Here is a 55,096-nt window from a genome sequence, read left to right on the forward strand (position 1 = left end):
CGATAGGCGCCATCCGAAAGGCAAGGACCTGCACATCATTCTCGATAATCACAGCGCCCACAAAACGAAAGAGATCAGAGATTGGCTGGAGGCCAGGCCTTACATTCACTTCCATTTCACGCCGACCAGTGCCTCCTGGCTGAATGCAGTAGAGGGTTGGTTTGCCCAGCTTGAACGGCGCGCCCTCTACCGCGGAGTTTTCACCAGCGTCCCAGAGCTCAAAGCAGCATTACTCGACTTTATTAAAGTCCACAATCGCACGTTGGCCAAACCGTTCAAATGGACCAAGGATGCGAAGGGTATCCTCGCAGCCGTTGATAGAGCAAAGAATGCGCTACCTAATTAATCAAGCGTCCCACTAGACGGGGCGCTTCGCTTCCCGCCGCTGTTGCAGGTGTCATGTGCCTGTGAGAGTTATCGCGCAGGCTTGGAGGTTTTCAGTGCGCGTATACTGACCTTTAAGGTGCACTTGCCGTATGAAACGAAAACTCGCCATGGCGATCTGCGTTATCCTTCTCTCTTTGGGCATAGTCCGCATTGCACCGGGCGGCCTACACTACGTGTGCGCCGCCTGTATTGGCAGTGTTATGTGAATTCCCCCCAACAGACCGTGGAAGGTAGTCTGATGACTGATTATTTCGGTTCGTGTCTTTGCGGCACCGTGCGTTTTGAGGTAAACGGTGACTTCGACAGCTTTTACCTGTGTCATTGCCAGCACTGCCAAAAAGATACAGGTTCAGCGCATGCAGCAAATCTATTCTCAAGTTCAGCTAAATTAGTCTGGCGGTCCGGTGAGGATGCTGTGAGTTCGTTCACGCTTCCAGGCACTCGTCATCACAAGAGCTTTTGTAAGCTATGCGGTTCAGGCTTACCCAGCACTCAGATCGCTGGCTTGCTCGTCGTTCCTGCAGGGTGTTTGGACACTGAAATCAACATGTTGCCAACTGCGCACATCTTCGCATCCAGCAAGGCTGCTTGGGATGAGGAGTTAGGGGCGGTGCCAAAGTTCGAGGGGCTGCCGGCTTGAGCTACAATCACATAATGATTGACTGTTGGCGGACGTACCTACGCCGCCTGGACGGGACAAGTCGCTTCTCATGGCAATCGCGACGCCATTTGGACTCATCTGGTCCGGGCTGGTTATCGCCAGTGGAATGGTTGCTAACGTGGGTTTGTCGGCAGTCTCTGCAATCTATGCCAGAAGCGCAGAAGAGGCGGCGAACGCCTGGGCGATAGTCGGTACGATTCAAGACCGCATTGGAGGCGGAGTCGAACTCGTTGGGGGACCTGGGTGCTGCTTCGAGTGGATGACGCGCATATGCGCATTGAGGGCTCTGCTACCCGGTAAACAGCTTTGTGAACAGTCTTGCGGTAGCTATCTGGAAAAGCATCATGAGCGTTGATCAAGCATACAATTTCAAGGTTATCGACGAAGCGGTTTCTACATCCGGACTTTTGAGCGAGGAACAGCTCTCGCAATTACGTACGAGCGGCTATGAAGCCGTCATCAACCTGCTTCCAGAACACAATCAATATGCCTTGAAGAACGAGGAAGATATCGTCACCGGACAAGGCGTTCGTTATCTCTACATTCCCGTCGATTTTGCGGCTCCATCAGAGCGGGATTACGCAGAATTTGTTAAGGCTATGACGTCCTGCCAAGGACAGAAGGTGTTGATCCATTGCGCAGCAAACTACCGGGTATCAGCATTCTACGCCATGTACGCATACGAATATCTTGGATGGTCCGCATCCAGTGCCAGGGAACATATTGAGTCTATCTGGTGCCCGCAAGAGAACCCTCCATGGCATCAGTTCATCTCAACGGTTTTACCGAGCAATGGTTGATGAGAGCGTGGAGTCTCAGAGCAAGAGGCGTGCTGCCTGGTCGCCGTTGCTCCCGCGGCCCAAACCGCGGCGTAATGTAGATGTAGACGCATAGGATTGCACACACAACCAAGCCTGGCAGGCAGTGAAAAGCTGATGCTTTGCCTGTGCGGTCGGCATAAACCACCTGGAGAGATCAGTGTCAGAGATAGCCAAAACCCCCGAGCCACCCTACTACGCCGTTATTTTCACCAGTCATCGCACAGAAGGAGACGATGGATACAGTGAAATGGCGGCCGTGATGCTGGCGTTGGCTGAAACCCAGCCTGGTTTCCTGGGTGTGGAGTCCGTGCGGGAAGATTTGGGTATCACGGTGTCTTACTGGGAAAGTCTGGAATCCATCAGTCACTGGAAAAGAAACGCGGAACACCGGGAAGCGCAGCGACTCGGCCACAAAAAATGGTACTCCGGTTTTCGGGTTCGTGTTGCGAAGGTGGAGCGAGAGTACGGTATTTAACGCGTCAAACGCGCTTGCCCCCGGTGCGACGTGCGTCCAGCGGCCGCACCCATCGGGTGCTGATCATCTTGTTCAGATCACCGCCCAGCCCATGGCTGCAAGGCCGATGAAGCCACTCAGGGCTGGCCCGACAATGCGCCCCTGCCAGAATCCGCGGGCCGCGGAAATCAGCAGGGCTATGCCGACAATAAAGGCGGTCCAGCCCAGGAAGCCCTGAACCCCGGCACCCTCGCCAATGCCGCTGAAAAACTCGCCTATGACCGCTGGCACTTCCGCGAGGAAGCCGCCGATGCTTTCACCCACGGCGCCCAGAAAGCCGCCGGAGTCTGCTGAATCGCTCATTGAGAACCTCGCGAAATTCTGCTGACAGTGTGTTTGTCGCGCTACCCAGGCTCCGCGGGCGCCAGCCGGGAGTTACGCGAGCGGTTACGGTAACTGGTCCCAACTTACAGCGCCGACGGGTGTTATTGCTGCGCGCGGCTGTTGGCCAGCCAAGTCGACTGGTTTAAGCTCTGTGGCTATCTTAACCCGAAAGAGCGCTCCCATGAGCATCGATTATCAAACCACCCGGCGCAGTGTTGAGTTGTCCCACGGCACACTCAACTACCATGAGGCGGGTAGCGGCCCCCACTTGTTGATGATCCACGGCTCAGGCCCCGGCGTCAGTGGGTGGGCGAATTTCTCCGGGAACCTGGCGTGGTTCTCCCGGCGATTCCGCTGCCTCGTGGTGGACCTCCCTGGCTATGGTGGCAGCCAGCCATTGGCGGGTGACCCAATCGCCGGGGCAGTGAAGGCCTGCCTGGAGTTCCTTGATGCCGTGGGTGCACCCAGTGCCCACGTGCTGGGCAATTCACTGGGTGGCATGGTGGGTTCGCATATTGCGGCCGCCCATCCCGAGCGCGTCAGGAGCCTGACCTGTATCGGCGGTATCGGTCTCAACCTGTTTGCGCCGTTCCCCGCCGAGGGCGTCAACCTCCTGACGGCCTTCGCTGAAGCGCCCAGCCGGGAGCGGCTGGAAGCCTGGCTGCGCTCGATGGTTTACGACCAGGCGCTGATCACGCCCGAATTGATCGACACGCGTTGGGAGCAGGCCATGGAGCCCAACACCCTGGCCGCCACCCGGCAGATCTACTCGCGCCAGGGCATCGGCCAGATCGCCGCGATGCGCGAACAGCATCCTACTCGTGCCATCGAGCACCTGGCCACAATTCAGGCGCCTACGTTACTCACCTGGGGCCGCGACGACCGGGTGACACCGCTGGACGCCGCACTCCTGCCGATGCGCCTTATCCCCCTCTGTGAACTGCATACCTTCCCCCGCTGTGGCCACTGGGCGATGATTGAGTGCAAGCAGGCTTTCGAAACGCTGGTCATGAGCTTCCTCTGTCGCGATGAACCGGGTGGCCCGGACGTCACGTTTCCTGAGCGCCGTTAGCTGCCATGGTATCGAAGTCAAAACTCTACGCTCAGTTGGATCTGCTGGAGCGCGATCTGCGAGAACGTATCGTTCCGCATCTGGAGTTGGCCGCAGCGGGTGAGAACGAATTCGTCTTCTGCGTACCCGACTTCAATCCCTATCCGGAGCGGCGTTCGAAGACCGACCCTGAAACAGAGGCATTGGTTTTGTCAGGCAGGCAAATACTGGCCTTGAGGGAGAAGCTGAACGAGCCGTCAGATGGCACCATCGCTGAGCGCATTTGCTGGTATTGCCGCAAGTGGAGTGATGGGAAAGACAATCGGCACGTCAACGTTCAGGCGTTGGCGAATGCGTTTCTGGACGAGATTGCTTGTGCAAAAGCAAGATAGGTCAAGGCACCGGGGCCTTGTTTGGCCAGGTGACGGCAGCGATCGACTCGGTGTTTGGCAAAGCGTAATCCGCCTCCGACTGCGGGGAGCGAGAAACCTTGGGGGCGTCTTATGAAAATGAATTATTTTGTCTTCGGTACACGGTCATTGGCCGACGCGGTGGGCTTCTATGATGCTTTGTTTGCAGGCACGGACATAAACCAGATCCATGTGGACGAACGGATGACTGTTTGGGCAAATGGCGATTTCATGTTTGCTGTGGCTGAGCCCTTCGACGGAGGGCGAGCCACCCACGGCAATGGCACAATGGTCGGCTTGAATCTTGCTTCGGATACCGAGGTCACGCGCCTATACAACAAGGCGCTTGAAATTGGTGGCACGAGTGAGGGGGAACCCGGTATTCGGTCTGGCAGGTTTGCCGCGTATGTGAGAGACCTGGATCACAACAAGATCTGTCTGTTTGTCTGAAGGTGTCCGGTGGCGACATCTGGAGAAAACTATGTCTCAGCGCGCATTACGAATATGGCCCCTGCTCACTGGCACGCATCGCTATGAAAAGGTCGTTTCGACGAGAAACAGAGGGCACGGGCAATACATCACCGCGCCGATTCTTGCCTATCTGATCGAAACACCGAATGGTCGTATTCTGTATGACGTGGGGTGCGACTACCAGAAGATCGCCAACCCCGCGCTGCGGACCAAGTACTACGGCCCTATGCAGGAGCTGTTTGACCCGCCTGAAATGGACGAGAGCCAGCGTATTCCCAGTTACCTGAACAAGCTGGGGCTGTCCGCCAGGGATGTAGACCTAGTTTTTCTCGGCCATTTGCACTTCGACCACGCGGGAGGGCTGTGTGACCTTCCGGGCTGCGAAGTTCATGTGCATGCGGAGGAGGTCAGTGCCGCCGCAACCCGGCTGGATGGGGGTATATTTGAAGATGAGGTTGCGGGCGCAAATGCATGGCGTTTGCAGAGTTCAGAATACGAAGTGGCAACCGGAGTCAGCGCGCTGTTCACGCCCGGGCATACGGCGGGGCATATGTCCCTGTTTGTCGAATTGCCCAAGGGGCGCCCGGTGATTCTCTGCGGGGATGCCGCGGATCTGACGGAAAATCTGACCGACGAGGTTGCTCCCGGGTATTGCTGGCAGGATAATGAAGCACTGGCCATCGATAGCATTCGCCGGCTGAAGGCGATCGCTGCGACGGAGAATGCCGAGTTGTGGCCAAACCACGATTTCAACTTCTTTAATTCGCTGCCGGCGTTTCCGGCTTGGCGAGATTAATCAAGGACATCACTCACCCGACCTTCGCTCCCGTTGATGGCGGGCCGCCTGGAAGCTTGACGCTATGGATTGGAAAATATTTTTCACAATTTTCGCATCGGTTTTTGTTGCCGAACTCGGCGATAAAACGCAATTGGCGACGATGCTCTTCTCCGCCGACAAGGCAGTGAGCAAATATACGGTATTCCTTGCGGCGTCGGCCGCGCTTGTGGTTGCTTCGGGATTGGGTGTTTTGGCTGGTAGCGCGATCTCGGGATATATCGACGAGAAAATCCTGCACTACGTTGCGGGCACCGGCTTTATCCTGATTGGCATGATGACCCTGTATAACGCCTGAGGCGATACCCGGGAGTACCGGCTCGACTCTTCCCGCTCTGGTAAACACTGCTACACTGTTTGCTGGAGGCAGCGGTCGCACTGTCGCTGTCAAGATTGACCGAATCCGGCAGGCGCGTGCTTTTTCCGCTGCTGGCCTTGGGGAGGGGGTGACATGGTGGGGCATCTCGGCAGAATTTTGATGGTAGCGTGTTTGTGCACGGTTGCCAGCGTGGTTAGGGCGCAGGATGTTGAGGGTGTTATCGAGCACCCGATGATCGAGCGCTATCCCGGTCAGGTCATCGCCTGGCAGCATATTGAAAACTACCAGCCCTACAAGGTGGCCACGGGCCCGGTCACCGGCTATCGGGCCATTGCGGACTGGATAGAAACCGAAGGCAGGGTTACGCGAACGTTTTACGAGTACGAAGGTGAAGATCGCACGTTCTCCGAAATCTACAAGAATTATCTGGATGCGCTCAGGCAGGAAGGCTTCGATATTATCGGAGAAGGCATGTCTTTGGATCGCAAGGGCGTTGCAATTGGCTCCGGGCAGTGGATGGAGGTGACGTTTCGTGCCAATCCTGTCGCCAAGCCAGGGGCGGTGAACACGCTGTTTGCAGGGACATCCTCTTCCGGCGGTGCGGGGGCAATTGTGGCCAGTAAGGAGCGCGCTGCCGGGTTGGTGTATGTTGTTGCGTATGTAGAGCAACACGCGAAAAACTACGTCGGCACGTTGATCGACATTGTCGAGGTCGAGGCTGCCGAAACCGGCCTGGTGGTGGTAGACGCCGAGGCCATCGGCTCCGATATTGCGGAGTACGGGCGTGTGGTTCTGGATGGCATCGTGTTTGATTTTGACAAGGCGACGCTCAGAGCCGAGTCGAGCGTGGCGCTTGAGGCGATAGTGAGCTATTTGCGGGCCAATCCGGAGAAGCAGTTTTATGTGGTTGGTCACACCGATTCAAAGGGTACGTTCGACTACAATCGAACGCTGTCTGCAGACCGCGCTCGCGCCGTGGTGGAGGCGTTAAAAAACGACTACGATATCGCTTCAGGTCGTTTGCAACCGCATGGTGTGGGGCCACTGGTTCCGGTTTTCTCTAACGGCAGTGATGCTGGGCGGGAGAAAAACCGCCGGGTCGAGCTGGTCGAGAGATAAGCCACGATTCGCCGGAACATAACGTTTACTTTGCATAACTTAGAGGGAACACCGCAATGCTTAGCCATGTCATGATCGGCTCCAACAACATCGAGCAATCGAAACGCTTCTATAACGCTGTTCTCGGCGTGCTCGGGGCTGGAGCGCCCATGGAGCACAAGAACGATACCGGGCAAACGCGCTTGTTTTACATCCACGGTGGTTCCAACTTCAGTGTGAGTGAACCCATCAATGGCAAACCGGTAACCACCGCCAATGGCTCCACCATCGGCTTCGCCTGCAATTCACCTGAGCAGGTCAAGCAGCTGCACGATGTTGCCGTAGCCAATGGCGGCACCAGTGTTGAGGATCCACCAGGCCCCCGGGAAAGCACCATGGGCGTAATGCACCTGTGCTATTTTCTCGACCCCGATGGCCACAAGATCTGTGGCATTCACCGCGAGAGCTGAAAAGGAGGAAAAATGACAGAAGCCTGTAGCCCAAGCGAGTTGGACTCTTCCCTGGCTGAGCTGAACAAGCTCTCAAACGGCGCATGGTGCATCAAAGATGGCAAGTTGCACCGGGAATTCAGTTTCCCGGACTTTGTTGCGGCTTTTACTTTTATGGCAAAAGTGGCTTTGCTCGCCGAACGGGCCAATCACCACCCTGAATGGTTCAACGTCTACAACAAGGTGGTTGTTGATCTGACAACACACGATGCAGACGGTATATCCTGCAAGGATTTCGACCTGGCGCGTGAGATGTCAGAGTAAGGCAATGCTGCGCGAAGGCGAGGAATCACGAATTATCGAGATGGCCTGGGAGGGGCGCACGCCCTTTGAAACCATTGAGTTACAATTCGGCTTGAAAGAGCCTGATCATCAAACTCATGCGCCGTAGCCTAATATGAGCCAGGAGCAACCCAACAACCCGCTGCACGGCGTTACCATCGAGATGGCGTTAACCCGGTTGGTTGATCGTTATGGCTGGGATGGGCTGGCGCAGAGAATTGATGTCAATTGCTTCAAGAACGACCCGTCAATCAAGTCATCGCTGAAGTTTCTGCGCAAAACCCAGTGGGCCAGGGACAAAGTGGAGCATCTGTACCTTGCCACATTTGACCGACCGTCACCTTGGGGGCGCTCTCAGGTTTGACGGGCTCCTTTCGTTTACCGGTCTCGCTCAGGATGGCCGCTGCGTGAGCGATCTGTGGTGCTGCAAACACTCAGGCATACATGAGGCTGAAGAGGCGCCCCTATGAAATACATCTTTGTCGCCGCGTTGCTGGCGTCAGTTGCTGCCTGCAGCAACGAGCAGGTTTATTCGGCGGTGCAGCAAAACCGCCAACTCGAGTGCAGTAAACTACCGCAGCCCGAATATGAGGAGTGCATGCGGGAAACCGGCATGTCGTACGACGAGTATGAGCGCAAGCGTCAGGAGCTGCTCAAGGACGATCAGCCGGCGACGCGTGTGACGCGTTAAGCCAGCGTATATAGCGCCGGCCATGTTGCACATCGCGCTGCACTTTCTCGTGCCACTGGTTGTGGCGGCCGTGTTTTTTCGCCGTCGTTGGCAGTACGCATCGGTGGTGATGATTGTCACCATGCTGGTAGATATCGATCACGTTCTGGCAAGCCCGATGTATGATCCCGGTCGGTGCAGTATCGGTTTTCACCCATTGCACCAGCCCTGGTGGGTGGGTGTGTATGTGCTGCTTTGTGTTTTCCCGGCAAGCCGGCTGGTGGGGCTGGGTCTGTGCATACACATGCTTCTGGATGCATTTGACTGCCAGCTCACCAGCGGGGTCTGGGTCAACCCGGTGTCAAACACCCTCGCAGGCTTCGTTGTTCAGGGCGGGCTCTCTAGTCTATCCTCCGTGTAAAATTTGATTGTGGTCGCTTGAGGGCAGGGTATGGATTGGCGGGGCAGGCGACGGAGCAGTAATGTCGAAGATCGGCGGGGTCAGCCCGTCCGTGCTGGCGGTGTGCCCGGCCTCATGCTGGTTGTGCGTTTATTGCCCTGGTTGTTGCGCAGTCGGGCGGGCCGTGTGCTGCTGGGGCTGGGTGTGGCCGCGTTTGTCGGTGCACGCATGTTGGGCATCGATATATTGCAGGTGTCGCCGGGCACCGGCAATGCGTCGGCAACGGCTCCTCTCGCACCGCAAGAGCAGGAGCTCGCGGAGTTTGTCGCCGTGGTATTGGCGGACACAGAGGCCACCTGGCAGCGTATTTTTGCCGCCATGGGGGGTGTTTATGAGGAACCGGTGCTCGTACTGTTCAGCCAGCGCGTAGCCTCTGCGTGCGGTTCTGCCAGCTCCGCCATGGGTCCGTTTTATTGCCCGGCTGATCGCAAGGTGTATCTGGACCTCGGTTTCTTTCGTGACCTTGATCGTCAGCTGGGTGCGCCGGGTGATTTTGCACAGGCCTACGTCATTGCGCACGAGGTTGGGCATCACGTGCAAACCTTACTGGGGGTCAGCCAGCAGGTCCGTGCCAGTGGCCAGGGCAAGTCGCGCGCGGCAGTCAACGCCTTGTCTGTTCGCCAGGAACTGCAGGCCGACTGCTTTGCGGGTGTTTGGGGTTACGCTGCACAGCAGTTTCGCCAGATGCTCGAGCCGGGAGATCTGGAGGAGGCCCTGCAGGCCGCTTCCGCCATTGGCGATGATCGCTTGCAGCGCCGCGGCGGTGGCGACATAGTGCCCGACAGCTTCACTCACGGCACCTCGGCGCAGCGGGTGGAATGGTTCCGTCGCGGTTTCGCTAGCGGCGACATCAACGAATGCGATACTTTCGCGACCGACGTGTGAACGTTCGCGGCGCCAGAACCCATAGGTGACGAGCGCGCCTTGCCTGCAGCCGTTGAGGAGGAAAAATGTCGGCCCTACACCAGCAGCATCTGGACTGCCCCTACTGCGGCGAGTCCATTGAAGTATTGATCGATGAAAGTGAAGCCGGGCAGCAGTACATCGAGGACTGCCAGGTCTGCTGTCGTCCCATTCTGTTTCATGTGGCCATGAGTATGGATGGTGAGCTGTCGGTTTCCGTGCACGATGAAAATGAAACGTTCTGATTGTTAAGGGTTGGCGATGTTTGAAATACTGTTATCTGAAGATATAGCGGCTCCACCGGAAGTGGTCTGGGGGGTGATTACCAACACCGAGGACTATCCGCTGTGGAATACCTTCGTTGTATCCTGCGATTCCACCTTTCGCGTGGGAGACCCCATCCACATGAAGGTGAGGGTGTTGCCGTTCATGACGCAACCGCAGACGGAAACGATCTGGCGCAATGAGGAAGGCAAGTTGCTGGATTACGGCATCAAGGCCCCGCTCGGTGCTCTGACCAGCACGCGGCAGCACCGTCTGAGTGCAACAGCGTCGGGTGGTACCCACTATGAATCCGTGTTTCGGCTGGAGGGGTGGTTCGCTCCGGTGGTCGGCTTGCTCTTTGGTGCTCAGTTGCGCAGGGGCTTTGGTGAAATGACGGGGGGAATCGCGCGCCGGTCGGTGCATGTCCATGAAGCTTCGAACGCCGCATCCTAGCCCACCGGGCGGCCCGGACGGTCGCCTGCAACTCGCGTTTTCGCGCCCGGTGGTGGTGCGGGCGCTCAAAGTGGCGGCGCTGGTGGGCACACTGCTGGCATTGATCAATCACGGTGACAGCCTGCTGGCTGGGTCGCTCAGCGGCGAGGCGCTGGCCAAGGTGCTGCTGACGTATCTTGTGCCCTACGGAGTGTCGGTGTGGTCAGCGGTCAGCGCGCTGCAGGCAAGCAGGGACTCCCACTAAACCCGCGGATTACTCAGGTGAAGAAGTAGGTGTACAGCAATCGTCCCGGCATGGCGAGCGCGCCCACTGCGGCGCCCAGCGTGCCCAGGTAGGCTCCGACAGCGAACCCCCTGTGGCGCCGGATATTGCCGCACCGTATGGCACTGACAGAAATCACCACGCAGATGATGACCCAGATCGACAGCAGATGAATGGGCCCATAGCCCATGAACCAATCGAGATGACTGGTCAACCAGAACGATGAGAGAGCTGCCACCATCATTGCCACCATCCACGACCAGCCTAGCACTCGATGCCGCGGTGTGCCTTTGGTGGAGGCGAGCTGGAACGCGCCGATCGCCAACACCCATAGCGCCGCTGCGAGATGAATGTAAACAATGGGATGGACTCCTCCTCACCTAACCGGCATCTACGTGCCAAAATGGTGAGTGATAAGCCAACCATCATGAAGATGAGGAGAAGCCCAGATGAATATTATCCGCGTCGGTGTTGATATTGCCAAGTCAGTCTTCCACGTGCACGGCGTAGACCGTCACGATCAAACTCAATGGCAAGGCAAATACTCCCGCCACAAGTGGCTTGATGCGATCAGCCGGAAAGTACCGGCCGGTGCCGAGATTGGCATGGAAGCCTGTGCCTCATCTCACTACTGGGCCCGGGAACTGCAGAAGCGGGGTTATCACGTCAGGTTGATTGCCGCACAGTTTGTGAAGCCCTATGTCAAAAGTAACAAAAATGACCGGGTGGACGCGGAGGCGATCTGCGAAGCCATGAGCCGGCCGAACATGCGTTATGTCGCGCCCAAGACGGTTGCCCAGCAGGACATTCAGGCAGCGCACCGTATCCGGGAAGAGCTTGTGGGACAGCGTACCGCCAAAGCCAACCAGATCCGGGGACTGGTGGGAGAGTACGGCATTGTCGCGCCGGTGGGCATCCAGCAGCTCCGCCGGGCCTTACCAACATGGCTGGAAGACGCCGAGAACGGACTTAGCGATAGTTTCCGCATTCTGCTGAATGGGCTGGCTGAGGATCTCCAGCACCTGGATGATCGCGTCGCAAAGCTTGACGAGCGGATCGCTGACAGTGTCAAGCAAGATCCTGTGGCGCAACGTTTGATGACCTTGCGTGGCGTGGGGCCGCTCACAGCAAGTGCCTTGTCGGGCGCCTTGGGCGACGCGAAGGCTTTCCGCAGAGGACGGGACTTCGCCGCCTCTCTTGGGTTGACGCCCAGACAGCACAGCACCGGGGGTCGGGATCGTCTGCTGGGGATCAGCAAGCGCGGCGACAGTTACCTGCGCAAGCTGCTCGTTCATGGAGCACGAGCCGTGTTGCGTCATGTTGATGGCAAAGACGACGGACTGAGTCATTGGCTTAAAGGCCTTGCCTCCCGAAAGCATGTCAATGTGGCAACGGTAGCACTGGCCAACAAAACAGCCCGAATTGCCTGGGCGCTGGTGCACAACGACACGGACTATGACAACAACCTGGCTGCAGCCAGCATGTGAGGTGCCGTCTGAACGTGGCACACAAAGTGAGTCAAACAGAGTTTCCAAGGGAGACATCCAACACCGCGATTGCATGGCATTTTGATTGATGGCGAACAGGTCGAACCGACGCCGGGAAAACCCTTTATGAGCGTGGAGCCACGAGCTCGTGTAAGCGATTGGGAACCGGCGTGCGAATAGCCCTTCAGGGTCCGATGCCTATAAAACGGCATCATTGGAGAGACCGGATACACGTAGGCAGTCGTACCTTCTCGTGATCAAAAAAGTGCTTGCAATAGAGGAGGAGTCCATACACGCTCATCGTGTTGCGCGGCGGAGTGCGACTGATGAAGTGTGTTTTTGCATGAGCTGGTGCGTCCTGTGTGCCATCGACATCGAGGTACCTGCATAGTAAGAGGCGTGAGCGCCAGCGGCAACAACGCCGCTTGCGGCCATTCCTTTGTTTCCCGCACAATGTGAGCATGATCCTCTTTCTGCTCCATCCTCGTGGCGCGTAACCGTGGCGGTTGACGGCGTTGCCTACATTGTTGTGCTGACCTTTGCGGCCGGTGTGTGCATACCGCTGGGCGGCTGGATTGCCAGCTTCGAGCGTATTCAGCGGCAGTGGCTGGAAAAAGAGGTGCGGCACTTCCTGATCGCGCTCGGCGGCGGCCTACTCCTGGGCGCTGTGTTCCAGGTGCTGTTGCCCGAAGGGCTGGCGCGTTTCGGCAACACCATTCCAGCAGTATTGCTGTTCGTTGGCGGCGGTCTGGCGGTTTTCCTGCTGGAGCGGCTGTTGGCGGCGCGGCGGCGCGAGTCACCGCAATTATTGGGGCTGCTGTTGGATTACGTGCCCGAGTCCATTGCATTGGGCGGCTTGATTGCCACCGATCCATCCCTGGCGCTGGTGCTGGCCATTGTCATCGGCTTGCAGAATTTGCCTGAGGGCTTCAATGCTTACCGTGAACTGGCGGCAGCGGGGCGCGATTCGTCTGTAAAGATCCTGGGTGTGATGTCTGCGTTGACTTTGCTCGGGCCGCTGGCCGGATTGTCCGCATACTTCTTCCTCGGCGAGCGGCCTGCGGTGCTTGGCGCCATCATGCTGGCCTCTGCCGGTGGCATTGTGTACCTGATGTTCCAGGATATCGCTCCCCAGGCACGTTTGAATAAGCACTGGGCACCGCCGCTGGGCGCGGTGCTGGGTTTCGCTTTCACGATGGTCACGTCCATCTGGCTGGGGCACGGCTAACAGGAGAGTTCCATGTATCGATCCGCTGTTGTTTCGGGCCTGCTCGTGAGCGTGACAGCCTGTGCCGCTGTTGAGGCGCCATCTGTGGGGCCGCCCTTGTGTGCTGCGGGGTGGGCGCAGGCCGTGGAAACCAACCTGGGCACCGGAGATGGCAGTGGTCATGGGCCGGATGTAGGTTCGGATGAATGGCAGTCCGTGGTCGAGTTCCGGTTGGGTGTTCGGGGGCTGAGGGGGTTGCCCGTGCGCGGTTCGGCGCCCTGGTGCGCATACATTCAGGCTCTGGCAGCCGATACGGACCCTGTACAGTATGTGTGCGATGGCGCCGAGGCTGCGACCCTGAATGTACATTTTCTGACAACTGAACCGCCGACCATGATTGTCCGGCGCGGTGATGTGCTCTCCTTGTTGACGTTGCAACGCAGTGCCAGCGGTGCGCGCTATCAGGGGGATGACCTGAGTTTTTGGGAACATCACGGAGAAGCACGGGTGACACGGGGGGCTGACGCGGCGAACGTACGCTGTCAGGCACTGCCATGAAGCGCGTCTCCATGGCGGGCTGGTGCACACGAATTCGCGACCTTCTGTATAAAGGGACTGGCGTTGCACTGCTCGCCCTGCTGGGAGCCTGCAGCAATTATCCTGTGGGTAACCCGCAGGCCGAGGTGTCCTTTGATGGCAGCGGAAGCGCGCTGAGCCTGTTACCCGTGCCGTTGTTTCCGGTGGTGGAAGCCAGCGTCAATGGTGTGCCCGGTTTCCGCTTCATCGTCGACACCGGCGCCACCCCTACCGCCATCTTTCTACATGAGAAAACCCGGAAACTGGCCCTCAAGGGCTCAGAAACCATCAGTGTGGGCGGCGCGGGCGATGATGAAGCGAGGCCCGAGGCGTTTCTCGCCACCGATGTCGATCTCGACTTCGGCCCTGTCGCCCTGCAGGGCATGACCGTGGCGGTACTGCCTGCCGCGACCCTGCCGCCGCTGGGAACCGATGCCGACTTCGCGGTAGATGGCGTGATTGGTTACGACCTGTTCTCACGCTTTGCCATTGAGGTGGATACGGCCTCTGGCAGCCTGCGTTTCCTGACTTCGGATGCGGTGACGGTGCCGGAGAATGCGTTTGTTCTGCCGCTCGAGGTGCGCGCCTACGATGCCTACGTACAGCTGCCCCTGCGGTTAGCGGGCCAGCAGCAGGAGGTGCTGGCCGATCTGCACGTGGACACCGGCATGACCAGGTGGTTGTCGCTGATACCCGGTAGTGCACCCGGGATCGAGCGCCCGGAATTTGGTTGGGTGAACACCGGTCGGGGGGTACAGGGCAACATCGAGAACCTGCAACAGTTTGGCAATGCGGTTCGTCTGGGCAACGAAGTGCTCGGTCCCTTCATGACCAATTATTCCGATGATGGTACCAGCATGGGGCGTCAGGGTCGGCTCGGTTCCCGCCTGTTGTCCCGTTTCACCTACACAGTGGACTATCCGGGCAAGCGGTTGATCGCCGTGCCCCGTGCCGACAGCTTTCGCGCGCCTGAACGCGGTTATCTCGGCCTTTGGGGCGTGCCCCATCAGGGCGGCATGCGGGTGTGGATGGTGCAGCCGGGCTCTCCGGCCGACCTTGCCGGTATGCAGCCGGGTCACTACCTCACGCTGGATGGCGAAGCCATTTCCACTATGAGTTGGCCCGCGCTGCACGACGCGCTGAATGGACCACCGAACAAGGCGGTAGAGCTCTGCCGCGCAACGGAGGTGGAACCGGACTGCCGGATAGCGGTGTTTGCCGATGCGGCGGCTCCTCCGTCACTGTTGCCTGCGCAGATTCCGGTGGTGGTGCGCAATGCGTCGGTGCTGAACTTTACCGGGGAGGGTGCCGTATTGCAGCCCGGGCAGGCGGTGCTGATTGCCGGTGGCAAGATCCAGCAGGTGGGGGCAACGGACAGTGTGGTCGCCCCTCGAGGTGCGCGTGAGGTTGACGCGAAGGGTCAGGTACTGATGCCCGGTCTGGTCGATATGCATGTGCATGTGTGGGATGAGGCAGAACTGCCAGCATACCTCGCCTACGGCGTAACCACTGTGCGGAATGCCTCTGGCATGCCCTTCTTGCTGGATCTTGCGGCGGCAGTGACGGCAGGCCGCCTGGCCGGGCCTGAGATCATCACCACTGGCCCGATTCTGAACGGCGCAGGCCCCAATGTGCAGCCCAATCATGTCATTGTGAACACCGCCGCCGAGGCCCGCGCTGCGGTGTCGCAGCAGCATGCGCAGGGCTACCGGCACGTGAAGGTCTACTCCAATCTGGGTCCCGAAGCTTACGAGGCCATACTTGCCGCCACGGCCGAGCTGGATATGACCGTGATGGGCCATACGCCGGAGGGGCCACGCCATGATGGCATACCATCAGAGCGGCCTTTCGTTATTCCATTCGATACCGTGCTTGATGATCGGCTTACCAGCATCGAGCATGTGGAAAGCATCGTCTGGCACGGGCTCGGTGAGCGCCTCGATGAAGCGGCGATGTGCCGGCTCGCGGCGGACATTGCCGCCGTCGATGTACCTGTGACCCCAACGCTGGTGGCGCACCACAACCTGCTGCGAGTGGCGCGCAGTGACGGTGCCTATCTACAGCGGCCGGGCGTCGATACCCTGAACCCGTTTATCGCCCAGATGGAGCAGCCGCTCTACAGTTTCTGGAGCAGCCAGCCTGCGACCTACCGCGCACAGCACGAGGCGTTCTACCTCAAGGCCACGAATTGCCTGTATCGGGCGGGTGTGACGCTACTGGCCGGCTCCGATGCGGGCATTTTCATCAATGTCCCGGGCGTGTCGCTGCTGGATGAACTGGAGTTGTTGCAGACAGCGGGGCTGCCCCCAGCTGCGGTGTTGCGTTCCGCCACGGTGAACGCGGCACAGGTACTCGGCCGCGCCGACCGCAGCGGGCGCGTAGTCGAGGGTTTTGAGGCCGATCTGTTGTTGTTGCCCGGTGATCCGCTGCAGGACCTGTCTGTTTTGCGAGAGCCCGTGGCCGTGGTCAGCGATGGTCGCTGGTTCGACCGCGATGCACGTGAACGCCTGCTGCAGCAGGCTACCGAGCGCTCGCTGCCACGCAGTGAGCAGCGCATACTCAGGGCTCTGGAAGTACAGGGCACCGATCTGGAGTTCTTGAATAATGAGTGATCTACCCGCGTGTCCCGAATGCCAGTCGCCCTACGCCTATGAGCAGGGCGCCTTTCTGGTGTGCCCTGAATGTGGCCATGAGTGGAGCCCCACGGAGGGCAACGAAGCCCCGGATGATACTCCGGTGATCAGTGACGCCAACGGCAATCCGCTGGTTGATGGTGATACCGTCACCGTGATAAAGGACCTCAAGGTCAAAGGGTCTTCGCTGGTGGTGAAGGTGGGCACACGGGTGAAGAACATCCGCCTGGTAGAAGGCGACCACGATATCGACTGCAAAATTGACGGTATTGGGGCCATGAAGCTGAAATCCGAATTTGTGAAGAAAGCATGAGCCTGTCTGCAGAGGCCGACGGTTTTATGCGCCGCGCCCTTGAATTGGGGCGCCACGCGGCGGATTCCGGAGAGGGCGGCCCATTTGGCGCGGTCATTGTGCGTGACGGCGCCATTGTTGGTGAAGGCTGGAACCGCGTTATTGCGTCGAGCGATCCCACCGCGCACGGTGAAGTCATGGCGATTCGCGATGCCTGTGCGCAGGCGGGCCTGTTCAGCTTGGAGGGTTGCGACATCTACACCAGTGGTGAACCCTGCCCCATGTGCCTGGGCGCGATTTACTGGGCCCGTTTACGTCATGTGTACTTCGGCTTTTCCATTGCTGATGCGGAGCGTGTGGGCTTTGATGATCGCCGCTTTTATACGGAGCTGGCCCTGCCGGCGGCGCAGCGAAAAATTGGCCAGACGCAGATCCTCGGCGAGGAGGCCTGCGATGTGTTGGACGCTTACCTGAACCAACCTGATCACCCGGCTTATTGAAAGGGAAGACCATGTCCGAACTCATCCTGCACCACTATGCGCTGTCACCTTTCAGCCAGAAAATTCGCAGTATGTTGGGTTACGCAGAGTTGACCTGGCAATCCGCCCTGACCCGCGAGATGCCGCCAAGGCCGCACCTTGCGCGATTGGTTGGCGGCTATCGCAGGATTCCGGTGGCGCAGCGGGGGGCAGATATTTTTTGCGACTCGCGCACGATAGCTGCCGAGATCGCTACGCTTGCCGGTAAACCTGCGCTGGCGCTGGAAAACCTTGATGACGAGGCCGCAGCCTGGGCCGCGCGGGCGGATGGCGAACTGTTTTTCCCCTGTGTGCTGACCGGGGGTACTCCGGCGTTGCGACGCAAGGTGCGCGCGCAGATGTCGTGGCTGGAGATCGGACGCTTCATGCTTGACCGACTGGCCATGGGGCGCAAGGCAGCGGTGAGTGTGCCCGGGCGTCGCGCGGCGAAAGCCCTTGTCACCGAGCATCTCGCTGCAGTGGAAAGGCAGCTGCACGCCGATTTCCTGTTCGGCGCGGCGCCAAACCACGCTGATTTTTCCACCTATCATGGCCTGTGGTTTCTGCACGATCTGGGAGAGTCGCCGCTGTTAAAAGAGTTTCCGCGGGTGCTCGAGTGGATGGCCCGCATGCGGGCCTTTGGCGATGGCGCCAGTACGGCAGTGTCTGTGCAGAACGCGCTGCAGCTGGCTGCAGATACGCAGCCGCGTGCGATTCCGGCGCCCCTGCAGCGGGATGCGAGGGTGGGTGCGCGGGTGAGTATCGCACCGCAGGATTACGCCCAGGTACCCACCGAGGGTGTGCTGGTGGGCGTCGCACCACAGTGCTGGATTGTGGCACGCGAGGAGCCTGGCCTGGGCAACCTGCACCTGCACTTTCCGCAGCAGGGGTACACCCTGACGCCGCTGTGACACGCGGCGGGAGCACAGAGTATGAGTGACGAGAGAGAAACGCCCCGCGCTAGCAATAGCCGGGCCTATGCCCGCGCCAGCCGTCGTGCGCGCGCGCTGATAGAACAGCCCGGTGGCTTGTCGGCACTGGCGGCGTCCGCCGGCGAAAAGGCGGCGGCCCGCAGCGGTGCGCTGGCGGGAATAGGGAAGTCGGTGCAGGATGCACTGCGCCTGGTGCGCGCCTATGCCAGTGGCGTCTACCGTGAAATCCCCTGGCAATCCCTGCTGATGCTGGTTGCGGCAGTGGTGTATTTCGTCATGCCGGTGGATGCTGTCCCGGATATTTTGCTCGGCTTTGGCCTGCTGGATGACGCTGCGATCCTGGGCTGGACGCTGCGCAGCCTGGACGGTGACCTCAAACGTTTTCGTGCCTGGGAGGCCACCCGCACGGCAGCTGATACACCCGCGGGTCTCGGTGCGGTTACGGATTTGTCGTCGGACTCATGAGGCACCCCCACTGCTGCCAATCTATTGAACCAGCGGCAGCTGATGCGCTGCCCTACGAGGTCATTGCCGGCATCGGCAGATACCATGACGGGCCACTATCTGACAGGAACCCACTATGACATTGGCCATGCTCCACCCTGTTCGCCTGGGGGCGATCGAACTGAAAAACCGCATCCTGATGGCGCCCATGACCCGCGCCCGCGCGCCCTCCCGTGTGCCTACTCCGTCCATGGCGGAGTACTACCGCCAGCGCGCGGGCGCTGGGTTGATCATCACCGAGGCCACGCAGATTTCGCAGCAGGGCACGGGCACCCTCGCCACGCCGGGCATTCATACCGCCGAGCAGATTGCCGGCTGGCGGGCCGTCACCGAGGCTGTGCACGGCGCCGGCGGGCGTATTATCTGCCAGATCTGGCACTGTGGGCGGGTGTCTCACACGGTGTTCCAGAAGGATGGTGAGGCACCTGTGGCGCCATCGGCCGTGCGCGGCAGCATTCGCACCTTCACGACAGAGGGGTTCGTGCCGACCTCACAGCCACGTGCGCTGGGGCTGGATGAGATTCCCGGGGTGGTGGATGATTTCCGGCAGGCGGCGCGCAATGCACTGGATGCCGGTTTTGATGGCGTGCAGATTCACGGTGCCAATGGCTACCTGATTGACCAGTTCCTGCGCGATGGTGTCAACCAGCGCAGCGATGCGTACGGCGGCAGCGTTGAAAATCGCTGTCGTTTCCTGCTGGAGGTCACGGACGCGGTGGTCGGCGAGGTGGGCGCCGAGCGCACCTCGGTGCGTCTGTCACCTTTTTCAACGACCTGGGACTGCCACGACAGCCAGCCAGCGCCGCTTTATCAGCATGCCATCGCACAGCTCGACCAGCGTGGCCTGGCGTTTCTGGAAATTGTTGAAAGCGTTTACGAGTCCTCGGTCAGCGGTAGTGCGCCGCAAAGGCAGGACGGTTTCGGTACCGATGACGTGCGGTCCGCATACCGTGGCCCACTGGTGCTGAACGGAGGCTATGATCGCGATCGCAGCGAGGCGGTGCTGGCGGCGGGTGGGGCGGCGGCCGTCTCCATCGCGCGGCCCTATATGTTCACGCCGGACCTGGTCGAGCGCTTCGCGGTGGGTGCTCCACTCAACCCGCCAGGAGAAGACGCGGCGGTCTACGGTGGCGGCGATGCGGGATATATCGACTTCCCCGCGATGCAAGGTTGATGCGCCGCGAGCACCGCGCCCGCTGATGGCGAGTAGCGCGCCTGCAGCGGCGGTGTTGTCGCGCGGTTAGCAGAGGAAAACTGCATGGCGGCCATGTTTGAAGTGTTCTGGCGTTTTCTGTTGCTGGGCTGTGTCAGCTTCGGGGGGCCGGCGGCCCATATTGGCTATTTTCAGCAGACCTTTGTGCAGCGCCTGCAATGGCTGACTGCTGCCGACTACGCCAGGCTGGTGGCGCTGAGCCAGTTTCTGCCCGGGCCGGGGTCGAGCCAGATCGGGTTCGCCCTCGGCTATCGGCGAGCGGGTTTACCCGGCGCGCTGGCGGCATTTGTCGGGTTCACATTGCCTTCCTTCCTGCTCATGTTGGGGCTGGCGCTGTTTGCGGCGCAGGCTGCCGATGCGGCCTGGCTAAACGGCCTGGTGCGGGGCCTGAAGCTGTTGGCGGCGGTGGTGGTGGCAGAGGCAGTACGCAGCATGGCGCAGACTTTTTGCCGGCACTGGTTTGCGGCGGTCCTCGCGCTGGTCACCTGCCTGTTGCTGGTGTGGAGTGCATCCGCCTGGATGCAGTACGGGGTGCTGGTGTGTGCGGCGTTGCTGGGAGCGGTGGTGCTGCCGGCGAAGGCAATTCAGCCCGCGCGGCCCACGGGCGTGACAAGCGCTTTGCGCTGGCGTCCTCTGGTGGTTTTCCTGCTGTTGTTTGCGCTGCTGCCCTGGCTCGGCGGGCTGGGCGCCGAGTGGCGGCTGGTCGGTCAGTTCTACAACAGCGGCAGCCTGGTGTTTGGTGGCGGCCACGTGGTTTTACCGTTGCTACAGCAACAACTTGGCGATGCGTTGAGTGAGGACCGGTTTCTGCTCGGCTATGCCGCTGCACAGGCGGTGCCGGGGCCGATGTTTTCACTGGGGGCGTTTCTGGGTGCCGAGCTGCTGCCTGTCAGGCCCGTGCTGGGCGCGCTGCTGGCAACGTTGGCGATTTTCCTGCCGGGATTCCTGCTGGTGCTGGGCATACAGGCGGCGTGGGATGCGCTGGCGACGCGCCCCCGCGTGCTGGGCGTGGTCGCCGGGGTCAATGCAGCGGTGGTGGGCCTGCTCGCGGCCGCCTGGGTAAACCCGATTGCCAGCAGTGCGTTCCACGGCTGGCTGGATGTGCTGCTGGTACTGCTGGGTTGGGCGTTGCTGGCACGCTGGCGACCGCCCATTCTGTTGCTGGTGGCGGGTTTTGCCGGCGCCGGCCTGGCTCTCGGTGGCACATGAGTGCGAGCTGCAGGCAATGCTTTGGCGCCGGCAGCATCACGCGCTACACTGATAACACGCGGTGGTTTGCCGTATTTCTGCTGTTTTCTGAAACTACACAGGAAGTTCGACATGTCCAATGAAGGTTATCACGAACCCATCAGTGAATTGAGCGACGAGACCCGCGACATGCATCGCGCCATCGTGTCGTTGATGGAAGAACTTGAAGCGGTGGACTGGTACAACCAGCGCATGGATGCCTGCAAGGACCCTGAGCTGAAGGCCATCCTGCGCCACAACCGCGACGAGGAAAAAGAGCACGCGGCCATGGTGCTGGAGTGGATTCGCCGCCGCGACACGGTCCTGAATGATGAGCTCAGGGATTACCTGTTCACAGACAAACCCATCGCCCACGAGTGAAATTACCGCGTGCCTCTCTGTTGGCCCTGCTGCTGATGCTGGGCGGTTGCACTGGCGCGCCGCCGGGAGTTGTGCCGGTGCAGGGTTTCGAGCTGCAACGCTACCTTGGCACCTGGTATGAAATTGCCCGTCTGGACCATTCCTTTGAGCGGGGGCTGGAAGCCGTCACGGCACGCTATGCCCGCAACGAGGACGGCAGTGTGGCGGTGGTGAACCGGGGCTATCGGGCTGAGGCATCCACCTGGGAGCAGGCCGAGGGCATTGCCCGCTTTGTGGGCGAAGAAACCACAGCACACCTGAAGGTCTCTTTTTTCGGCCCCTTCTACTCGTCCTATGTGGTATTTGAACTGGGCGAGGGGTACGAGTACGCCTTCGTCTCCGGCTATAACCGGGACTACCTCTGGTTGCTGTCGCGTACACCCGAGGTGGATGAAGCGGTGAAAGCGCGCTTTGTGGCGCGGGCGGCGGAGTTGGGCTTTGCGGTGGATGAGTTGTTGATGGTGGATCAATCCAGGCACACGTCGCCGTAGCGACGCGGCCTGCATTCTACTCAGGGCATTGAAATACCCATCAACTGCCATTCGCCTGCCTGGTCGTCGCGCTCAGTGTAGCGGTATTTGACCTTGGCGCCATCGGGGGCGTTTTCAATCATGGCGTTCTTGGGCTCCTTGAACTGGATGCGGCTGCGACGTTCCAGTTGGCATTTGCTGCCGGACTCTGCCCGCTCGGATGAGTGAAACGCCACGTAGACGTCGCGCCCCATCTGCTCGGCCTTTTTCTTGTCCACAGTGCCTTCGAGGATGCAATCCTGAGTGACTTCCGCAAAAGCGGTGGCGGAAAACAGCGGCAGACTGGCGATAATCAGTGCTTTGGTCATGCGTTTCATGGTGTACCTCCTTGTGGCGTTTCCCAACGCCCTTGTTATAGCGGCAGGGCATCCCGGGGCGCCCTGCCTGATGATGTGTCCAGCTTAGAGCGAATGTTGCCTCTTTCGCTATCGCTGTCACCTCAATGTCATAATAAATTCATATTGATAGTGTAGCGGGTTTTGCGGCGAGTGCTGCACGGTCAGGCAAACAGGCCGTGCAGGTACCAGCGGCGCTCGCGACGTTCGTGAAACAGCCAGTAATACTGGCCGCCGTGACCCCGGGCAATGAAGTAGTCACGGCTGACCGGTTGCTGCCACCAGCGGTCTTCAATGCGCTCGGGACCGCTTACCAGCTGCAAACGTCCGCCCCAGTACAGCTCGCCACCATGTCGGTGTGGCAGGGATAATGGCTCGGGTAGCAGCCAGAAGGGCCGGTGGGTACCGGTTGGTGCATGGGTGGGCGCTTCGCCGGGTTCTGTGCCTACGTGCAGGGCGAGCTCTGGCAGGTGTTCATCGCGACAGCCAATGGTGGCTATGGCCTGCAGCCCCAGCCGGCTGCGCAGCCGGTCCAGTAGTGCATGCAATGGTTCGCGCTGGTTACGCGGGCTGAACAGATCAATGCCTGCGCTGTGACCGGTGAGCAGTTCACGGCATTCAAGCACCAGTCCTTCTATACCGGTGTGCAGCTTGAGCTGGTCCAGTTGCAGGCGGGTGAGCTGATACCAGGTCGCCCAGTCACTGTGCCGGCTGCTGCTGCGCACCTGCAGATTCTGCGTTTGCCGATCCACGGCCAACAGCTGCCAGTCGATGCGGCTGCTTTGCAATTGTGTCTGGCGCAGAAAACCGCACAGCGATTGCAGCAACTGCTCAATGGCGGGCAGGAGTTCTGCCGTGGTTTTGACTTCATAACCAAACCAGTACTGGTCGCTGAACTGCTGTGGCGGTTGGTAGTCCGGCTCGAGGTCCGCTTCCCGGCCTGTCACCTGCCGCAGGTAATGTACAAAAGCCTGGCCACAGCGGCGAGTGAGTGCCGCTTCAGGCAAGGTGAATATGTCCGCAAAGCGCCGCAGCCCGGCCCGCTCCAGCGCCGCCACGGCTTTGGGGAAAGTGTGCAGCAGCGACAGAGGCAGGGCGCCAATGCGCTCCTGCCAGGCCTCCGGCTGCTGTGTGTCGCTGCCGTCGTCATGAAACGACAGCAGCCAGGCGGCTTTCGGCGTTGGGGCGAGGCCGGCTTCCACCCGGTAGCCGCGGGCCTGCAGGGCGCGCTGTATTCCGCTGAGCAAGGTATGCAGTCCGCGATGCAGGGTGAGGCAGCTGCCAATTTCCAGCTGCAGGCAGTCTTCCTGCCAGATATAGAGGCGCGGGGTGATGCCGTAGGCCCAGCAGCACAGCTGCTGCAGGCAGTGCTGTTCGCTGTTGCGGTTACGGGCCAGCAGTTGCAGCGGGAGGTCCTGCGCCAGCGCGCGTACGCTGGCAGTGGCCATTCTGGCGCGCACTCCCAGGCTGCTGGCGCAGTCGTTGGCGCACACGACCCGTTGCTGCTCCAGCACTGCGACGGGCTGTGTTTCATCGAGCGTCTGGCACTGCAGCGGCAGCAGGGGAAAACGCAGACACAGCCAGAGGCTCACGGGTCCCCCGGGTGTAAATGCGGAAACGGGAGGGGCAAATACCCCATCATAGTACTGTACATATATACAGCATCACGCAGGCTGTCGCCCTCTGTCCAGCCCGCGGCGCATTTGGCCTTTACCGCCAACTACGGCATCATTGCGCCATTTCCTGCGCCCGGTGGGCAGCGGGGACCCTTTTTTACTGCTATTGAGGTTGCAATGATTTTACCGAACTACAAACTCGCCGTGTTACCCATGGCGCTTACCACGTTGCTGGTGGCCTGCTCGCGTGATGAAACGCCTGCGCCCACGCCTGCACCGGAAGCTGCCGAGGTTGTCGGCGCTGTTCAGGATGCCGTGCCTGAAGCAGCGACAACCGCGGCGTTTCGCACCTACCTTGAGGAAAACTATGCGGTGGATATGGCACGCCTGCCCTATACCGCCAGCTATCGTGGCATCAAGACCAACCACGACCAATGGGATCCGGTAGCCGAAGCCTTCCTCGATGAAACCCTGGCCATCAACAAGGCCCGCTTGCAGCAGTTGGATGAGTTTGACCGCGCAGCGCTGGCGCCGGCGGAGCAACTCTCCTACGACCTCTACAAACTGGACCTGGAGCGGCGCATCGATGCAGACCGCTTCCGTCACCACCAGTTTGTGATTGACCAGTACCGAGGCCCCCACACCGAGGCGCCGAGCAGGCTGGTGAACATCCACCGTGTGACTGACCTCGCTGATGCCGAGGCCTATATCGGCCGCCTGAACAATATTACCGGCTGGTTCAATGAAGTGATCGCGCAGATGGCCATCCGTACCGAGAAGAATCTGCTGCTCGCTGACTGGCAGTATCCGCCCATTATTGAGGCGGCAGGCAACGTGATTCAGGGCGTGCCCTTCACGGAAGACGGGGGCGATTCCACGCTGTGGGCAGACTTCAACAGCAAAGTTGAGGCACTGGATATCACACCGGAAGAGCGCGCGCGTCTGCTGGCCGAAGCGCGCGAGGCCCTGCTGGAGTCTGTGCAGCCGGCTTACGAGCGCCTGATTGAGGCAGTTGAAACCCAGGCCGCGCTGGCCACCGGTGACGATGGCGTATGGAAGTTCGACAACGGCGAAGCCTTTTATGCCGAACGTTTGCGCTGGTTTACCACCACTGACCTGACTGCCGAGCAGGTACATGCCATTGGGTTGGAGGAAGTGGACCGCATCCACGACGCCATGCGCGAAGTGATGCAGGAGGTGGAGTTTGACGGTGACCTGCGCGAGTTCTTCGAGTTCATGCGCAATGATCCGCAATTCTACTACCCGAATACGGAGGCAGGCCGCGCACAGTATCTGGCCGAGGCTGAAGCGGCGATCAATGCCATGTCCAAGCGCCTGCCCGAGCAGTTCGGTTTGCTGCCGCAGGCTGAGCTGGTGGTAAAACGGGTGGAGGCGTTCCGCGAGCGTTCGGCGGGCAAGGCTTTTTATAACGGCCCGCCGGCTGATGGTTCGCGCCCCGGCATTTATTACGCCAACCTGTACGATATGAACAGTATGCCAACCTATCAGCTGGAGGCTCTGGCCTATCACGAGGGGGTGCCGGGTCACCACATGCAACGGGCTCTGTCAGTGGAGTTGGAAAGCCTGCCCGAATTCCAGCGCTATGCGAGCTTCACGGCCTTCACGGAAGGCTGGGCGCTGTACACGGAAGAGCTGGCCAGCGACATGGGTATGTACTCGGATGCCTATGCCGAGTTTGGCCGTTTGGCCATGGAGCTTTGGCGCGCCTGTCGCCTGGTGGTAGATACCGGTCTGCACAGCAAGGGCTGGACACGTGAAGAGGCGATTGAGTATCTCGTCGAGAACACGCCGAATTCACGTTACGACTCCACCAAGGCGATTGAACGCTACATTGCGATGCCGGGGCAGGCCACGGCCTACCTGATTGGCAAGCTGCGCATTATGGAACTGCGTGACGAGGCCCGTGCGGCACTGGGTGAGCAGTTTGATGTGCGTGCCTTTCACGACGAGGTGCTCAGGCATGGCCCGGTACCCCTGTCTATTCTGGAGCAGAATATAGACCGGCTGGTTGCCGATACCCTGGCGACCAACGGTTGATTCCAGGTCGATAATGCCGGCGTCGTTCAGACGCCGGCGTTTTCCAGCAGCCAGGTGATGATGACCTTGATCAGGAAGCCGAAAATGCCCATCGCCAGGCCCACATAGAGCATGATGGTGCCAAATTTGCCGGCGTTACTGCGCTTCGCCAGGTCCCAGACGATAAAAATCATGAACGTGATCAACGCGCCGACGCCCAGGGTGACGCCGTAGTCGCTCAACCATTGGTCCACAGCACGCTACTCGCTATGCGTTACGTAAAAGCGGACGCGATGTGTGTTCAAGCGACGGTGTCGACGCTGGCGTGCAAATGCATGTTGCTGTTCAGTGAGTTGCTGACCAGGCAGTTCGCCTCCGCTTTTTCCAGCAACTGCTTCGCTCGCTCGGTATCGGTGCCTGCGGGCACGCTGAGCTTTGCCGTTACGGTAATGTCGGTAAAGCGTGTGACGCGGTCAATACGATCCAGCGTACCCTCGGCGCTGCACTGCAGCTCCACCCAGTCCAGCTTGGAGGCGCGGGCAATGGCGCGGAAGGTGAAGATGAAGCAGTCGGTAACGGCACCTACCAGCAGGGCTTCGGGTGACCAGTTGCCGCCCGGCCCACCAAACTCTTTGGGGGGTGCCGTTGCCAGCGCCGGAATATCTTCGCCGGACAGTGATACGGTGCCTTCAGCCATCGCTGTGGCGGCAACCTGATAGTGGTGAGGGAATTCCTGCATGTGTGTTCTCCGTGGCAAGGCCGGCACGAATGATACCGGTATAGTGGCTCATGCACAGTGCCCTATGCTAGCGGCCAGCCTGCCGGGAAACAATTGACCTGGCTCAACCGGCGCTCATTGCGCTGCTGCTCGCCACGGTGGCAGGCCAGACAGGCAGTTCCCACAACTGCGGCTGGTGGGGCAGCTCATCGCTGGGGGACAGGTTGACATCCACCTGCTGCTGACCACCGCGCTGTTTCAGAATGTGAACCTTGCGGTATTCCCGCATTTGCAGGCGCAGGCCGACCGGTGAGCTCTCTGCGGCGGCCTGCTGTGAACGGAACAGTACGCACAGGCTGTCGCTGTCGGCCGCCGCCAGCTGCAGTTTGCGCAGTTCGCTGTAGCGATACTGGCCGTTTCCCAGCCAGCTGAAGACGGCGCTGCAGGTGCTGCTGCGCAAGGCCTGCTCAATGCTCCAGAGCAGGTCTTCGCGGCTGCGGGGGTGCACCAGTAATACCTGCTGTGTATCGATGCCCCTTGCAGCCAGCAGCGGTGCATAAGGCGTCCAGGGCGGTGCAATAAAGGCCTGCCAGCGACCCTGTGCGCTGAGCCGTTCCATGGCGGGAAGAAACAGGCCCATGGCGCCCATGCCGGAGCTGTCGCTGAGCACTTCAACGGCAGTGGCGTCTGGCCAGCCACCTTGTTGCAGCGCGTCATCCAGCGCCCGGTAACCGCTTTTCAGGCCACCGCCGTGGGCGTCGCTATTGGCCGGCAACGGCAACCCGCCAAAGTGGCGGCTGCGCCCGCGCCAGGTATCGCGGCGAAGAATAACCTGTTCCAGAGCTTCGTTCATGATGGCTTGCCTCCGAAGATTTTCAAACTGTATGGATATACAGTAGTTGGCTGTCGGAGGGAAAGCAAGCGAATCTGATGCCCTGCTGCAGAGTGCCCAGTAAACCTGCCTGCTTGGGCGACACGTTGCTGCGATGTGCCAGTGCCGACGCCAGGCGGAGGGCGACAGGCCAAACCCGCGGCGGCCATCGAGGCACGTTATGGCAGGGTGTCTGGCGCCACAGGTGAAGTGGCCTCCGGCTGAGCTTCTTCCAGCACATTGACGGTGCGGTCGGCGAGGCCGATGCCCGCCTGGAACATGGTCAGGTAGGTATGGGTTGCGCCGGCTTCGGTAATGCGCTCCACGTGATCCTCGTGCAGGGCGTGGGAGATGATGGGGCCGGTAAAGCCCTTGGCACGCAAACTGCGTGCCGCCACCACTTTCGAGCCGATGTCATCCATGGCCAGCACCGCCGCCTTGATCCGGCTGATATCGACTCCGCGCCAGAAGTTGCTGTCTTCGGCATCGGCGAACACGACATTGCGGCCGGCCTCGGCGTGCGCTCGCGCCTTGTAGGTGTCACCGTCCAGCCCGGCTGGCTGCAGCCCCTGCTTGCGGAGCTGGTCGTAAGCGGCGGTGCCGGTACGGCCCATACCGAAAATCAACACATTGGCATCCCCCAGGCTGGTGGGCTGTTCATCGGGGTGCATGGTGATGCGTTCAAAACGCTGCAGGCGTGGCTCCAGGCGGGCATACAGGCGGTGCGCCATGCGGTTCAGCGGCGCGGCAATCACGAAGGACACCGACACGGCAATGGCCAGCGGCACGATCCATTCAGGCAGCAGTATGCCGGCGACAATCAGGCCAAATTCACTGTAGGCGGTGAGGCTGACTGCAGCGAGGAACGAGGTGCGCGCACGCAGGCGGAACGCGGTGAGCAGCAGAAAGAACAGAAGCCCCTTGAGCGGCAGCAATACGCCAACCCCCAGTGCAAACAGCAGTGCGTCGAGGTCGGGCAGGCCGGACATGCCGATTTGCAGGAAGAAACCCACCAGAAACACTTCCCGCAAGCCCCAGAGTGATTCGGCGAGCTCCTGCGCGCGGCGATGGTTGGAGAGCAGTATGCCCATGACCAGGGCGCCAATCTCGGAACTGAGCCCCATGGCCGTGAAGCCCATGCCGCCGACCACCAGCGCGAGCAGCATGCCCATGAGCACCAGCAGCTCATCGTGCCCGGCAAAATCCAGCAGCCAATAGAGGAAAGGGCGCATGAATGGCAGCAGGAGGACCGCCAGTGCCCAGATATTGGGGCTCTGGCCACTGAACACCGCGAGCACCACGAGTGCGATGATATCCTGCACGATGAGAATGCCGATGGCCGTGCGGCCGTGGAATACGGCCAGCTCCCGCCGCGATTCCAGCAGTTTTGCCGCCAGGACGGTGGAGGAGAAGGCTAGCGCGATGGCCAGTAGCAGCGCGGTCTGCCAGCCAATGTCCAGCAGGTAGTACAGGCCCGGCGCGAACACCGCCACGCTGATACTGAAATGCAGTAGCGCCCCGCCCAGAACCTGTGGCTGGGCAATCTGGCGCAGTTTGAGCTTCAGGCCCACGGTGAACAGCAGAATCAGCACGCCCAGGTGGGCCACGTGATTGAGAATTTCGCCGCTCTTCACGGGCATGCCCAGGCTGGGCCCCAGCAGGTTGATGGCAAAGCCCGCCGCGAGAAAGCCCACCAGTGGCGGCAGCCCTACCTGACGCACTGCCAGGCCAAAAAAGAAGGCAAAGGAAATACAGACGACTTCGAACACGTAACGGCTCCGCCAGCGCTTATTCCGATGGTTTGGCGTCGATACTACCGCACTTTCAGCAGGCCGTGTTCCTCCAGCTCCAACATCAACAGCTGTTGGACGATGAAATCGCGACTGCTATCGGGATGCATGAGATGGATGCGCTCCAGCCACGGGCGCGCGGCTTCCTTGTCACCGCGGTGCAGCAGCGCGCGCAGAATTTCGCGCAGGAAGCTCGCCGGCTCGTCACTGAGTGCCTTGATGCGCCGCAGGCTGGCGCTCAGGGTGAGTTCCTCGGGCGTCAGGTCGGTGCCAAAGGGGTAAGCGGGCAGGCGGCCACCGGCGATATGCGAGCTGAGTGCCTTGGCAACGCGATAGGGCGTGTTGTTGCGTGCCGCGGCGGGGATTTCATAGTCGGCGGGCAGTTTGCCGTGCTTAATTGCCCAGTCCGCCAGTTCCTGCTGGAAGCGACTGTCGGCAATGGCGATCAGGCGCCGTATCACCTCGGCGTCAGTCTGACCGCGCAGGTCGGCGATACCGTACTCGGTGACGATGATGTCGCGCAGGTGGCGCGGTATGGTGGTGTGGCCATAGTGCGTCACAACGTTTGAGCGCAATGCCTTGCCCTTGCCTCGGGTGCTGCGAATGCAGAGCACCGAGCGCGCGCCGGGCAGGTCGTGTGCCATGGCCACGAAGTTGTATTGTCCACCCACGCCACTGATCACGGTGCCGTCTTCCAGGGCGTCAGACGTCACCGCCCCGCTCAGGCTGACCATCATCCCGGTGTTGATAAAGCGCGCGTGCTGCCTCTGGGCACAGTACAGCGGGTAGTCGAGCAGCAGCTGGTTGGTGCGCAGCACGCTGGTCATGCAGATGCGCTCCTGCCCGTCGTCGTCCAGGTCGCGCAGTTTCTGGTAGAAATCGCGCGGCCCGAGGAAGAAGCCGCCGTGCAGCACGCGGCCGTGGCGCAATTGCCGGCCTTCACTGGCCCGCAGCAGTGCAGCCCGGGTGTCGGGATCATCCGTGTGGTTAGTCAGGGTGGCGCCATCCAGCGACAACGCGCCGTCGATCAGGCGCAGGGTGTCCGGCAGAATGCCCCAGTACTGCAGGGCTGCCAGGCTGTCGGCATCGAGTTGAGCCGGCAGCAGCGCACACTGGCGCACGTAATCCAGCAGGCGCTCGTCCACTGCCTCGGTAATCAGCCCGTCATTCAGTCCCCGTTGCAGGGCCAGCAGGTCGTAGACCCGGCGCTTCACCACGCCGGCTTCCATCAGGTGCAGCATGCCGTTGACGAACATCTCGGTGGAAACATACAGCCCCTGCTCAAAGGGGCCTTCGTCGGTCTCGCAGCCGCTGTCGATGCGGGTCAGCCTGTCGACCGCGTCGCGCCAGGCGGCCGGTTGCTGGTGGCGCAGGATCAGGGCGTGGGCCACGGCATCGCCCAGCGAGCCGATACCGATTTGCAGCGTACCGCCGTCTACCACCAGGCTACTGGCATGCAGGGCCGTAGCGTAGTCTGCGGTGGGCACCGACGCATTGGGTACCGCAAACAGGGTGCGCTGGTACGCCGGGTTGTCCACCAGGCCATCGAACAGCGTGGCCGGGACTTCCGCGTCATTACGCATGAAGGGCAGATCGTCATGAACTTGCGCGAAGCAGAGGAAATCTTCCCCCGGTTCGGCGCGTTTGGTGTGAATGACATCCAGGGCAACATCCGGGTTGCAGGACAGACTCAGCGAAAGCCCGTCGGCGGTTTCCCGGGCAGCTACCAGCTGCAGCAGCACGTTCACTCCCGCGGCCATCATGTCGCGTGCAATATGTGTGTAATTGCTGGAGATGTATTGTTGTTGTGCAGCGGGAATACCCTTCATCGAGCCCGCTTTGAAGTACAGCTCGCTCACCTGGATGTTGTCGGGCAGATTGCCGCTGCGCTGGGCCTCCATATAGGCCAGGGGTTCGTAATTGCCGAAAATCCGTTCCACGATCGGTCCAGCCAGCTCGGCCTCGATGTGGCTGGCCGGCTTGGGGACCTCCAGCGACAGTGCCGTGTAGATGTGCAGGTCTATCTCCGGGTCCTGCTCGGCGCGGCGAAAGAAGGCATTCATCAACTGCACCGGTTTGCCCAGGCCCAGCGGGGCACCGAGTCGAAGTGTTTTCCCGAGCCTGGCGATGGTGTAATCGACACAGGCCTCAGCCGTTGCAAACCGTTCTGTCATGGCAATCTCGCTGCACGCAATTATTGTGTTGAGTGAACAAGGTTATCAAAGCACAGGCGGTGGCTGTGCATATTGATCTGGCGCAAGGCCGATGGCGGTGCACGCTAGCCGGCCGTGCGCGGAAAATTCAGCGGGCGAGCGCCAGCAGGAGGCGATCAAGCCGGTCCCAGGGGTCGCCATCGGCAAAGCCCTTGATACAGCCATCAATGGCCAGCGCGTCCTGTAGCATCGCGCCCAGTGCGCGGCTGGGGTGGCGTTGCAGGGCCGCTGTCACGGCGGCTTCGCGGCTCTTCCACACCCGGTGGCTGTTGAATACGGCGGAGCGCGGCTGGCCCACCTCAAGCTCCAGCTGCAGGGCGTACAGGGCGCGTATTTCACGCGTTACGCCCCACAGCAAGGGCACCGCATCCGTGCCTTCACCGCGCAGGCCGTGCACCATGCGCAGGGTTGCTTCCGCGTTGCCCGCCAAGGCGGTGTCCACCATGGTGAACAGGTTGTAGCGCGCGTTGTCCAGCACGGCAGTGGTGACGGTGGCGAGCGTGACCTGTTTGCCGTCGGCCAGCAATTTCAGCTTCTCGACTTCCTGCACCGCCGCATACAGGTTGCCTTCCAGACGCTCGGCAAGCAGGTCCAGTGCGTCGTCATCGATATCCAGCCCTGCCTGTCCCAGACGTTGGCGCAGCCAGCGGGGCATTTCGCGGGCCCCGACGGGCCAGACCTGGACAACGGCACCGGATTTCTCCAGTGCCTTGTACCACTTGCTGTTCTGGGACTGTCGATCGATTTTGCCGCTGATAACCAGCAGAACATCATCGCCGCTGGCCTGCTCCAGGTAGGCACAGAGCGCCTTGCTGCCCTCGGCACCGGGCTTGCCGTCTGGTAACCGCAGTTCGATGACCTTGCGCTCACCGAACAGCGACATTTCGGCGGCGCTGTGTAACAGGGATTCCCAGCTGAAGTCTTTGGGGCCCGTATCCAGCACTTCACGTTCGCTGCACCCAGCGGCACGCGCCGCGCTGCGTACCAGATCGGCACACTCCTGCACCAGCAGTGGTTCGTCACCGCTCAACAGGTAAACGGACAGGCACTGGCCCTGCAGGTGCTTGGCGAGTTGCTCGGCCTTGAGCTGCATTACTGGGCTGCGGCGTGGAATCCGATCCGGCGCAGAATCTGTTGCGCGAGTTCGCCGCGCATCTCTCCCTGCAGGATGCGAATTTCTTCCGCTTTGCCCACCACGTTACTGGGGTCGTTCTCCATCTGCTTGGTGACCATGGCTTGCGATGGCTCCATGGCGATGCTGCCGTCCGGCGCACGCACCGTGAACCGGGTTTGCATGGTCAACTCGAATTCCGCCGCGCGTGCCTCGCTGGTGAGCGAGAGGTTTCGCTGACTGAAACGCTCGGGCTCCAGCTGCAGAATATAGGCGGCCTGCGGACGGTCCACCCACTCGATGCCGTTTGCCGAGAAGCGTGAACGCAGCTCGCGGGTGAACTCGCTGTTCGGGCTGCCGGTTTCCAGGTGCAGCTGGCGCCATTCTGCGGGCAGGCCGGTGGAACTGGTGGCGCCGCGCAGCTGAAAGCCGCAGGCGCTCACCGTCAGGGCCAGTAGCAGGGTCAGGGTTGTGCGCAACATGGGTGACGTCCAGGCCATCAGTTGGCCACTATGTTAACGAGTTTCCCCGGCACCACAATCACCTTGCGCACCGTCACACCGTCCAGGAACCGCTGCACATTGTCCTGTGCCATGGCCGTGGCTTCCACCGTGGCTTTATCCGCATCGGCGGCCACGGCGATCTGTGCCCGCACCTTGCCGTTCACCTGCACCGCCATGTCGATGCTGTCGCGCACCAGGGCGCTTTCATCCACTTGCGGCCACGGCGCATCCAGCAGCGGGCCGTTGCCACCCAGCAGCGGCCACAGGTGGTGGCAGATGTGCGGCACGATGGGGCTCAGCATCAGCACCACGGCCTGCAGCGCCTCGCGTACAACCGCCCGTGCGGCCGGTTCCGACTGGTCGAGCCGGGCGATGTCGTTGCACAGTTCCATGATGGCGGCGACCGCCGTGTTGAAGGTTTGCCGACGACCGTAGTCGTCGCTCACCTTGGCAATGGTCTCATGCGCCTTGCGCCGCAGCTGGCGCTCGGCATCGCGGAGTGTGGCTGACGCCAGGTCTGCGCTTTCACCCGCTTCAAGGTGTGCATGCACTTGTTTCCACAGCTTGCGCAGAAAGCGGCTGGCGCCCTCCACACCGGCATCGTGCCACTCCAGGGTTTGCTCGGGCGGTGCAGCGAACATGGTGAACAGGCGCACGGTGTCGGCGCCGAAGGTTTCCACGGCGGAATGCGGGTCGATACCGTTGTTCTTGGACTTGGACATCTTGGTCACACCACCGGAGAGGACCTCATCACCGCTTTGGCGTTCCACGGCGCGCAGCACCCGGCCGCGCTCATCGCGTTCGACATCCACGTCGGTCGGCGCCACCCAGATGCGGCTGCCGCCCGGACCTTCACGGTAGAAGGATTCCGCCAGCACCATGCCCTGGCAGAGCAGGCGCTCGAAGGGCTCGCTGGAGCTGACCAGGCCTTCATCACGCATCAGCTTGTGGAAGAAGCGCGCGTAGAGCAGGTGCAGGATGGCGTGTTCGATGCCGCCCACATACTGGTCGACTGGCAGCCAGTAGTTGGCCTGCTCGGGGTCCAGCATACCCTCCTCGAAGTCGGGGCAGGTATAGCGAGCGTAGTACCAGCTGGATTCCATGAACGTGTCAAACGTGTCGGTTTCGCGTTCGACGGACTGCCCGTCCAGCTCGTCCTGGCGCCATTGCGGGTCGGCCTTGATCGGCGAGATAACGCCATCCATGACCACGTCTTCGGGCAACAGCACGGGCAGTTTATGTGCCGGCACCGGAATTTCACCGCCTTGCGGCAGGTTGAGCATCGGGATGGGGGCGCCCCAGTAGCGCTGGCGCGAAACACCCCAGTCGCGCAGCCGGTAATTGGTGGTGACCTGACCGCGCCCGGCTTGTTCCAGGCGCGCCGCGATGGCCGCAAACGCCGCTTCCGAGGTCAATCCATCAAATTCCGCTGAATTGATCAGTGTGCCCTTTACCGTCGCCGCAGCCTGGGACAGGTCGATGTTCGCGCCGTCCTCGGCGGCAATCACCGGACGTATGGGCAGTGCGTATTTGCGGGCAAACTCCCAGTCCCGCTGGTCGTGCGCCGGTACCGCCATGATGGCGCCGGAGCCGTAGTCCATGAGTACGTAGTTGGCTACCCATACCGGGATTTCTTCGCCGCTGAGCGGGTTGATGGCGCGCAGGCCGGTGTCCAGGCCGCGCTTTTCCATGGTGGCCATATCGGCCTCTGCCGATGACTGGGTCTTGCAGGCTTCGATGAACGCCTGCAGTTCAGGACTGTCTGCCGCCAGTGCGCGTGAGACCGGGTGCTCTGCTGCCAGGCACATGTAGGTGACCCCAAACAGTGTGTCTGGTCGTGTGGTGTAGACCTCAAGGCGGTCCGTGCCCGCCACCGGTGTGGCGAGGTCGAAACTCAGGTCGACCCCGCGGCTCTTGCCGATCCAGTTGCGCTGCATGGTGCGCACCTGCTCCGGCCAGTGCGGAAGCTGATCCAGGTCTGCCAGCAATTCCTCGGCGTAGGCGGTGATGCGGATAAACCACTGGGGGATTTCACGGCGCTCCACGAGCGCCCCGGAACGCCAGCCGCGCCCGTCAATAACTTGCTCGTTGGCCAGTACCGTCTGGTCCACCGGGTCCCAGTTGACGGTTGCCATTTTCTTGTACACCAGCCCCTTTTCATAGAGGCGGGTGAAGAACCATTGCTCCCAGCGGTAATAGTCGGGCTGGCAGGTGGCCAGCTCGCGAGACCAGTCGAACCCGAAACCCAGGCTTTGCAGCTGGCCTTTCATGTAGGCGATGTTCTTGTAGGTCCAGGCAGCCGGGGCGGTATTGTTCTGCACTGCGGCGTTCTCTGCCGGCAGGCCGAAGGCGTCCCACCCCATCGGGTGCAGCACATTCTTGCCCAGCATGCGCTGGTAGCGGGAGATGACATCGGTGATGGTGTAGTTGCGCACATGGCCCATGTGCAGCTTGCCGCTGGGGTAGGGGAACATCGCGAGGCAGTAGAATTTCTCCCGTCCTGCATCCTTCTTCACGGCAAAGCTCTGCTCTTGCTGCCAGTGCTCCTGGGCGGCCTGTTCAAGAATCTTCGGCTGGTAATGCGGGTCCATGTGCTGGTTTACTCGACTGGTTTGGGCACAGAACGGGTGGCGGCTTGCAGGGGGGCGACCGTTCTTGCTGTGCAAAAAAAGAGGGTGATTCTATCAGTATTCAGGGCCTGCGGCGAAGCAAGGACTCAGGCCAACTGCAGGAGTGGCAGCCTGGCGCGCAGCATTGCGCCGTCGCCCACGATATCCGCGAGGCTAGTGTCATCCAGCTCCCGATAGAAGGCCTCCACACCGCGCCGGAAGAGCCCGCTCAGATTGCAGGCGCCGGCCAGCGGGCAGCTGTTGGTCGCGGGATTGAAACACTCCACGAAATCGCCGCTGTCTTCCAGCTCCCGTACCACCTTGCCCACCGATATGCGCTTCGGGTCCATGCCCAGTTGCACGCCGCCGTGCCTGCCACGCAGGGTCGACAGGTAACCCAGCTGCCCGAGGTGTCGCGCGGATTTCAGCAGATGAGCGCGGGAAATAGCAAACGCCGCGGCAATATCGGCGATACGAACCTGCTGGCCTGGACGGGCGGCGCAGTACATGAGAATGCGCAGCGAGTAGTTTGTGTAGGCGGTGAGGCGAATGGACGTTGCTCCTGAAACTTAATATTAGGTATTGCTTATGTAATGGAAATTATAAATACTATATTAGATATCACTTAATGCCGAGGCAAGGGGCCTGCCGTGTTTGAGTTTTTCGACGCATCGATGCTGGCGCGTCTCCAGTTCGCCTTCACCGTATCCTTCCACATTATTTTCCCTGCCTTCTCCATTGGCCTGGCGAGCTACCTGTTCGTGCTTGAGGGTTTGTGGCTGAAAACGGACAACCCGGTTTACCTCAACCTGTACAAGTACTGGTTGAAGATATTTGCCGTCGCATTCGGCATGGGCGTGGTGTCCGGCCTGGTGATGTCCTATCAGTTTGGCACCAACTGGAGTGTGTTCTCCGACCGGGCGGGACCGGTGATCGGGCCGCTGCTGGCCTATGAGGTGCTGACCGCGTTTTTCCTCGAGGCGGGTTTCCTCGGTATCATGCTTTTTGGCATGGAGCGGGTTGGCAAGCGCCTGCACTTTTTCGCCACCACCATGGTTGCCGTCGGCACGCTGCTCTCTGCCACCTGGATCCTGTCGGTCAACAGCTGGATGCAAACCCCGACGGGCCACGCTGTGAACGCGCTCGGCCAGTTTGTCCCCGTTGACTGGCTGGCTATCATCTTCAACCCCAGCTTTCCGTATCGCCTGGTGCACATGACCCTGGCGTCCTACCTCACGGTGTCCTTTGTCGTGGGCGGTGTCGGGGCTTGGCACCTGCTGCGAAACAGGGCGAACCCCGAGGCGCGCAAGATGTTCTCCATGGCCATGTGGATGGCCACTTTCGTGGCACCGTTGCAGATTTTCGCCGGCGACCTGCACGGACTCAACACACTCGAGCATCAGCCGATAAAGGTGGCCGCGATGGAAGGGCACTGGGAGCGACAAACCGGCGCGCCGTTCCTGCTCTTTGCCTGGCCCGATTCAGCGGCGGAGGAAAACGTCTTTGAACTGGGTATTCCCTACGCCTCGGCGCTTGTGCTTACCCACGATATCGACGGCGAGACCCCGGGTCTGACCGATGTGCCTGCGAGTGACAGGCCTCCCGTGGGCTTGGTGTTCTGGTCTTTCCGGATCATGCTCTTGATTGGGAGCCTGATGGCGCTGATCGGTGTCTACTCCGCCTGGCTGCGCTGGCGCGGCAGGCTCTACGATACGCCGTGGCTACAGCGTGCGGCAGTCTGGATGGGGCCCTCCGGGTTTGTCGCGGTGCTCGCTGGCTGGATTGTGACTGAAGTCGGCCGCCAGCCCTTCACTGTCTATGGTCTGCTGCGCACCAGTGACTCGCTGGCACCTGTTGACGCACCGGCTGTGGCGGCGTCGCTGATCGCCTTCATCGTGGTCTACTTCGCCCTGTTTGGCGCCGGTACCTATTACATCATCCGCATGATGGGTGAGACGCCCGATGGGCAGGGGCCGCAAACCGGAGCGCCTCAGCGTGCCGCGGGTACGACCCCGCTCGCATCAATGCAGCCCGCCATGAACAAGCCCACCACAAACACGGGAGGTGCCTGACATGCTGGATTTACCGCTGATCTGGGCCGGTTTGCTGGCGTTGGGTATTTTCATCTACGTTGCACTGGACGGTTTTGACCTGGGCATCGGCCTGCTGTTCCCGTTTCTGGCCACGGATGAGGAGCGAGATACGGCGATGAATACGGTTGCACCGGTGTGGGACGGTAACGAAACCTGGCTCATACTCGGTGGCGGCGGTCTGTTCGCCGCCTTTCCGCTCGCTTATGCGGTGGTCATGCCCGCGCTTTACGCGCCGTTCATCATCATGTTGCTGGCACTGGTTTTTCGCGGTGTGGCTTTCGAGTACCGCTGGCGTGACCCGACACACAAGCGCATCTGGGATGTGAGTTTCGTGTTCGGCTCGGCACTGGCAACGTTCATGCAGGGCATCGTGCTGGGCACCTTCGTGCAGGGTATTGAAGTGGAAGGGCGCGCCTACGCGGGTGGCTGGTGGGACTGGCTGACACCCTTTACCGTCACTGTTGGCTTCGCCCTGTGCGCTGGCTATGCCCTGTTGGGCGCTGGCTGGCTGGTGTTGAAAACCGACAACGCCCTGCGCGAGCAGGCCTACCGGTTCGCCAAACGCGCCGCTATCAGCACCTTCGTCTTCGTGGTTGTCGTCAGTGTGTGGACGCCGTTCCTGTCGCCGGAGATTTTTACCCGCTGGTTCAGCCTGCCCAACCTCTACTGGGTGGCGCCCGTGCCGTTGCTCACCGCCGCTACCGCTGCGTTGGTGGCGTGGGGCATTCGCGGGCAACGCGATACCGTGATCTACCCCGCGACCCTGGTTTTGCTGGGCTTGTGTTTCGTGGGCCTCGGTGTAGGGCTTACGCCGTATATCGTACCCCGGGCGATTACCATACAAGACGCCGCCGCACCGGATTCAAGCCTGCTGTTCATGCTGGTGGGGGCGTTGCTGATGTTGCCCTTGATACTGGGCTACACGGCGTATTCCTACTGGATTTTCCGGGGCAAGGTCCGGCCCGGTGACGGCGGGTATCACTGATGAGTGAGCATGAGGCACCGCAGCGCAGGGAGCATGGCCTGGGGAAAAAGTGGGCCTGGTTTATCGGGCTCTGGGTGAGCGGGGTGCTGGTGGTGGGTGCTGTCTCTGCCCTGTTACGCTGGATACTGCTGCCCTGAGTCAGCCGAGGAGAGGAAGGATCAAGATGAATGTCAGAATCGTTATTGCCGTTTGTCTGGCGGGTCTTATTGCGCCGCTGGCTGCCGTTGAACGCGCAGTGAGCGCCGAGGCGGCACGGGTGGACGGACCCGCGGTTGATCAAGCGAGGCTGACAGCCGGATTCCAGGCACTGGAATCAGCCTGTTTCAGTTGTCACAGCCCCGATGCGGCCGCAGGTAACCGTGTTGCGCCGCCCATGGCGGCGATCAAGCAGCACTACGTGCAAGCCGATACAGCCTATACCGAGTTCAGTCGCGCCCTGGCGACCTTCGTGCAGGACCCCTCCGCGCAGAATGCGCGCATGCCCGGTGCGATCAATCGCTTCGGGCTTATGCCCAAGCTGTCTTTTGATCCCGCTATACTGGAGGACATTGCCTATTACATCTACTACAGCCCCCTCGAAGCGCCGTCATGGTATGCGCAGCATTTCCAGGCTGAGCAGCAAAAGCGCCGACAGGCAGGCCGGCCCGCGCTGGTGACCGATGCAGATTATCTACGTCACGGCAGAAACATTGCGCTGCGCGCCAAGGCAACCCTGGGCAGCAACCTGAAGCAGGCCATCAGTGCGGGTGGCACGGTAGCGGCCATCGATTTCTGCCATACCAACGCCATTCCCCTCACCGAGGGGGCGTCAGCCGGGCAGGACGCTCTGGTCCGTCGCGTCAGCGACCGGCCACGCAACCCCGCCAATGCGGCCAACAGTACTGAGCTTGCCTATATTGCCGAGGCCAAATCCGCGCTGGCTGCGGGCGCTGAGCCACAGCCCGCCGTGCACCGGGTTGACGGAGAGGTGGTGGCGTATTACCCCATCGTCACCAACGGCATGTGTTTGCAGTGTCACGGCACGCCGGGCCAGGCGTTGGACGCCGCAACTCACAGCGCGCTGCAGGACCGCTATCCCGAGGATCAGGCGACAGGCTATGGCGCAGACGAGCTGCGGGGAATTTTCGTGGTATCGATGGACGCGCCCTAGAGTCTACAGCTGCACAGGCCTGTTTCAGCATGCGGTTGGCTCCGGTGTGATGAAACAGGCGCGGTTTACCAAAGTGCAGGCGAAGTTTCCAGCGCATTGGCAGGCCACTGTGACGGGTGTTCAGTCCCGCTCACGCCAGAGTGTGTGGTACACAACCAGCATCATCAGCAGGAGCAATACGCAGGCGGCCAGCACCGGTCGCGGCCCGTAGGTCGCCGCCGGTGTGCTGCCGAGCATGACGTGGGCTTCACCGCTGAGCAGTGCTTCTTCGAACTGGGGGCTGCGCTGCTGTATGCGGCCCTGATGGTCGATGATTGCAGACACACCGTTATTGGTGCCCCGCAACAGGTAGCGCCCCGTTTCCAGCGCGCGCATGCGTGCCATCTGCAGGTGCTGCAGGGGGCCGATGGAGGCGCCAAACCAGCTGTCGTTGCTGATGGTGACCAGTAGATCGGCGTTGCGCGCGCTGCGTGCTACCAGGCCGGGGTAGACGATTTCATAGCAGATGAAAGGCGCCACCCTAACCCCGGCGGCCAGCAGCAGGCTCTGGTCCGGCGGGCCTGCGGAGAAGCTCGACATGGGCATATCGAAGAAGGCGATGAGCCCGCGCAACCAGCTTTCCAGTGGAACGTATTCCCCGAAGGGCACCAGACGCTGTTTATGGTACACGCCGCTGCCGGCGCCGAGCGCCACAATGCTGTTGAAGTACGCGCTGTCGCCGGCCTCACGCCAGGGGATGCCGGTGATCAGCGTGCCTTCCTGCCGGGCAAAATCCTCGGCAACCGGATCGAGGTAATCGCGTGCCTGCTGGTAGAAGCGGGGCAGGGCGGATTCCGGCCACACGACAATGTCATGTCCCCTCTGTGCCGCGACAGCGCGACTGTACTGCTCCAGAATCCGTGGGTAGTGCGCCGGCTGCCACTTCAGGGCCTGCGGGATGTTGGGTTGATAGAGCGCCACGCGCAGTGGTTGCTCGGTTGCGGGGACCACCCACTCTACCACAGCGAGTGTACGCCCGCCCAACCACAGGATGCCGAGCACGGTGAGATAGGTCAGCAGGCCGGCGGGTTTCGGGTTGCGCCAGGCCAGGAACAGGCAGGCACCGCTGACGGCTACCGCAAATGACAGCCCGTACACCCCGACCGCGGGAGCCCAGCCGGCCAGCCAGGTATCCAGGTGAGCGTAGCCCAGGTAAAGCCACGGAAAGCCCGTGAGTAGCCAGCTGCGCAGGCCCTCAAAAAGCACCCAGAGCGCGCCGAAGCCGACCAGCATGCCGCCCGGCAGGGGCCTGATCCAGCGCGTGTAGCACCAGGCAAACAGGCTGTGCAGCAGCGCCAGGCCGGCACAGAACAGCGCCGTGAGCAGTGCGGCCAGGGGCACGCCGGCATAGCCGTACACATGGATGCTGACGTAAACCCAGGAGACGCCGCTGCCGAACATGCCGAGTCCGAACAGCCAGCCACGCCACAGGGCCTGGCGCGGCGAGCAGGTGCTCAGGAGATAGCAGTACAGCGCACAACTGGCGATGCCCGCCGGCCACAGGTCGAAGGGTGCGAACGACAGTGTGACCAGGCCACCGGCCAGCAGTGTCAGCAGTGTGATCCAGGCCGGGCGCAGCCCGTTTTCAGGCATGAATCAGCCGCCCAGAGGCCGCATGCGCAGGCTGTGGATCTTGCGCTGATCGGCGTTGATGACCTTGAACTCGAAGTTCTCGATGCAGGTGACTTCGTTGCGCGCGGGCATGTGCCCGAAGGCCTGGATAACCAAACCGCCGATGGTATCGAACTCCTCGTCGCTGAAGGTGGTGCGGAAGTGTTCGTTGAAATCCTCGATGGGTGTCAGCGCCTTGATAAAGTAGTCGCCCTCGCCGATGGTGCGGATGAAGTGGTCCTCGTCCACGTCGGTCTCGTCTTCGATGTCGCCGACGATTTCCTCCAGCACGTCTTCAATGGTCACCAGGCCGGCAACACCGCCATATTCATCAATGACGATAGCCATGTGGTTGCGGTTCTCGCGGAATTCGCGCAGCAGCACGTTCAGCCGCTTGCTCTCCGGTACTACCACCGTGGGGCGCAGCAGCGTCTCCATGCGGAACTCGCTGTGATCCTTGTTGAGCAGCTCCGGTAGCAGGTCCTTGGCCAGCAGGATACCCTGGATATCGTCGGGGCTCTCGCCGATCACCGGGTAGCGCGAGTGGGCGGAGTTAATAATCTGTGGCAGGATCTCCTCCAGCGTTGACTCCGCCTTGATCACCACCATTTGCGCGCGTGGAATCATGATGTCGCGCGCCTGCATGTCGCTGACCTTCATGGCGCCTTCCATGATGCTGCGCGCATCCTGGTCGATAACCTCGTTTTCGGCGGCGATGGCGAGAACGCCTTCGAGGTCGCGGCGATTGTTGGGTTCCGACGAGAACAGCAAGGCTATTTTCTCGAGCCAGGAGCGGTCTCCGGGCTCGCTGCCAAATCGATCTTCGCTCATGGGTTGACGGGCTCCTCGGAGGCAGTGTCTGGGTAGGGGCAGGGGAATCCCAGGGTGGCCAGGATGGCCGTTTCCAGGTCTTCCATTTCGGTGGCTTCAGCCTCGCAGATGTGGTCGTAGCCCAGCAGGTGTAGCGCGCCGTGCACGGTCATGTGGGCCCAGTGTGCGGCTGCGGGTTTGCCCTGTTCGACGGCTTCCCGGGCGACCACAGGGGCGCAGATGACGATATCGCCCAGCAGCGGCAGCTGCAGGCTCTCCGGCAGATCGGCCGGAAAGGACAGCACGTTGGTGGGGCCCGGCTTGCCGCGGTAGTGTTGGTTGAGTTGTGCCATTTCCTCTGCACCCACCAGGCGCAGGCAAAGCTCCGGAGTGGCATTGCTGGCCCGACCCTGCAGGGTGGTTTGCAGCCAGTGCCTTAAGTCGTCCTCCTCGGGAACCGGCTCGGTACAGGCGGTCTGGATGTCGATGTGGCTGTTCATGGCCGGGTCTTGTCGAGCGGTGTCGCCCTGTCCTCGTAGGCATCGTAGGCTTCAACGATACGCTGCACCATGGGGTGGCGCACCACATCCTTGTTGCCGAACCAGGTGAAGCCGATACCCTCGACATCGGCGAGGATGTTGCCTGCATGGGTCAAACCCGACTGAATGCCCTTGGGCAGGTCAATCTGGGTGGCGTCCCCGGTGATCACCGCCGTGGAGCCGAAGCCGATGCGGGTGAGGAACATTTTCATCTGCTCACGCGTGGTGTTCTGGGCTTCGTCGAGAATGATGAAGGCGTTGTTCAGCGTGCGGCCGCGCATGAAGGCCAGCGGCGCCACTTCGATAACATTGCGCTCGATGAACTTATTCACTGTTTCAAAGCCGAGCATTTCGTACAGGGCGTCGTACAGGGGGCGCAGGTAGGGGTCGATTTTCTGGCTCAGGTCGCCGGGCAGGAAGCCCAGCTTCTCGCCGGCCTCTACAGCCGGGCGCACCAGCAGGATGCGTCGCACGCGCTCCTCCAGCAGTGCTTCCACGGCGCAGGCGACCGCAAGATAGGTCTTGCCCGTGCCGGCCGGCCCGATACCGAAATTGATGTCGTGCTGCTTGATGGTGCGCACGTAGCCCTGCTGGTTCTTGCCGCGGGGTTTTACCGACGCACGCTTGGTGCGAATAACCTGAATGGCCTCAATGGGAGCGCCTGCGGGGTCTTCGGCCAGCATCTCGATTCCCGCCTGCTGCAGTTGCAGGTGCAGTGACTCCGGGCTCAAGCCAACGCCTTGGCATACCTCGCTGTACAGGTTCTCCAACAGGCTGCGGCCGGCATTGACTGCGCCGGGCGGCCCGCTGAGCAGGAACTGGTTGCCGCGGGCTGCAATACCGATGCCCAGGCGGGACTCGATCTGGCGCAAATGGCCGTCGAACTGGCCGCAGAGCATGGCCAGATGGCGGGTGTCATTCGGTTCCAGGGTGAGGCTTGACTGTGTCGACTCGGGGGTCGGAGATTCGCTGTTCAAATCGCTCGCGGGCCGCTAGGGCATGTGGTCATGGGTTTAAGGATATACGGCTGTGCCGACTAGTCAACCGCGCGCAACAGCGGCGCCTGTGCCAGCTGGCCACGCAGTGAGTTCGGCAGCGCGTCGACAATCTCAAGGTCGGCAAATGCGCCGATCAGGCTGCGGTCGGTACAGTGGAAATTCACCACCCGGTTGTTCTCGGTCCGGCCCTGCAGTTCGCCCGGGTCCTTCTTCGAGACACCGGTGACCAGCACGCGCTGCACCGTGCCCACCATACGACGGCTGATGGCCTGTGCTTCCTGCAGAATACGGGATTGCAGAACCTGCAGCCGCTGCTTCTTGGTGGCCTCATCAGTGGAGTCGGGCAGCTCTGATGCGGGTGTGCCGGGGCGCGCGCTGTAAACGAAGCTGAAGGATGTATCGAAGCCGATGTCTTCAACCAGTTTCATGGTGGCGGCGAAATCCGTCTCTGTCTCGCCCGGAAAACCGATGATGAAATCGGAGGAAATGCTGATATTCGGGCGTATGCGGCGCAACCGGCGGATTTTCGACTTGTATTCCAGCGCCGTATGGCCGCGCTTCATGGCCATGAGAATACGGTCCGATCCACTCTGCACGGGCAGGTGGAGATGGTCGACCAGTTGCGGAATTTCGGCGTAGGCGTCAATCAGGGCATCGCTGAACTCGACCGGGTGCGAAGTGGTGTAGCGGATACGCTCAATGCCGGGAATGCGTGCCACCAGGTGCAACAGCTCGGCAAAATCCACGACCTCGCCGAGGTGGTTGGCACCCCGGTAGGCGTTCACGTTCTGCCCGAGCAGGTTGACCTCGCGTACGCCCTCGCCGGCGAGGTGTGCCACTTCTGCGATGACATCGTCGACGGGCCGCGACACTTCTTCGCCGCGGGTGTAAGGCACGACGCAGAACGTACAGTACTTGCTGCAGCCCTCCATGACCGAGACAAAGGCGGTGGGCCCTTCAACACTGGGCTCTGGCAGGCGATCGAATTTTTCGATTTCCGGGAAGCTGACATCGACCACCAGGGTCCCACCGGGACCGCGCTGCTCCATCATCGCGGGCAGCCGGTGCAGGGTTTGCGGCCCGAAAACGAGGTCGACATACGGCGCGCGCTTGCCGATCTCGGCCCCCTCCTGGCTGGCGACGCAGCCGCCCACGCCGATGATCAGGTCGGGATTTTTCTGCTTCAAATGCTTCCAGCGGCCCAGCTGGTGGAACACCTTTTCCTGGGCTTTTTCACGAATCGAGCAGGTATTGAGCAGCAGGACATCCGCTTCTTCAGGGTTGTCCGTGGGCGTGAGACCGTGGCTGGCCTGCAGCAGATCGCGCATGCGCGCCGAGTCATACTCGTTCATCTGGCAGCCGTGGGTCTTGATGTACAGCTTTTTGCTCACTGAGCCTCGTCGGCGCACCGCAGTCGGTTTCTGGCCGGTTGTTGTAAAAAGGGGGGTGAATTATACAGATTCACACCGCGGAAACCTAGCCAGCCCGGGTGGCAGATAGTGGTAATTTGTGCGGGGAGTGGTAACATCGCCCCCCCCCGGTTTTAGCGCACTTGCCGCGGAGCCGCCCGGCGCAACGCCTCACGAGGACAGCATGGCCAACCAACCTGTGTACAAGGTGATTTTCCACAACGCGAACCAGGTGTTCGAAGTGTTCGCGCGCCAGATCTACCAGAGCGACATGTGGGGCTTCATCGAAATCGAGGAGTTCGTCTTCGGCGAGCGTTCACAGATTCTTGTCGACCCCAGTGAGGAAAAGCTGAAGCATGAGTTCAGCGGGGTCAAACGCAGTTACATCCCCCTGCAGGCGATTATTCGCATCGACGAGGTGGACAAGGAAGGCACGGGCAAGATATCCGAGGCCGCCCCCGGTTCACGCAGCAACGTCACCGCCTTCCCCGTGCCCGGCATGCAGCCCCACCACAGCGGCGACGACTGACCGCCGGCAGTGCGCCTGCCACCCCGTGACAGGCGCCCGTACACCCCCTTCTAGCGGCTCAGTCGCTGCTTGATCGAGGCGATTTTCACGCACAACACGAACACGTCCACGCTCGCCTGTACATCGTCCTGCGCCGGGAAGCTGGGTGAGAGCCTGATATTGCGGTTATCCGGGTCCTTGCCGTAGGGAAAGGTGGCACCGGCCGGTGTGAGCTTCACACCGACATTGCCCGCGAGTGCCACAATCTCTGATGCCAGCCCCGGCAGCGCGTCGAAAGAGACAAAGTAGCCGCCCTGCGGGGTCGTCCAGTTGCCCATGCCACTGCCGGCCAGTTCTCGCTCGAGCGTGCCGAGTACCGCATCGAAACGCGGCTTGAGCAGTGCCGCATGTCGGCTCATGTGGGCGTTGAGGGTCTCGCTGTCCTTGAGGAACCGCACGTGACGCAGCTGATTGACCTTGTCCGGGCCGATAGTCTGGAACGCGAGGTGGGCCCGGAAGGCGGCAAGGTTGCGCTCGCTGCTGCCGACGAACCCAACACCCGCGCCGGCGAAGGTGATCTTGGATGTGGACCCGAACTGGAAAATGCCGTCCATAGTCCCGAGCTCGCGCGCGTGGGCGGCGATGCTGGCCAGAGCGGGGGCGTCATCCTGCAGGGTGTGTACCGCGTAGGCGTTGTCCCACATGACGATAAAGCTGGCGGACGCGACCTGCGGCAGGCCTGCGAGGCGCTTTACAGTCTCCGCACTGTAGACGCAGCCGGTGGGGTTGGAAAAGCGGGGTACACACCAGATGCCCTTGATATCGGCGTCGGCGGCAACCAGGGCCTCCACCTGGTCCATATCCGGGCCTGAATCGAGCAGACGCACGGGGATCATCTCGATGCCGAGGTATTCACACACGGAAAAGTGGCGGTCGTAACCGGGTACCGGGCACAGGAACTTCACCTGTGCCCGATTGCCCCAGGCGGAATCCGCGCCGCGCAAGCCCTCGCGCAGGGCGAAGTCCATGACCTGATACATGAGGGTCAGGCTGCTGTTGCCGCCGACCAGTGTCTCCTCCGGCGCCGTACCCAGCACCTCGGCAAACAGGGCGCGCGCCTCGGGCAGGCCCTCAAGGCCGCCGTAGTTGCGAGCATCACTGCCGTCCGCCGCGCGGTAGTTGCCGTCCAGAATACCGTCCAGCGCGTCGGACAGCGCAACCTGTGCCGCGCTGGGTTTACCTCGGGTGAGGTCCAGGTTCAGGTTTTTCGCTGCCAGTGCGTCGTACTGTTCGTGGAGATCGGCAAGCGCAGCGCGCAGTTCGGCTTCAGTGGCCTTGTCAATATGCACTGTGGACTCCTGTGTCAGTCGTGCGGTTTGAAGTGCGATTCAACTGTCGCCAGTATACTCCCAGCGCCGGCCGCTGAAAAATGGCTCTGTGGCTGCTCTCTTGAAATACCGCGCGCCGAGCCCATATCTGGCGGATACCCCGGCAGTTGAAACAGGCAGGCAAGCATGAGCAAGGCCCCGAAATTTGCACCAGACGAGGCGGACATACACGCCACAGGGTCCCAGGCCCCGGCAGTGGCGAGCGATATGCTCCCCGATACGCTGTATGTGATTCCGGTACCGCAGCGCCCGTTTTTCCCCGGTCAGGTGCAGCCCGTTGCGATCAACCCGCAGGAGTGGGCTCCCACGCTGGAGGCCATCGCCGCGGAAGGACACGGACTGGTGGGCTTGAGTTACGTGGAGCAGCAGGGCTCCGACAGCATCGGCCCCCGTCAGTTTCCGGAAATAGGCTGTGTTGCGCGCTTGCACCGGCCACCCGGCGCCAATGGCCCCGGGCAGTTCCTGGTGCAGGGGGTGAAGCGTTTCCGTATCGTGCGCTGGCTCACGGATTCTGCGCCCTATCGGGTGCAGGTGGAGTACCCGCGCAGCTCGGGCGATCGCGACAGTGACGAGGTCAAGGCCTATGCCATGGCGCTCATCCAGCAGATCAAGGAACTGCTGCCACTGAACCCGCTGTACAGCGAAGAGCTGAAGCACTACATGGCCAACTTCAGCCCCAACCAGCCCAGCCTGCTGGCGGATTTCTCCGCCGCCCTGACCACCGCCAAAGGTGACCAGCTGCAGGAAATTCTCGATACGCTGCCCCTGCTGGCGCGCATGGAAAAAGTGCTGGTGCTGCTGCGCAAAGAGCGCGAAGTGGCCGAGATGCAAACCCATATCACCAGCCAGGTGAATGAAAAGGTCTCGGAGCAGCAGCGACAGTTTTTTCTGCGCGAACAGCTGAAGGTCATCCAGAAAGAACTCGGCCTGTCCAAGGATGATCGCAGCACCGACCTGGAGCTCTTCGAAGAGCGGCTGGCCGCCCTGAAGCCAACAGAGTCCGTGCGCGAGCGTATCGCCGAAGAGTTGCACAAGCTTTCGGTGCTGGAGAGTGGCTCCCCCGAGTACGGTGTCACCCGCAACTACCTTGACTGGGCCACGCAAGTTCCCTGGGGTATTCACTCAGAGGACCAGCTCGAACTCGGCCATGCGCGGGAGACACTCAACGCGCATCACGATGGCCTGGATGACGTCAAACAGCGCATCCTCGAGTTCCTTGCAGTGGGCGCCTTCAAGGGCGAGATCAGCGGCTCCATTCTCTTGCTGGTTGGCCCGCCCGGTGTGGGCAAAACCAGCATCGGCCGCTCCGTGGCTGATGCTCTGGGACGGGAGTTCTACCGCTTCAGTCTCGGAGGCATGCGCGACGAAGCGGAAATCAAGGGTCACCGCCGTACCTACATTGGGGCGATGCCGGGCAAGTTCGTGCAGGCACTCAAGGACGTGAAAGTGGCCAACCCGGTGATCATGCTGGATGAGATCGACAAGATTGGCGCATCCTTTCAGGGCGACCCCGCGTCGGCCCTGCTGGAAGTGCTGGACCCGGAACAGAACGCTGAATTTCTCGATCACTACCTGGATATGCGCGTGGACCTTTCCAAGGTGCTGTTTATCTGCACCGCCAACCAGATCGACAGCATTCCCGGACCACTGCTGGACCGCATGGAAGTGCTGCGCCTGGCCGGTTACATCGCCGAGGAAAAGCTGGCCATAGCGCGCAACCATCTGTGGCCGCGGCTACTGCAGCGGCATGGCCTCAAGGCCGACCAGCTGAAAATAAACGACGCCGCGCTGAAAACCGTGATCGAGAGCTACTGCCGCGAAGCCGGTGTGCGCAACCTTGAAAAGCAGCTGGCACGCATCATCCGCAAATCCATTGTCGGCCTGCTGGAGGGCGGCGAGCGGCGCGTGCGCATCGGCAAGAAGGATATTGAAACCTTGCTGGGTCAACCGGTGTTCCACACTGAGAAGCTGTTGCGCGGCCCGGGGGTTGCCACCGGACTGGCCTGGACGGCCATGGGCGGGGCCACGCTGGCGATCGAGTCCTCCAAGGTGCACACCCTGAACAGCGGCTTCAAGCTTACGGGGCGCCTGGGTGAGACCATGCGCGAGTCAGCGGAGATTGCCTACAGCTATGTGGTGGCGCACCTGCGGGATTTCGACTGCGACTACGATTTCTTCGACACCAGCCTGGTGCACCTGCACGTGCCGGAGGGTGCCACGCCGAAGGACGGCCCCAGTGCGGGCATTACCATGGCGACTGCACTCATTTCCCTGGCGCGTAATGAGCGGATCAAGAGACCGCTGGCGATGACGGGGGAGTTGACCCTGACTGGTCTGGTGCTGCCGGTGGGAGGCATTCGCGAGAAGGTGATTGCGGCGCGACGCATGAAGATACCCGAGCTGATCCTGCCTGCGGCCAACCGGCGTGATTTCGATGAGTTGCCGGCGTATTTGCAGGAGGGGCTGGAGGTTCGGTTTGCGCGCAATTACCGGGAGGTGTTTGAGTATGTGTTTCATGAGCATCGTCGGGAGAAGGCGTTGCATTGAGGGTGGGGTGCGCTCGGGCGTCGGGTTGGGCTCCGGCTTGAGCTCCGGCTTGGGAGTGGTGCCGGTGTGGGCGATCCCGACCGATGGGGGACACGCCGCAAGTACGTCCATGTAGGCTCGGCGGCGGCCATCCATGGCCGCCGACGGTCCCCCACCGGCCGGGATCGCCCACCCCGGCACATTCGGCTTGGGTGGTGAAGTCTGGCATTAGAGGCGCGGGGTGCGGCGCGGCTTGAGGGTGAGCTCTGGCGTTATTAGTCGAGGAAGCGCTACGTATTCGGGAATTCTCGTGCCACTGGGCGAGTGGCTCAGGGAAACTCGAAAACAAGTTCCGGCACCACAAGCCCAATGCGCAGGGTGGCGCGGCGGATGGGGGCGAGCGGGACTGTAGGAAACAGGGATGTTTCCTTCAAGCCCCCATGGATGGGTTCACGGCGTGTCCCGCTCGCCCCCATCCGTTGCGCCGCCCGCCACCACGCCTGTGCCATCCGTCGAGCCGCTCGCCGAGCTAGCCAGCAGCATCACGGCGCCCGAGCCGTCACCACAGCCCGCATCGGCGCCGGATACCCCTCGATCGTGCGCGTGGCATCCTCGGGGTCGAGAAAGTCAGCCAGCGACTGAAAGCGCATCCACTCGGTCTGCCGCTGCTCCTCGACGCGGGTGACCGAGACATCTACCAGCTCCACATCGCGAAACTTCAACTTCCGCAGCCAGGATATCAGCGTATCGGGGCTGGGCAGGAACCAGACGTTTCCCATGCGCGCATAGCGCCCCTCGGGTACCAGGGTGGCGCCCAGTGGTCCGTCGATGACCAGCGTTTCCAGAATCAGCTGCCCGCCGGGCCGCAGGCAGTTGCGCAGCTCCTGCAGGTGATCTATCGGCGAGCGGCGGTGGTACAGCACACCCATGGAAAACACACTGTCAAACGCTTGCAGATTGGCGGGCATATGTTGAATGCCCAGCGGTAACACCCAAACACCGGGGTGCTGCAGGTATTTCTGTAACGCCCAGTACTGCACGACAAACAGCGGCGTAGGGTCGATACCGATGACTTCCCGGGCCCCGGCGCCGGCCATGCGCCAGCAGTGGTAGCCGCTGCCGCAGCCGACGTCGAGTACGCGGCGGCCATTGAGGTCGTCGAGGCCGGGCAGCAGTCGCTCCCACTTCCAGTCGGAGCGCCACTCGGTGTCGATGTGCACGCCGAACAGGTCGAAGGGCCCTTTGCGCCAGGGATGCAGGCGCTGCAGGGTGTCGCGCAGGGCGGAGGTCTGTGCCTCGTCCAGTTCGGGCTGTCGGTCGGCTCCCACGCGGGCGCTGTCGAGCCTTCGAGTTGTCGCTGTGATATCGGGCAGGGCCGCGAGGGCTTCGAGCCAGCGCGGGAGGTCGCCGTAGCGTTCGACGGCAAGGCCGCTGGCGATTTGCGTGTGCAGACGCTCGGCCCAGGGTGCCAGTAGGACGTCCTGTTGCCAGCGGTCTATCAGCGGTCCGTAGTCGATCATTTAAGCGCTATCAGTGAGGCGAAGTTAAAGCACTGGAACCACACATCACAGCTGCCAAAACCGGCGTCGTGGCAGCGCTTGCGGTGCTGCTGCAGTGTTTCGCGCCGCAGGAAGCCGTCCAGCGCATCGCGTTTCTGCGCAATTTCCAGGTCGCTGTAACCGTTGGCGCGCTTGAAGTCGTGGTGCAGGTCGATGTTGAGGGCGTCGAGGTGCGGGTCCTCGAAGGTGACTTTCTCCGAGAGCACCATGATGCCCCCCGGTCGCAGGCCGTGGTAGATGTGCTGAATGACGGCGTCGCGTTCTTCGCGGGCGATGAACTGCAGGGTGAAGTTGAGCACCACCACCGAGGCATCGGTGACAGGTACGTCCTGCAGATTGCTGCACACAAGATCCACCGGGACGTCGTGGCTGTCGGTATCGATAACGCCCCGGCAGCGTTCAAGCATTGCGGCGGAGTTGTCGACGCCGACAATCCGGCAGTCACCGTGTTGCACGTTCTGGCGCATGGCGAGGGTGGACGCGCCGAGGGAACAGCCGAGGTCGTAGAGGCGGCTGCCCGGTGTGGCGAAGCGCCCTGCGAGCAGGCCGGTCATGGCGATGATGGTGCTGTAGCCGGGTACGGAGCGGCGGATCATGTCCGGGAACACCTGTGCCACCCGGTCATCGAAGCGGAATGCGGTCGGCTCGGGTACGGGGTGAGCGTAGATGTTGTCGCGTTGTTCGGCCACGGGTAGTGCCTGCCTGGGTGTTTTGGAGGTGGCGCGATTTTACCACGGATGTACTTGCGGCCCGAATAGCGCACAATAGCGCGCGCAGAAAACCGTTCCGGGAGCACAGGTATGAAAGGCACGCATGAGTACGCGGGCGATCCGCGCAATGAAACTATCCTCATCGAGATCAATGGCACGATTGTGCCGCGTGCCGAGGCGCGTATTTCGGTGTTCGACTCGGGGTTTATCCTGGGCGATGGCGTGTGGGAAGGTCTGCGTGTCGAGGGCCATACGGTGCTGTTTCTCGAACGGCACCTGGAGCGCCTGTTCGAGGGCATGAAAACACTGGACTTCCAGCCCGATTTCAGCCGCGAGGACCTGGCCGCCCGGTTGTACGCGTTGCTGGCGGCAAACGGCATGCACGATGGCGTGCACATTCGGCTGATGGTGTCCCGGGGTGTGAAGGCAACGCCCTACCAGGACCCACGCATGACGATTACGCCACCGACGGTGGTGATCATTCCCGAATACAAAGAGGCGCTGCCCGAGGTGGTGGAGAAGGGCGTGCGGTTGTATACGGTGTATGTGCGCCGCGGCTACTCGGACGTGCAGGACCCGGCGCTGAACACACACTCGAAGCTCAATTGCATTGGCGCCTGCATCCAGGCGACCAAGGCCGGTGCCGACGAGGCGCTGATGCTGGACCCACACGGGTTTGTCGCGACCTGCAACTCGACACACTTTTTCATTGTACGCCGCGGTGAAATATGGACCTCGACCGGAGACTACTGCCTCGACGGCATCACGCGCGGCAAGGTGCTGGAAATGGGTCGCGAGCTCGGCCTCACCGTGCGCGAGACCAATTTCACGCTCACTGATGTGTATAACGCTGAAGAAGCATTTGTGACCGGTACCTTTGCCGGCCTGGTGCCGGTGACCGAGGTGGATGGCCGCACGATTGGCGAGCCCGATGCAGGGCGCCCGGTTATCAAGCGCCTGCAGGGGCAGTACCGGGAAACGGTCGCGCGCTACATCGCCGGCCCCGGCCAGCTGCATCCGCGGGGTTAGCCACATGCAGACGCTTCGACTGGCCATGTGGTCTGGCCCGCGCAATATCAGCACGGCGTTGATGCGCGCGTTCGAGAACCGGGCTGATTGCGCGGTGGTGGATGAGCCGTTTTACGGCTATTACCTGCAAGCCACCGGTTTGGACCACCCGGCCGGCGAAGCAGTGAAGGCGAGCATGAGTTGCGACTGGCGTGAAGTGGCGCGTCAGTTGTGTGAGGAATTGCCGGCCACCGCAGACCGGGACCGCTGTACCCTGTTCTACCAGAAGCACATGACGCAGCATATCCTGCCGGCGATGGACATGGCCTGGACGGACGGCCTGGTGAACTGCTTCCTGATTCGTCAGCCGCGCCGGATCATCGCGTCCTACGCGCGCGTGCGTCCCGAGTTTGCGCTCGACGAGCTGGGTTTTGTGCAGCAGTGGGAGCTGTTCCAGCGCGTTGCGGACCGGCTCGGTGCAGCGCCCCCGGTGATCGATTCCGCGGCGACGCTGGCCGACCCCGAAGGCGTGTTGCGGGCGCTGTGCGAACGCGTGGGCATTCCCTTCAGTGCAGCGATGCTCAGCTGGCCCGCTGGTAGCCGCGATAGCGACGGCGTGTGGGCGCCGCACTGGTATGCCGCGGTAGAGGCATCAACCGGGTTCCAGGCGGTGAACGAGCAGCCCCTGGCTGAAGTGGCGCTGCCGCCGCAGTGCGAAGCCATGTGCGAGCAGGCGGAAGCGATTTACGCCCGACTCTCCGCACACGCTTTGGGCAGCGCTGTCCGGGGTTAGTTGGCGGCAGGTATCTTCTGGGCGTGCTGCTCCCAGTTGGCCAGCAGTGTGTCGATGACCTTCCTGCCCACCTGGTAGGCGTTTTCCAGCGCTGCATCCAGACCCGCGTAGCTGTCATGCTGTTCTTCCAGCAGATACGCCGCAGCGGTTTTGCCCGGTGGTGGCAGGGTGAAGTTGGAGGCGGTGCGCAGTACCATCACCCGGTCTTTATCCACCTTGCCGGCCGCGTCGAGGTAAGTGAGTGATTGAAAGGTACCGGTGTCTTCCATGGCGGAGCTGACGAACTCGCCCTGGCCGTCAGTCCAGTATTTGACCCACTCGTTGGCCCAGTCATTGAGCAGTTCACCGTGCCAGAAGGTCATGGCGGCCAGCTGATCTCCCTTGATCACCCGTGGTGGCTGTTGTCCGACCGGGTAATCGACATAGGGCTTGCGCGCTGCCTCAAGCGTGGGGTGGTCGGGCAAGGCCATGTCTTTGGTCAGTCCGTAGGCCCAGTCGACCAGCCCGGTGTTGAGCCGGAAGACTTCGCCCAGGTTGTAACTCTTGCGTGAGGCGTCTTCTGGCCCCTGGCTGAACAACGGGAAATAGCCATGATTCCATCCCTCGGGGATTTCGCGGCTGTCGATTTCGTGCGCCAGATCGCCGTCAACCAGCCATTCAGCCCAGGCCACCGAACCCAGCGAGGCGTCCGCTGGATCGAAGCCGGAAATGCCGGCAACCAGCCAGTAGGCCTGGCTCAGGTCAAAGCGTGGGTCCAGGCCCAGTGCCATGACGCTGGCGGCGGCGTTGGCAGTGCCCATACCAGTGACGATACCGAGCACGCCGGATTCCAGGTTCATGTGTATGTCGTGGTGCATGTGCGGTGCAGGGAAGCGCGTATCCAGCGGCACACGTTCGTACCAGCGCTGGAATTCTCCCGCCTTGTCGCCGGTGT

63 protein-coding genes (1 of these 63 cut by a window edge) are annotated in these 55,096 nt (G+C 61.3%); 41 read left to right on the top strand and 22 right to left on the bottom strand.

The window, feature by feature from the left end; all coding sequences use genetic code 11:
- The 4 genes from G533_RS0119415 to G533_RS0119425 all read left to right on the top strand — a co-directional run.
- A partial coding sequence (locus G533_RS0119415) for a transposase (RefSeq protein WP_205622674.1) occupies positions 1-346 on the top strand: 346 nt, incomplete at its 5' end.
- 279 nt (positions 347-625) lie between these two features.
- Positions 626-1,027, top strand: coding sequence for a GFA family protein (locus G533_RS24365; protein ID WP_084639192.1), 402 nt, complete (start codon positions 626-628; stop codon positions 1,025-1,027).
- A gap of 365 nt (positions 1,028-1,392) precedes the next feature.
- Positions 1,393-1,848 (top strand): protein tyrosine phosphatase family protein, encoded by a 456-nt coding sequence (locus G533_RS0119420; protein ID WP_035529401.1) that lies wholly within the window; start codon positions 1,393-1,395, stop codon positions 1,846-1,848.
- 178 nt (positions 1,849-2,026) lie between these two features.
- Entirely contained in the window at positions 2,027-2,344 is a 318-nt protein-coding gene (locus tag G533_RS0119425; RefSeq protein ID WP_027951313.1) for an antibiotic biosynthesis monooxygenase family protein, read from the top strand.
- A gap of 72 nt (positions 2,345-2,416) precedes the next feature.
- Here the strand turns inward: G533_RS0119425 and G533_RS0119430 are convergent, their stop codons facing one another.
- Positions 2,417-2,686 (bottom strand): hypothetical protein, encoded by a 270-nt coding sequence (locus tag G533_RS0119430; RefSeq protein WP_027951314.1) that lies wholly within the window; start codon positions 2,684-2,686, stop codon positions 2,417-2,419.
- Positions 2,687-2,888: 202 nt separating this feature from the next.
- Here G533_RS0119430 and G533_RS0119435 point away from each other — a divergent pair, with 202 nt between their 5' ends.
- The 16 genes from G533_RS0119435 (at position 2,889) to nrtS (ending at position 10,676) form a co-directional block, all read left to right on the top strand.
- A complete protein-coding gene (locus G533_RS0119435; protein ID WP_027951315.1) occupies positions 2,889-3,779 on the top strand; it encodes an alpha/beta fold hydrolase in 891 nt (296 codons plus the stop codon).
- A gap of 5 nt (positions 3,780-3,784) precedes the next feature.
- On the top strand, positions 3,785-4,150 hold the full coding sequence (locus tag G533_RS0119440; RefSeq protein ID WP_027951316.1) for a hypothetical protein: 366 nt from the start codon (positions 3,785-3,787) through the stop codon (positions 4,148-4,150).
- A 111-nt stretch (positions 4,151-4,261) separates the two neighbouring features.
- Positions 4,262-4,618 carry a VOC family protein gene (locus G533_RS0119445; RefSeq protein ID WP_027951317.1) on the top strand — a complete coding sequence of 119 codons (357 nt, stop codon included), beginning with the start codon at positions 4,262-4,264 and terminating at the stop codon, positions 4,616-4,618.
- Positions 4,619-4,649: 31 nt separating this feature from the next.
- Positions 4,650-5,435: an N-acyl homoserine lactonase family protein gene (locus tag G533_RS0119450; RefSeq protein ID WP_027951318.1), complete on the top strand. Its 786-nt coding sequence runs from the start codon at positions 4,650-4,652 to the stop codon at positions 5,433-5,435.
- A 64-nt stretch (positions 5,436-5,499) separates the two neighbouring features.
- On the top strand, positions 5,500-5,772 hold the full coding sequence (locus tag G533_RS0119455) for a TMEM165/GDT1 family protein (protein ID WP_027951319.1): 273 nt from the start codon (positions 5,500-5,502) through the stop codon (positions 5,770-5,772).
- Positions 5,773-6,024: 252 nt separating this feature from the next.
- Positions 6,025-6,912, top strand: a complete 888-nt coding sequence (locus tag G533_RS0119460; protein ID WP_158413450.1) for an OmpA family protein — start codon at positions 6,025-6,027, stop codon at positions 6,910-6,912.
- 56 nt (positions 6,913-6,968) lie between these two features.
- Positions 6,969-7,361 (top strand): VOC family protein, encoded by a 393-nt coding sequence (locus tag G533_RS0119465; protein ID WP_027951321.1) that lies wholly within the window; start codon positions 6,969-6,971, stop codon positions 7,359-7,361.
- Positions 7,362-7,373: 12 nt separating this feature from the next.
- Entirely contained in the window at positions 7,374-7,664 is a 291-nt protein-coding gene (locus tag G533_RS0119470; protein ID WP_027951322.1) for a 4a-hydroxytetrahydrobiopterin dehydratase, read from the top strand.
- A 4-nt stretch (positions 7,665-7,668) separates the two neighbouring features.
- Entirely contained in the window at positions 7,669-7,791 is a 123-nt protein-coding gene (locus G533_RS23135) for a DUF2805 domain-containing protein (RefSeq protein WP_084639194.1), read from the top strand.
- Positions 7,792-7,797: 6 nt separating this feature from the next.
- A complete protein-coding gene (locus G533_RS0119480; protein WP_027951323.1) occupies positions 7,798-8,046 on the top strand; it encodes a VF530 family protein in 249 nt (82 codons plus the stop codon).
- A gap of 102 nt (positions 8,047-8,148) precedes the next feature.
- Entirely contained in the window at positions 8,149-8,373 is a 225-nt protein-coding gene (locus G533_RS0119485) for a hypothetical protein (protein WP_051230723.1), read from the top strand.
- A 22-nt stretch (positions 8,374-8,395) separates the two neighbouring features.
- On the top strand, positions 8,396-8,773 hold the full coding sequence (locus G533_RS23140) for a DUF6122 family protein (protein ID WP_240472473.1): 378 nt from the start codon (positions 8,396-8,398) through the stop codon (positions 8,771-8,773).
- Positions 8,774-8,803: 30 nt separating this feature from the next.
- The gene (gene ypfJ, locus G533_RS0119495) at positions 8,804-9,697 is read left to right on the top strand and encodes a KPN_02809 family neutral zinc metallopeptidase (protein ID WP_027951325.1); all 894 of its coding nucleotides are present in this window, start codon (positions 8,804-8,806) and stop codon (positions 9,695-9,697) included.
- A 65-nt stretch (positions 9,698-9,762) separates the two neighbouring features.
- Complete coding sequence (locus tag G533_RS0119500; RefSeq protein ID WP_027951326.1) at positions 9,763-9,960, top strand: CPXCG motif-containing cysteine-rich protein; 198 nt, start codon at positions 9,763-9,765, stop codon at positions 9,958-9,960.
- Between the two features lie 16 nt (positions 9,961-9,976).
- Positions 9,977-10,432, top strand: a complete 456-nt coding sequence (locus G533_RS23145; RefSeq protein WP_051230725.1) for an SRPBCC domain-containing protein — start codon at positions 9,977-9,979, stop codon at positions 10,430-10,432.
- Positions 10,407-10,676 carry a nitrate/nitrite transporter NrtS gene (nrtS, locus tag G533_RS0119510; RefSeq protein WP_144079979.1) on the top strand — a complete coding sequence of 90 codons (270 nt, stop codon included), beginning with the start codon at positions 10,407-10,409 and terminating at the stop codon, positions 10,674-10,676. The genes G533_RS23145 and nrtS overlap by 26 nt, the downstream gene beginning before the upstream one ends.
- A 13-nt stretch (positions 10,677-10,689) precedes the next feature.
- Here the strand turns inward: nrtS and G533_RS0119515 are convergent, their stop codons facing one another.
- Positions 10,690-11,055: a DUF2306 domain-containing protein gene (locus G533_RS0119515; protein WP_027951328.1), complete on the bottom strand. Its 366-nt coding sequence runs from the start codon at positions 11,053-11,055 to the stop codon at positions 10,690-10,692.
- An 88-nt stretch (positions 11,056-11,143) separates the two neighbouring features.
- Between G533_RS0119515 and G533_RS0119520 the strand changes: the two genes are divergently transcribed.
- From G533_RS0119520 to G533_RS0119580, 12 genes are all read left to right on the top strand, one after another.
- Positions 11,144-12,181: an IS110 family RNA-guided transposase gene (locus G533_RS0119520; protein WP_027951329.1), complete on the top strand. Its 1,038-nt coding sequence runs from the start codon at positions 11,144-11,146 to the stop codon at positions 12,179-12,181.
- 499 nt (positions 12,182-12,680) lie between these two features.
- Positions 12,681-13,409, top strand: a complete 729-nt coding sequence (locus G533_RS0119525) for a ZIP family metal transporter (protein WP_027951330.1) — start codon at positions 12,681-12,683, stop codon at positions 13,407-13,409.
- Between the two features lie 12 nt (positions 13,410-13,421).
- Positions 13,422-13,946 carry an MliC family protein gene (locus G533_RS23745; RefSeq protein WP_051230729.1) on the top strand — a complete coding sequence of 175 codons (525 nt, stop codon included), beginning with the start codon at positions 13,422-13,424 and terminating at the stop codon, positions 13,944-13,946.
- Positions 13,943-16,576, top strand: a complete 2,634-nt coding sequence (locus G533_RS0119540; protein WP_027951331.1) for an amidohydrolase family protein — start codon at positions 13,943-13,945, stop codon at positions 16,574-16,576. The genes G533_RS23745 and G533_RS0119540 overlap by 4 nt, the downstream gene beginning before the upstream one ends.
- Positions 16,569-16,910 carry a zinc ribbon domain-containing protein YjdM gene (locus G533_RS0119545; protein ID WP_027951332.1) on the top strand — a complete coding sequence of 114 codons (342 nt, stop codon included), beginning with the start codon at positions 16,569-16,571 and terminating at the stop codon, positions 16,908-16,910. The genes G533_RS0119540 and G533_RS0119545 overlap by 8 nt, the downstream gene beginning before the upstream one ends.
- Positions 16,907-17,389 carry a nucleoside deaminase gene (locus tag G533_RS0119550; protein ID WP_035529406.1) on the top strand — a complete coding sequence of 161 codons (483 nt, stop codon included), beginning with the start codon at positions 16,907-16,909 and terminating at the stop codon, positions 17,387-17,389. Before G533_RS0119545 ends, G533_RS0119550 begins: the two co-directional genes overlap by 4 nt.
- Positions 17,390-17,400: 11 nt before the next feature.
- Entirely contained in the window at positions 17,401-18,318 is a 918-nt protein-coding gene (locus G533_RS0119555) for a glutathione S-transferase family protein (protein ID WP_027951334.1), read from the top strand.
- A gap of 21 nt (positions 18,319-18,339) precedes the next feature.
- Positions 18,340-18,804, top strand: a complete 465-nt coding sequence (locus G533_RS0119560; RefSeq protein WP_027951335.1) for a YkvA family protein — start codon at positions 18,340-18,342, stop codon at positions 18,802-18,804.
- Positions 18,805-18,919: 115 nt separating this feature from the next.
- The gene (locus G533_RS0119565; protein ID WP_027951336.1) at positions 18,920-20,017 is read left to right on the top strand and encodes an alkene reductase; all 1,098 of its coding nucleotides are present in this window, start codon (positions 18,920-18,922) and stop codon (positions 20,015-20,017) included.
- An 84-nt stretch (positions 20,018-20,101) separates the two neighbouring features.
- Positions 20,102-21,265 (top strand): chromate efflux transporter, encoded by a 1,164-nt coding sequence (gene chrA / locus G533_RS0119570; protein ID WP_035529410.1) that lies wholly within the window; start codon positions 20,102-20,104, stop codon positions 21,263-21,265.
- A gap of 111 nt (positions 21,266-21,376) precedes the next feature.
- Positions 21,377-21,664 carry an encapsulin-associated ferritin-like protein gene (locus tag G533_RS0119575; RefSeq protein WP_027951338.1) on the top strand — a complete coding sequence of 96 codons (288 nt, stop codon included), beginning with the start codon at positions 21,377-21,379 and terminating at the stop codon, positions 21,662-21,664.
- The gene (locus tag G533_RS0119580) at positions 21,661-22,194 is read left to right on the top strand and encodes a lipocalin family protein (RefSeq protein WP_027951339.1); all 534 of its coding nucleotides are present in this window, start codon (positions 21,661-21,663) and stop codon (positions 22,192-22,194) included. The genes G533_RS0119575 and G533_RS0119580 overlap by 4 nt, the downstream gene beginning before the upstream one ends.
- Before the next feature lie 20 nt (positions 22,195-22,214).
- Here the strand turns inward: G533_RS0119580 and G533_RS0119585 are convergent, their stop codons facing one another.
- A complete protein-coding gene (locus tag G533_RS0119585; RefSeq protein WP_051230731.1) occupies positions 22,215-22,550 on the bottom strand; it encodes a hypothetical protein in 336 nt (111 codons plus the stop codon).
- Positions 22,551-22,732: 182 nt separating this feature from the next.
- Positions 22,733-24,160, bottom strand: a complete 1,428-nt coding sequence (locus G533_RS0119590) for a Y-family DNA polymerase (protein WP_051230733.1) — start codon at positions 24,158-24,160, stop codon at positions 22,733-22,735.
- 201 nt (positions 24,161-24,361) lie between these two features.
- On the opposite strand from G533_RS0119590, the gene G533_RS0119595 reads away from it, so the two are divergent.
- A complete protein-coding gene (locus G533_RS0119595; RefSeq protein ID WP_027951342.1) occupies positions 24,362-26,242 on the top strand; it encodes a DUF885 domain-containing protein in 1,881 nt (626 codons plus the stop codon).
- A 26-nt stretch (positions 26,243-26,268) separates the two neighbouring features.
- On the opposite strand, the gene G533_RS0119600 is transcribed toward G533_RS0119595, so the two are convergent.
- The 9 genes from G533_RS0119600 to G533_RS0119640 form a co-directional block, all read right to left on the bottom strand.
- Positions 26,269-26,463, bottom strand: a complete 195-nt coding sequence (locus tag G533_RS0119600; protein ID WP_240472474.1) for a DUF2788 domain-containing protein — start codon at positions 26,461-26,463, stop codon at positions 26,269-26,271.
- Between the two features lie 59 nt (positions 26,464-26,522).
- Entirely contained in the window at positions 26,523-26,960 is a 438-nt protein-coding gene (locus G533_RS0119605) for an OsmC family protein (RefSeq protein WP_027951344.1), read from the bottom strand.
- Between the two features lie 103 nt (positions 26,961-27,063).
- A complete protein-coding gene (gene imuA / locus G533_RS23160; RefSeq protein WP_035529413.1) occupies positions 27,064-27,792 on the bottom strand; it encodes a translesion DNA synthesis-associated protein ImuA in 729 nt (242 codons plus the stop codon).
- 197 nt (positions 27,793-27,989) lie between these two features.
- On the bottom strand, positions 27,990-29,579 hold the full coding sequence (locus tag G533_RS0119615; RefSeq protein WP_027951345.1) for a cation:proton antiporter family protein: 1,590 nt from the start codon (positions 29,577-29,579) through the stop codon (positions 27,990-27,992).
- Between the two features lie 44 nt (positions 29,580-29,623).
- Complete coding sequence (locus G533_RS0119620; protein ID WP_027951346.1) at positions 29,624-31,774, bottom strand: acetyl-CoA hydrolase/transferase C-terminal domain-containing protein; 2,151 nt, start codon at positions 31,772-31,774, stop codon at positions 29,624-29,626.
- Positions 31,775-31,901: 127 nt separating this feature from the next.
- Positions 31,902-32,906 (bottom strand): DNA polymerase III subunit delta, encoded by a 1,005-nt coding sequence (holA, locus tag G533_RS0119625; RefSeq protein WP_027951347.1) that lies wholly within the window; start codon positions 32,904-32,906, stop codon positions 31,902-31,904.
- A complete protein-coding gene (locus G533_RS0119630; protein WP_027951348.1) occupies positions 32,906-33,406 on the bottom strand; it encodes an LPS-assembly lipoprotein LptE in 501 nt (166 codons plus the stop codon). Before G533_RS0119630 ends, holA begins: the two co-directional genes overlap by 1 nt.
- 17 nt (positions 33,407-33,423) lie before the next feature.
- Positions 33,424-36,018 carry a leucine--tRNA ligase gene (gene leuS / locus G533_RS0119635; RefSeq protein WP_027951349.1) on the bottom strand — a complete coding sequence of 865 codons (2,595 nt, stop codon included), beginning with the start codon at positions 36,016-36,018 and terminating at the stop codon, positions 33,424-33,426.
- A gap of 125 nt (positions 36,019-36,143) precedes the next feature.
- Positions 36,144-36,587 carry an Rrf2 family transcriptional regulator gene (locus tag G533_RS0119640; protein WP_027951350.1) on the bottom strand — a complete coding sequence of 148 codons (444 nt, stop codon included), beginning with the start codon at positions 36,585-36,587 and terminating at the stop codon, positions 36,144-36,146.
- Positions 36,588-36,686: 99 nt separating this feature from the next.
- On the opposite strand from G533_RS0119640, the gene G533_RS0119645 reads away from it, so the two are divergent.
- Genes G533_RS0119645 through G533_RS23165 form a run of 4 tightly spaced genes read left to right on the top strand, consistent with a single transcriptional unit; the run spans position 36,687 to position 40,264 of the window.
- Positions 36,687-38,108: a cytochrome ubiquinol oxidase subunit I gene (locus G533_RS0119645; protein ID WP_027951351.1), complete on the top strand. Its 1,422-nt coding sequence runs from the start codon at positions 36,687-36,689 to the stop codon at positions 38,106-38,108.
- A 1-nt stretch (position 38,109) separates the two neighbouring features.
- Positions 38,110-39,114, top strand: coding sequence for a cytochrome d ubiquinol oxidase subunit II (gene cydB / locus G533_RS0119650; protein WP_027951352.1), 1,005 nt, complete (start codon positions 38,110-38,112; stop codon positions 39,112-39,114).
- Positions 39,114-39,251, top strand: a complete 138-nt coding sequence (locus G533_RS24950; RefSeq protein ID WP_169515396.1) for a hypothetical protein — start codon at positions 39,114-39,116, stop codon at positions 39,249-39,251. Before cydB ends, G533_RS24950 begins: the two co-directional genes overlap by 1 nt.
- 26 nt (positions 39,252-39,277) lie before the next feature.
- Entirely contained in the window at positions 39,278-40,264 is a 987-nt protein-coding gene (locus G533_RS23165) for a Tll0287-like domain-containing protein (RefSeq protein WP_051230740.1), read from the top strand.
- A gap of 120 nt (positions 40,265-40,384) precedes the next feature.
- Here G533_RS23165 and lnt read toward each other — a convergent pair whose 3' ends face one another.
- The 5 genes from lnt to miaB are packed head-to-tail and all read right to left on the bottom strand — an operon-like array spanning position 40,385 to position 45,652.
- Positions 40,385-41,896, bottom strand: coding sequence for an apolipoprotein N-acyltransferase (gene lnt / locus G533_RS0119665; RefSeq protein WP_027951353.1), 1,512 nt, complete (start codon positions 41,894-41,896; stop codon positions 40,385-40,387).
- 3 nt (positions 41,897-41,899) lie between these two features.
- Positions 41,900-42,745 carry a CorC family transporter gene (locus G533_RS0119670; RefSeq protein ID WP_027951354.1) on the bottom strand — a complete coding sequence of 282 codons (846 nt, stop codon included), beginning with the start codon at positions 42,743-42,745 and terminating at the stop codon, positions 41,900-41,902.
- Complete coding sequence (ybeY, locus tag G533_RS0119675) at positions 42,742-43,224, bottom strand: rRNA maturation RNase YbeY (protein WP_027951355.1); 483 nt, start codon at positions 43,222-43,224, stop codon at positions 42,742-42,744. Before ybeY ends, G533_RS0119670 begins: the two co-directional genes overlap by 4 nt.
- The gene (locus G533_RS0119680) at positions 43,221-44,240 is read right to left on the bottom strand and encodes a PhoH family protein (protein WP_027951356.1); all 1,020 of its coding nucleotides are present in this window, start codon (positions 44,238-44,240) and stop codon (positions 43,221-43,223) included. The genes ybeY and G533_RS0119680 overlap by 4 nt, the downstream gene beginning before the upstream one ends.
- A gap of 59 nt (positions 44,241-44,299) precedes the next feature.
- Positions 44,300-45,652 carry a tRNA (N6-isopentenyl adenosine(37)-C2)-methylthiotransferase MiaB gene (gene miaB / locus G533_RS0119685; RefSeq protein WP_027951357.1) on the bottom strand — a complete coding sequence of 451 codons (1,353 nt, stop codon included), beginning with the start codon at positions 45,650-45,652 and terminating at the stop codon, positions 44,300-44,302.
- A gap of 202 nt (positions 45,653-45,854) precedes the next feature.
- On the opposite strand from miaB, the gene G533_RS0119690 reads away from it, so the two are divergent.
- Entirely contained in the window at positions 45,855-46,199 is a 345-nt protein-coding gene (locus G533_RS0119690) for a DUF1820 family protein (protein WP_035529419.1), read from the top strand.
- Between the two features lie 50 nt (positions 46,200-46,249).
- Here G533_RS0119690 and G533_RS0119695 read toward each other — a convergent pair whose 3' ends face one another.
- Positions 46,250-47,527 (bottom strand): aspartate aminotransferase type Ic, encoded by a 1,278-nt coding sequence (locus G533_RS0119695; RefSeq protein ID WP_027951359.1) that lies wholly within the window; start codon positions 47,525-47,527, stop codon positions 46,250-46,252.
- Positions 47,528-47,692: 165 nt separating this feature from the next.
- On the opposite strand from G533_RS0119695, the gene lon reads away from it, so the two are divergent.
- Positions 47,693-50,113, top strand: coding sequence for an endopeptidase La (lon, locus tag G533_RS0119700; RefSeq protein ID WP_027951360.1), 2,421 nt, complete (start codon positions 47,693-47,695; stop codon positions 50,111-50,113).
- A gap of 521 nt (positions 50,114-50,634) precedes the next feature.
- Here the strand turns inward: lon and cmoB are convergent.
- Both cmoB and cmoA read right to left on the bottom strand, forming a co-directional pair.
- Positions 50,635-51,612, bottom strand: a complete 978-nt coding sequence (gene cmoB / locus G533_RS0119705; RefSeq protein ID WP_027951361.1) for a tRNA 5-methoxyuridine(34)/uridine 5-oxyacetic acid(34) synthase CmoB — start codon at positions 51,610-51,612, stop codon at positions 50,635-50,637.
- On the bottom strand, positions 51,609-52,340 hold the full coding sequence (gene cmoA / locus G533_RS0119710; protein WP_027951362.1) for a carboxy-S-adenosyl-L-methionine synthase CmoA: 732 nt from the start codon (positions 52,338-52,340) through the stop codon (positions 51,609-51,611). The genes cmoB and cmoA overlap by 4 nt, the downstream gene beginning before the upstream one ends.
- 111 nt (positions 52,341-52,451) lie before the next feature.
- Here cmoA and G533_RS0119715 point away from each other — a divergent pair, with 111 nt between their 5' ends.
- Positions 52,452-53,390: an aminotransferase class IV gene (locus G533_RS0119715; RefSeq protein WP_027951363.1), complete on the top strand. Its 939-nt coding sequence runs from the start codon at positions 52,452-52,454 to the stop codon at positions 53,388-53,390.
- 4 nt (positions 53,391-53,394) lie between these two features.
- Positions 53,395-54,162: a sulfotransferase-like domain-containing protein gene (locus G533_RS0119720; protein WP_027951364.1), complete on the top strand. Its 768-nt coding sequence runs from the start codon at positions 53,395-53,397 to the stop codon at positions 54,160-54,162.
- Here the strand turns inward: G533_RS0119720 and G533_RS0119725 are convergent.
- Positions 54,159-55,096: the 3' portion of a purine nucleoside permease gene (locus G533_RS0119725; protein WP_144079980.1), read on the bottom strand. It continues 133 nt past the right edge of the window; only the last 938 of its 1,071 coding nucleotides appear in the window; its start codon lies off the right edge, out of view; its stop codon occupies positions 54,159-54,161. The two genes, G533_RS0119720 and G533_RS0119725, sit on opposite strands and share 4 nt — an antisense overlap.

The organism is Haliea salexigens DSM 19537 (assembly GCF_000423125.1).
GTDB classification, from domain to species: Bacteria; Pseudomonadota; Gammaproteobacteria; order Pseudomonadales; family Halieaceae; genus Haliea; species Haliea salexigens.

What these genes read in the sequence shown, in the direction of transcription:
- G533_RS24365 (WP_084639192.1), top strand. Translation starts at nt 626, where the DNA reads ATGACTGATTATTTCGGTTCGTGTCTTTGCGGCACCGTGCGTTTTGAG.
- G533_RS0119420 (WP_035529401.1), top strand. Translation starts at nt 1,393, where the DNA reads ATGAGCGTTGATCAAGCATACAATTTCAAGGTTATCGACGAAGCGGTT.
- G533_RS0119430 (WP_027951314.1), bottom strand. Translation starts at nt 2,686, where the DNA reads ATGAGCGATTCAGCAGACTCCGGCGGCTTTCTGGGCGCCGTGGGTGAA.
- G533_RS0119435 (WP_027951315.1), top strand. Translation starts at nt 2,889, where the DNA reads ATGAGCATCGATTATCAAACCACCCGGCGCAGTGTTGAGTTGTCCCAC.
- G533_RS0119440 (WP_027951316.1), top strand. Translation starts at nt 3,785, where the DNA reads ATGGTATCGAAGTCAAAACTCTACGCTCAGTTGGATCTGCTGGAGCGC.
- G533_RS0119445 (WP_027951317.1), top strand. Translation starts at nt 4,262, where the DNA reads ATGAAAATGAATTATTTTGTCTTCGGTACACGGTCATTGGCCGACGCG.
- G533_RS0119450 (WP_027951318.1), top strand. Translation starts at nt 4,650, where the DNA reads ATGTCTCAGCGCGCATTACGAATATGGCCCCTGCTCACTGGCACGCAT.
- G533_RS0119455 (WP_027951319.1), top strand. Translation starts at nt 5,500, where the DNA reads ATGGATTGGAAAATATTTTTCACAATTTTCGCATCGGTTTTTGTTGCC.
- G533_RS0119460 (WP_158413450.1), top strand. Translation starts at nt 6,025, where the DNA reads ATGATCGAGCGCTATCCCGGTCAGGTCATCGCCTGGCAGCATATTGAA.
- G533_RS0119465 (WP_027951321.1), top strand. Translation starts at nt 6,969, where the DNA reads ATGCTTAGCCATGTCATGATCGGCTCCAACAACATCGAGCAATCGAAA.
- G533_RS0119470 (WP_027951322.1), top strand. Translation starts at nt 7,374, where the DNA reads ATGACAGAAGCCTGTAGCCCAAGCGAGTTGGACTCTTCCCTGGCTGAG.
- G533_RS23135 (WP_084639194.1), top strand. Translation starts at nt 7,669, where the DNA reads ATGCTGCGCGAAGGCGAGGAATCACGAATTATCGAGATGGCCTGGGAG.
- G533_RS0119480 (WP_027951323.1), top strand. Translation starts at nt 7,798, where the DNA reads ATGAGCCAGGAGCAACCCAACAACCCGCTGCACGGCGTTACCATCGAG.
- G533_RS0119485 (WP_051230723.1), top strand. Translation starts at nt 8,149, where the DNA reads ATGAAATACATCTTTGTCGCCGCGTTGCTGGCGTCAGTTGCTGCCTGC.
- G533_RS23140 (WP_240472473.1), top strand. Translation starts at nt 8,396, where the DNA reads ATGTTGCACATCGCGCTGCACTTTCTCGTGCCACTGGTTGTGGCGGCC.
- ypfJ (WP_027951325.1), top strand. Translation starts at nt 8,804, where the DNA reads ATGGATTGGCGGGGCAGGCGACGGAGCAGTAATGTCGAAGATCGGCGG.
- G533_RS0119500 (WP_027951326.1), top strand. Translation starts at nt 9,763, where the DNA reads ATGTCGGCCCTACACCAGCAGCATCTGGACTGCCCCTACTGCGGCGAG.
- G533_RS23145 (WP_051230725.1), top strand. Translation starts at nt 9,977, where the DNA reads ATGTTTGAAATACTGTTATCTGAAGATATAGCGGCTCCACCGGAAGTG.
- nrtS (WP_144079979.1), top strand. Translation starts at nt 10,407, where the DNA reads ATGAAGCTTCGAACGCCGCATCCTAGCCCACCGGGCGGCCCGGACGGT.
- G533_RS0119520 (WP_027951329.1), top strand. Translation starts at nt 11,144, where the DNA reads ATGAATATTATCCGCGTCGGTGTTGATATTGCCAAGTCAGTCTTCCAC.
- G533_RS23745 (WP_051230729.1), top strand. Translation starts at nt 13,422, where the DNA reads ATGTATCGATCCGCTGTTGTTTCGGGCCTGCTCGTGAGCGTGACAGCC.
- G533_RS0119540 (WP_027951331.1), top strand. Translation starts at nt 13,943, where the DNA reads ATGAAGCGCGTCTCCATGGCGGGCTGGTGCACACGAATTCGCGACCTT.
- G533_RS0119545 (WP_027951332.1), top strand. Translation starts at nt 16,569, where the DNA reads ATGAGTGATCTACCCGCGTGTCCCGAATGCCAGTCGCCCTACGCCTAT.
- G533_RS0119550 (WP_035529406.1), top strand. Translation starts at nt 16,907, where the DNA reads ATGAGCCTGTCTGCAGAGGCCGACGGTTTTATGCGCCGCGCCCTTGAA.
- G533_RS0119555 (WP_027951334.1), top strand. Translation starts at nt 17,401, where the DNA reads ATGTCCGAACTCATCCTGCACCACTATGCGCTGTCACCTTTCAGCCAG.
- G533_RS0119560 (WP_027951335.1), top strand. Translation starts at nt 18,340, where the DNA reads ATGAGTGACGAGAGAGAAACGCCCCGCGCTAGCAATAGCCGGGCCTAT.
- G533_RS0119565 (WP_027951336.1), top strand. Translation starts at nt 18,920, where the DNA reads ATGACATTGGCCATGCTCCACCCTGTTCGCCTGGGGGCGATCGAACTG.
- chrA (WP_035529410.1), top strand. Translation starts at nt 20,102, where the DNA reads ATGGCGGCCATGTTTGAAGTGTTCTGGCGTTTTCTGTTGCTGGGCTGT.
- G533_RS0119575 (WP_027951338.1), top strand. Translation starts at nt 21,377, where the DNA reads ATGTCCAATGAAGGTTATCACGAACCCATCAGTGAATTGAGCGACGAG.
- G533_RS0119585 (WP_051230731.1), bottom strand. Translation starts at nt 22,550, where the DNA reads ATGAAACGCATGACCAAAGCACTGATTATCGCCAGTCTGCCGCTGTTT.
- G533_RS0119595 (WP_027951342.1), top strand. Translation starts at nt 24,362, where the DNA reads ATGATTTTACCGAACTACAAACTCGCCGTGTTACCCATGGCGCTTACC.
- G533_RS0119605 (WP_027951344.1), bottom strand. Translation starts at nt 26,960, where the DNA reads ATGCAGGAATTCCCTCACCACTATCAGGTTGCCGCCACAGCGATGGCT.
- imuA (WP_035529413.1), bottom strand. Translation starts at nt 27,792, where the DNA reads ATGAACGAAGCTCTGGAACAGGTTATTCTTCGCCGCGATACCTGGCGC.
- G533_RS0119620 (WP_027951346.1), bottom strand. Translation starts at nt 31,774, where the DNA reads ATGACAGAACGGTTTGCAACGGCTGAGGCCTGTGTCGATTACACCATC.
- holA (WP_027951347.1), bottom strand. Translation starts at nt 32,906, where the DNA reads ATGCAGCTCAAGGCCGAGCAACTCGCCAAGCACCTGCAGGGCCAGTGC.
- G533_RS0119630 (WP_027951348.1), bottom strand. Translation starts at nt 33,406, where the DNA reads ATGTTGCGCACAACCCTGACCCTGCTACTGGCCCTGACGGTGAGCGCC.
- leuS (WP_027951349.1), bottom strand. Translation starts at nt 36,018, where the DNA reads ATGGACCCGCATTACCAGCCGAAGATTCTTGAACAGGCCGCCCAGGAG.
- cydB (WP_027951352.1), top strand. Translation starts at nt 38,110, where the DNA reads ATGCTGGATTTACCGCTGATCTGGGCCGGTTTGCTGGCGTTGGGTATT.
- G533_RS24950 (WP_169515396.1), top strand. Translation starts at nt 39,114, where the DNA reads ATGAGTGAGCATGAGGCACCGCAGCGCAGGGAGCATGGCCTGGGGAAA.
- G533_RS23165 (WP_051230740.1), top strand. Translation starts at nt 39,278, where the DNA reads ATGAATGTCAGAATCGTTATTGCCGTTTGTCTGGCGGGTCTTATTGCG.
- lnt (WP_027951353.1), bottom strand. Translation starts at nt 41,896, where the DNA reads ATGCCTGAAAACGGGCTGCGCCCGGCCTGGATCACACTGCTGACACTG.
- G533_RS0119670 (WP_027951354.1), bottom strand. Translation starts at nt 42,745, where the DNA reads ATGAGCGAAGATCGATTTGGCAGCGAGCCCGGAGACCGCTCCTGGCTC.
- ybeY (WP_027951355.1), bottom strand. Translation starts at nt 43,224, where the DNA reads ATGAACAGCCACATCGACATCCAGACCGCCTGTACCGAGCCGGTTCCC.
- G533_RS0119690 (WP_035529419.1), top strand. Translation starts at nt 45,855, where the DNA reads ATGGCCAACCAACCTGTGTACAAGGTGATTTTCCACAACGCGAACCAG.
- lon (WP_027951360.1), top strand. Translation starts at nt 47,693, where the DNA reads ATGAGCAAGGCCCCGAAATTTGCACCAGACGAGGCGGACATACACGCC.
- cmoB (WP_027951361.1), bottom strand. Translation starts at nt 51,612, where the DNA reads ATGATCGACTACGGACCGCTGATAGACCGCTGGCAACAGGACGTCCTA.
- G533_RS0119715 (WP_027951363.1), top strand. Translation starts at nt 52,452, where the DNA reads ATGAAAGGCACGCATGAGTACGCGGGCGATCCGCGCAATGAAACTATC.
- G533_RS0119720 (WP_027951364.1), top strand. Translation starts at nt 53,395, where the DNA reads ATGCAGACGCTTCGACTGGCCATGTGGTCTGGCCCGCGCAATATCAGC.